The organism is Achromobacter sp. CF-sbj1-Ac2-l (assembly GCF_052698165.1).
This window is the reverse complement of sequence record NZ_CP199855.1, coordinates 783234-839989: the sequence shown is the minus strand read 5'-3', so window position 1 is coordinate 839989 and position 56756 is coordinate 783234. Positions and strand designations below refer to the sequence as shown.

The window sequence follows — 56756 nt, the reverse complement described above, 5'->3', positions numbered from 1 at the left end:
GCGGCGCCGAAGATGGCGGCCGTCATCAGCGCGCCCCCCAGAAACAACGCCAAATGCGCGCCTCCCAGGGTGAAATGCCCGTCCCGCCCGTCGCGGGCGTGCATAATCACGATTTTCAAGGTTTGCTTCCTAATTCTCAGAGCCGGGATGAATAGACCCACTTCATACCGTCAACGTTCCAGTTCCAGCCGGCGAGGGGAAAATACCGCCCTGGGATGGCTGGGTCATGACATGCGGGGCGCCGGCGTACTGGCAACCGCCCGCAAGCACTTGCAAATCCAATATGCGGTGGCGGCGATCCTGCCCGCCCCGTTGGGCTCCGTCTGCCAGGTCGGCAAGCTGGAAAACCAGCGCCTTCAACTGGTGGTGCCCAGCGCCGCGCACGCGGCGAAGATGCGCCAACTTGCCCCGCGCATCGCGCAGGCTTTGGCGGACCAAGGCTGGAACCTTAACGAAATTGCGGTGAAGGTACAAGCCGGCCTGCCCAAGCCCGGGGCCCGCAAGCCGCTGCCGCCGAAAGAGGCGCAGCCGCTGGGGGATGCCGCCCTGGGCGCCTTCGAAACCCTGCATGACAACCTGCGTCCCGGCCCGCTGGCCGACGCGGTGGCCAGGCTATTGAAGCACCACAAGAGTAGCTGAGATAGCCGGGCTTGTCCGGATGCCCGCCTTTCGGGTGACATCGATGGCCACATTGCCGGACGGGATGACCCTGCGGCGGGCGCGGGGATGGCGCCAGCGGGACGAGGCGTGCCCCCTTGGGATGCCATCCAAATGAAATTGGCCGGCTGCCAGCCGGGGACAGCCCCCCGGCGCACCGGCCATCAGCAGTCGACCGGCCTCAGGCCAGTTGCCATTCGTGCCGGAACGCCTGCGGCGCCTCGGCTTGCGATTCGTAGGTGACCATTTCCCAGGCATCGCGCTGCGCCAGCAGCGCGCGCGCCAACTGGTTGTTCAGCGCGTGGCCCGATTTGCATGCCACATAGCGCGCGACCAGCGGCTTGCCCAGCAGATACAGGTCGCCGATGGCGTCCAGGATCTTGTGCTTCACGAATTCGTCATCGTAGCGCAGGCCGTCGCTGTTCAGCACCCGGTATTCGTCCATGACGATGGCGTTATCCAGGCTGCCGCCGCGGGCCAGGCCCATCGAACGCAGCGCCTCGACTTCGTTGACGAAGCCGAAGGTGCGCGCGCGCGCGATCTCGCGCACGTACGAATGGGTGGCGAAATCGATTTCGGCGAAATTCGCGGTCGAGTCGATGGCCGGGTGGCGGAAGTCGATCGAGAAGGCCAGCGCGTACCCTTCATGGGGTTCGAGCCGGGCCCACTTCTCGTTGCGGCCTTCGCCCTCGCGCACTTCCACCGTCTTCAACACGCGGATGAACTGCTTCGGCGCGTTCTGCTCGACGATGCCCGCCGAGCGCAACAGGTACACGAAGGTTGCCGCACTGCCGTCCATGATGGGGACTTCTTCGGCAGTGAGGTCGATATGCAGGTTGTCGATGCCCAGGCCGGCCAGCGCCGACATGAGATGCTCCACCGTGGAAACGCGGACGTTGCCCTGCTGCAGGACGGACGCCATGCGCGTATCGCCCACGCCAGTGGCCTGCGCGGGCAGGTCGACGACTTCGGGCAGATCGACGCGGTGGAACACGATGCCCGTATTGGGCGCCGCCGGACGCAGGGTGAGCTCGACCCGCCGTCCGGAGTGGACGCCGACGCCTGTCGTGCGGACGAGATTCTGAATGCTGCGCTGTCGGAACATGAGACTAAGGTATTTTGAGCCAGGAAGCCGGCAAGATGACAAGAGATTGCCGGCGTAACTGACGTATTGTAACTCTGTCCGGTTCTCAACGCCATCAAAGCGTCAGGACCGACCGATAAAACCGTCCCCGATTCACGTCACACAATCAAAACACGGACCGCTCCGCCTCCGGCCTGCCCGCGGGGACAGGCAAGCCGGAGATGAGGGAGTGCATATAGAGCCTGAAACCAGGCTCCAGGTTCAATCCGCCTGCTTACGCAGGAAAGCGGGGATGTCGAAATGATCCATGCCCGAGCTTTCCAGCGCGCGCACCTGGGCCGACGCCTGGCTGCGCGGGTTGCGCATGACAGACGGCATGTCCAAATTGCGGTAATCACCCTGACCGGCGGCCGGCATCGTGCCCATGGGCATGTTGTCGGTGCCGGTGCGCAGCACTTCAGCGGTGCTCTGCACCAGTTGCGGACGCGCCTGCGCACGGCCCAGGCCGGTCGCAACCACGGTCACGCGCAGGTTTTCACCCATCGATTCGTCGTAGGCGGTGCCGAAGATCACGGTCGCGTCGTCCGAAGCGTAGCTGCGGATCGTTTCCATGATTTCGCGCGTTTCGCGCATCTTCAGCGAGCGGCTGGCGGTGATGTTGACCAGCACGCCGCGCGCGCCGTTCAGGTCCACGCCTTCCAGCAGCGGGCAGGCGATGGCGTGCTCGGCGGCGACGCGGGCGCGGTCAGCGCCCGAAGCCGATGCCGTGCCCATCATGGCCTGGCCCTGCTCGCCCATGATCGTCTTGACGTCTTCGAAGTCGACGTTGACGTTGCCTTCGACGTTGATGATTTCGGCGATACCCGCGCACGCGTTGTGCAGGATGTCGTCGGCCGAACGGAAGCAGTCTTCCTGCGTCGCGTCCTCGTCCATCAGTTCATACAGGTTCTCGTTGAGCACCACGATGAGCGAATGCACGTGCTTGGCCAGTTCGGCAATGCCGTCTTCGGCCATCTTCAGGCGCTTGTTGCCTTCGAACGAGAAGGGCTTGGTGACCACGCCCACCGTCAGAATGCCCAGCTCCTTGGCGACTTCGGCCACGACCGGACCCGCGCCCGTGCCGGTGCCGCCGCCCATGCCCGCGGTGATGAAGACCATGTGCGCGCCGTTCAGGGCGGCACGGATCTCTTCACGCGCGGTTTCGGCCGACGCGCGGCCTTGCTCGGGCTTGGCGCCCGCGCCCAGGCCGGTGCGGCCCAGGCGGATCTGCACCGGGGCGTTGGTCGCCGCCAGTGCCTGCGCATCGGTGTTGGCGCAGATGAAATCCACGCCGTGCACGCCGCTGCGAATCATGTGCGCGACGGCATTGCCGCCCGCACCGCCCACACCAACGACCTTGATTACGGTCCCTTTGGTGTTGTTCTCAAGCATCTCAAAGTTCATCATGATGACTCCCTCACAAGTCCGATTTTGCAAATCACAAAAATTCCCCAACAACCTATATTTTGTGAATCGCCTCAAAGCCGAAGCCGACTGCTTTGGTCCGCAACGGGTTTGAGACGCCTCCCCTTTCTGGCCCGGCCCGCCCTACCGCCGCGGATCGTGCCAAGGAGCAGGCCCCAACCTGCCCCCCTCTTCAATTCATGAACCATTCCTTCATGCGCGCCAGCAGGCTCTTGAAATTGCCGGTCTGCGCGGCGACCTTGCGGCCGCGCACGCGTTGCATGCGCGCCTCCTGCAACAGCCCCATCACGGTCGAGAAGCGCGGATTGCGCATCACGTCGGCCAGGCTGCCTTCGTATTCGGGCACCGCCACGCGGACCGGCTTGAGGAACACGTCCTCGGCCAGTTCGATCATGCCGGGCAATTGCGCCGAGCCGCCGGTCAGCACCACGCCGGAAGCCAGCAGGTCCTCGTAGCCGGAGTCGCGCACCACCTGCTGCACCAGCGTGAACAGTTCTTCGACGCGCGGCTCGATCACGGCGCCCAGCGCCTGGCGCTTGACCTGGCGCGGGCCGCGGTCGCCCAGGCCCGGCACTTCCACGGACTCGTCCGGGCTCGCCAGCACCTGCTTGGCCACGCCATAGCGCAGCTTGATTTCCTCGGCATCGGGCGTCGGCGTGCGCAGCATGGCCGCGATGTCGTTGGTGATCTGGTCGCCGGCGATCGGCAGCACGGCGGTGTGGCGGATCGCGCCGCCGGTGAAGATCGCCACGTCGGTGGTGCCGCCGCCGATGTCCACCAGGACGACGCCCAGCTCCTTTTCGTCGGCGGTCAGCACGGCCAGGCTGGAGGCCAGCGGCTGCAGGATCAGGTCCTGCACTTCCAGGCCGCAGCGGCGCACGCACTTGACGATGTTCTGCGCGGCGCTGACGGCGCCGGTCACGATGTGCACGCGCACTTCCAGCCGCAGACCGCTCATGCCGATGGGTTCGCGGATGTCTTCCTGGCCGTCGACGATGAACTCCTGCGTCAGCACGTGCAGCACCTGCTGGTCGGTCGGGATGTTCACCGCCTTGGCGGTCTCGATGACGCGGGCGACGTCGGTGGCGGTGACTTCCTTGTCCTTGACGGCGACCATGCCGCTGGAATTGAAGCTGCGGATATGGCTGCCGGCAATGCCGGTGTAGACGTCTCGGATCTTGCAATCTGCCATCAGCTCGGCTTCTTCAAGCGCGCGCTGAATCGAATTCACAGTGGTCTCGATATTGACGACCACGCCCTTGCGCATGCCGCGCGATTCGTGCTGGCCGAGGCCAAGCACTTCGAATCGCCCTTCGGGCAGGATTTCAGCCACCACAGCCACCACCTTGCTGGTGCCGATATCGAGGGCGACGATAAGGTCCTTGATGTCACGGGTCATGGCGTTAGCGTTTCTTGGGAGGTTTCGGTGTGGATTTGGGTTTGTTTGCCGACGCGGGCAACGGGGCCAGCGCCAGGGCGAAACCGTTGGGATAGCGCAGGTCGGCCTGCGTGATGGTGCGCCCTTCCAGGCGCCCCGCCACGGCCGGCCAGGCCTGAACAAAACGTTGAATGCGCGCCGCGAACGGCAGCGCGCCGGGCAGGCCGTGCGGATCCGGCGCATCGGCGCCCGGATCTCGGCCCAGGTCCAGCAGCATGCCGTTGGACAGCACCACGCGCCAGGCGTAGCGCGGACTCAGCTCCAGCTGCTTGACATGCATATCGAGCGGCGCGAACCAGCGCGCCAGCTCGGCGTAGCGTTGCACCACCAGCGACTCGGTGCCCTCGGGCCCGGAGAACTGCGGCAGCACCGTCTCGTCGTCCACTTCGCCCGTGTTGGCCGTGAACGCCTCGCCCCAGGTGTTGATCATCTGGTTCTCGTTCCACAGCGCCAGCGGCTGCTGCTCCTCGATGCGCACGCGCAGCACATTCGGCCAGATCCGCCGCACGGTGGCGTGGCGCACCCATGGCACCGACTCGAAGATCTCGCGCGCGTCGTCCAGGTCCACCGTGAAGAAGTTGCCCTTGAAGCGCCCCGCGATCGCCGCGCGCACCGCGCCCGGCGAGACATAGTGCAGCTCGGAGTCCGGCGTGGACTCCAGCTCGATGGCCGACAGGGTGAAATACGGACGCTGCGCCACCCACACCACGCCCGCCAGGAGCATGGCGCAGACCGCCAGCACGGCAAGCGTGTTGGCGATCAGGTTGGTCGTGCGAGCGTCGTTCCACACAGAATGTCCGGGTCAAGTATTGCGAGCGGCGCTGTGCAACTTGCACGAGGCGTCGGCCAGGATCGCCACGCACAGCTCGGCATAGCTCATGCCGGTGGCGCGGGCCGCCATCGGCACCAGCGAATGGCTGGTCATGCCGGGCGAGGTATTCATTTCAAGCAGCCAGGGGCGGTTGTCGGCATCCAGCATGAAGTCGGCGCGGCCCCAGCCTTCGCAGCCCAGCGCGCGATAGGCGCGCACCGCGATGTCGGCGACCTCCTCGGCCACGGCCGGCGGCAACGCGGCCGGGCAGAAGTACTGCGTGTCATCGGAGAAATACTTGTGCTCGTAGTCGTAGTTGCCGCCGGGCGCGGCGATCTCGATCACCGGCAGCGCGCGCGCGGTCTTGCCGCTGCCCAGCACCGCCACGGTCAGCTCGCGGCCCTGGATGAACTGCTCGGCCAGCACCTCGGCGTCGAACTTGGCGGCCAGGGCGTAGGCGTCCTTCATGTCGGAATAGCCCACCACCTTGGTGATGCCCACGGTCGAGCCCTCGTGCGGCGGCTTGATGATGAGCGGCAGGCTCAGGCGGTCCGGCACCAGGCGCAGTTCCGTGTCGGCGTCCAGCAATTCGAATTCCGGCGTGGGCAGGCCATGCTGCAGCCACACGCGCTTGGTCATGGTCTTGTCCATGGCCAGGGCCGAGGCCAGCGGGCCGCTGCCGGTATAGGGGATGCCCAGCAATTCGAGCGCGCCCTGGATCGAGCCGTCTTCGCCGAAGCGGCCATGCAGGGCGATGAACACGCGCTCGAAGCCCTCGGCGGCCAGCTCGGCCAGGCTGCGCTCGCCCGTGTCGAACAGGTGCGCGTCGACGCCGGCGCTGAGCAGCGCCTGGTGCACGCCAGCCCCGGACATCAGGGACACTTCGCGTTCGGCGGAACGGCCGCCGTACAACACACCCACCTTGCCGAATTTCGCGCTCATGCCAATTCTCCAACTTGGGCCGGGACCTTGCTGATCGAGCCCGCCCCCATGACGATCACCACGTCGCCGTCGCGCACGAAATCGACCACCGCCTGCGGCAGGTCGGCCACGTCCTCGACGAACACCGGCTCGACCTTGCCGGCCACGCGCAGGGCGCGCGACAGGGCGCGGCCGTCGGCGGCCACCAGCGGCGGCTCCCCGGCGGCATAGACCTCTGTCAGCAGCACCGCGTCGGCCGTGCCCAGCACGCGCACGAAATCCTCGAAACAGTCGCGGGTGCGCGTGTAGCGATGCGGCTGGAATGCCAGCACGATGCGGCGGTCGGGCCAGGCGCCGCGGGCGGCGGCCAGCGTGGCGGCCATTTCCACCGGGTGGTGGCCGTAGTCGTCGATCACCGTGAAGGTGCCGCCGCCATGCGCGGCCGGCACCGGGAATTCGCCCGTCTGCGTGAAGCGGCGGCCCACGCCCTTGAACGAGGCCAGCGCGTCGCGGATGGCTTCATCGGCCACGCCCAGCTCGGTTGCCACGGCGATCGCCGCCAGCGCGTTGCGCACGTTGTGCAGGCCCGGCAGGTTCAGCTCCACCTGCAGCGGCGGCAGCAGCGTGTCGCGGTGGCTGCGCTGCACGTTGAAGCGCATGCGCGTGCCGTCGGCCTGCACTTCGTAGCCGCGCACCATCGCGTCTTCGTTCAGGCCATACGAGGTGATGGGGCGCGACACGAACGGCATGATCTCGCGCACGTTGGCGTCGTCGGTGCACAGCACCGCGCTGCCGTAGAACGGCAGGCGCTGGGTGAATTCGATGAACGCGCTCTTGAGGCGGGCCACGTCGTGGCCATAGGTGTCCATGTGATCCGCGTCGATGTTGGTCACGATGGCCATCACCGGCAGCAGGTTCAGGAACGAAGCGTCGGATTCGTCGGCCTCGACCACGATGTAGTCCCCCTGCCCCAGGCGCGCATTGGCCCCGGCGGAATTCAGGCGCCCGCCGATCACGAAGGTCGGATCCAGATCGCCGGCGGCCAGGATGCTGGCCACCAGGCTGGTGGTGGTGGTCTTGCCATGCGTGCCGGCCACCGCGATGCCGCGCTTCAGGCGCATCAGCTCGGCCAGCATGATGGCGCGCGGCACCACCGGGATGCGGGCGGCGCGGGCCGCGATGACTTCGGGGTTGTCGCCCGCCACCGCGGTCGACGTGACGATGGCGTCGGCGCCGGTGACATTGCTGGCGACGTGGCCGATGGCGATATTCACGCCAAGGCCAGCCAGGCGGCGCGTCACGGCCGACTCGTTCAGGTCGGAACCGCTGATGGTGTAGCCCAGGTTGAGCAGCACCTCGGCGATGCCGCTCATGCCGGAACCGCCGACGCCTACGAAATGGATATACTGGATTCTGTGTTTCATGATGAACGCCCCGCTGCTTGTTCACAGACGTCGGCGATATGCGCCGCCGCTTCCGGGCGCGCGTGCGCGCGGGCCCGTTCTGCGACGGCTTGCAGTTCTTGGCGGGAACGCTGGCCCAGCCAGTCCGCCAGCCACTCGGGGCTGAAGGCGTTCTGCGGCTGCAGCCACGCGGCCTGCGCGTCGCTCAGGAAGCGCGCGTTGGCGGTTTGGTGATCATCGATGGCATGGGGCAGCGGCACGAACAGCGCCGCGACGCCGACGGCGGCCACTTCGGACACCGTCATGGCGCCCGCGCGGCAGACCAGCAGGTCGGCCTCGCCCATGGCGCCGGCCATGTCGTCGATGAAGGCGCGGCAGTCGGCCGTCACGCCCGCCTGGGCGTAGGCCTGCTGCAGCGCCGGCAAATGTTGCTCGCCGGCCTGGTGCACCACCACCGGACGGTCCGCCTGCGGAAGTCGAGCCAGCGCTTGCGGCACGGTGGTATTGAGCGCCTGGGCGCCCAAGCTGCCACCCACCACCAGCAGCCGCAACGGGCCGCTGCGGGCGGCATAGCGCCGCGCCGGATCGGGCAAGGCGCACAGGTCGGCGCGCACCGGGTTGCCCATGGCCTCGCCCTTGGGCAGCACGCCGGGGAACCCGCTCAGCACGCGGCGCGCCATCCTGGCCAGCCACTTGTTGGCGGTGCCGGCCACCGCGTTCTGCTCGTGCACCACCAGCGGCGTGCCACGCAACGTCGCGATGACGCCGCCCGGAAAGGCGACATAGCCGCCCATGCCCAGCACCACGTCCGGACGCACGGACGACAGTCGCGCCCAGGCCTGGGCGAAGGCGCGCACCAGCAGGAACGGCAGCTTCAGCAGCGCCGTCACGCCCTTGCCGCGCACGCCGGCGAAACGCAGCGGCACCAGTTCGATGCCGCGCGGCGGCACCAGCTTGCCTTCCATCTTGTCCGGGTTGCCCAGCCACAGCACGCGCCAGCCGCGCTGGCGCAGCACGTCGGCCACGGCCAGGCCGGGCATGATGTGGCCGCCGGTGCCGCCGGCCATGATCAGGATGGTGCGCGACGACGCGGTCATACCCGTCCTCCGCGCATCATGATGCGGTTTTCCACGTCCACCCGGATCAGCATGGCCAGGGCGCACAGGTTCATCACCACGCCCGAACCGCCATAGCTCATCAGCGGCAGCGTCAGGCCCTTGGTCGGCAACAGCCCGAGGCACACGCCCATGTTGATGAAGGCCTGCACCCCGAACCACATCGCCACGCCGTGCGCCACCAGGCCCGCGAACGTGCGTTCCATGGCAATGGCCTGGCGGCCGATGTCGAAACCGCGGTAGACGATGATGGCGAACAGCGTGATCACCAGCATCACGCCGGCGAAACCCAGTTCCTCTCCCACCACCGCCATCAGGAAGTCGGTATGGGCCTCGGGCAGGTAGTGCAATTTCTCGACGCTGGCGCCCAGCCCCACGCCCAGCCATTCGCCGCGCCCCAGGGCGATCAGGGAATGCGAAAGCTGGTAGGCGCTGCCGTAGGCGTTGTCTTCGTTCCAGGGATCCAGGTAGGCGAACAGGCGCGCGCGGCGCCACGGCGACAGCCAGATCAGCATGAGGAAGGTGCCGACCAGCACCGCCAGCAGGCTGCTGAAGTATTTGCCGTTGATGCCGCCCAGGAACAGGATGCCGATCGCGATCGCCACGATCACCATGAAGGCGCCCAGGTCGGGCTCGAGCAGCAGCAGCATGCCGACGCCGGCCAGCGCGAACGCCATCGGCAGGAAGCCGCGGGCAAAGGCCTGCATGTGTTCCTGCTTGCGCACGGTGTAGTCGGCGGCGTAGAGCAGCGCGGCCAGCTTCATCAGTTCCGACGGCTGGAAATTCAGCGGACCCAGCGGGATCCAGCGGTGCGCGCCGTTGACCTCGCGGCCGATGCCGGGCACCAGCACCGCCACCAGCAGCACCATTGCCACCACGAACAGCGGCACCGCCAGGCGTTGCCACACGCGGATCGGAATCGCCAGCACGACGGCGCCCGCCACCAGGCCGGCGGTGACGAACAGGCCATGGCGGATGACAAAGTAATAGCGGCCATAGGAGGCATAGCGCGGGCCGTCGGCCAGCGCGATCGACGCCGAATACACCATCAGCAGGCCGAGCAGCAGCAAGGTCGACGCCGCAATCGCGAGCGGCATGTCGAAATTGCGCATGCGGGTACGGCCGGGCCGTACGGCGTTGACGCTGGCGGTGAGATCGGCGATCAGGCTCATGCCACCTCTCCCCGGTCGCGGGCCAGGTCTTCGACCTCTTCCACGAACACTTGCCCGCGGTGCGGGTAATTGCGGAACATGTCCAGGCTGGCGCAGGCCGGCGACAGCAGCACCACGTCGCCGGCCTGCGCCAGGTCAGCGGCGCGGCGCACGGCGTCGCGCAGCGATTCGACGGCGATGCAGTCGACGCCGGTGGCGGCCAGCACCCGACCGATCTCGGGGCCGTCCTGGCCAATCAGCAACACGGCGCGCGCGTGGCGCGACACCACCGGGATCAGCGGCGAGAAGTCCTGGCCCTTGCCCTGGCCGCCGGCGATCAGCACCACCGGCTGGCCCATGCCTTCCAGCGCGGCCACGGTGGCGCCAACGTTGGTGCCCTTGCTGTCGTTGATGTAGTCCACGCCGCCGATACTGCGCACGAAGGCGGCGCGATGCGGCTCGCCGGCGTATTCGCGCAGGGCCCGCAGCATCGGGCCCCAGCCCAGATCCAGGCAACGCGCCAACTGCAACGCGGCCAGTGCGTTCAAGGCATTGTGGATGCCGCGGATACGCAAGGCATCGACCGGCATCAGGCGGCTCATGCGGCCCTTGGCGCGTGTCGGCTCGGGCGCATCCTTCTTGCGCCGCACAGGCGCCACGGGCTCGTCGAAATCGACCGGCTCGGCCGCGGCCAGCCAGGCCACGCCCTGCCCGAGCTCCAGGCCCATGTCGCCGACCAGTTCCGGCACGTCGCGGCCAAAGCTGCGCACCGGCATGGCAGCCAGCGACGGCACCATGTCCACGGTATGGGGGTCATCGCGGTTGACGATGGCGATGCGCGTCATCTTCAACAGGCGCGCCTTGGCGCGCGCATAGGCGTCCATGCCGCCATGCCAGTCCAGATGGTCCTGCGTCACGTTGAGCACGACGGCCGCGTCGGCCATCAGCGTATGCGTGGTCTCGAGTTGGAAGCTCGACAGCTCCAGCACCCACACCTGCGGCAGATCGTCGGCATCCAGCGCCTGCATCAGCGCGGTCAGCGCCGCCGGGCTGATGTTGCCGGCGGCCAGCACCGACAGGCCACTGGCCGCGACCAGATCGCGCGTCAGCGCGGTGACGGTGGTCTTGCCATTGGTGCCGGTCACGGCCAGCACGCGTGGGCGATATTCGCGGGTCTCGGCCAATTCGGCCAGCGCCCGCGCGAACAATTCGATCTCGCCGATGATCTCGATGCCGCGCGCCTTGGCCTCGCGCAGCAGATCGCCGGCCGGCGCGCCTTCGGGCGCCAGTCCCGGGCTGACGACGATCTGGCTCACGCCGTCCAGCAACGCGACGTCGAAAGACGTATCGCAGCCCAGGCGGTACTCGACCTCGGCCTGCGCCAGCGCATCGCGGAGCGCGTCCAGTCCACCCGGCTCCGCGCGCGTGTCGGCCACCCGCAGGCGGGCGCCCTGGCGGGCGCTCCAGCGTGCGGCGGCCACGCCCGACTCGCCCAATCCAAGGATCAGGACAAGCGGCGCATCGGCGCGGGAGGTTTCCATCGTATTCATCGCAACTTCAGGGTAGAGAGGCCAATCAGCACCAGCATCATGCTGATGATCCAGAAACGCACGACCACCTGGGTTTCCTTCCAGCCGCCCACTTCGAAGTGATGATGCAGCGGAGCCATGCGGAATATGCGTCGACCTGTTCCATAACGTCGCTTGGTGTACTTGAACCACGTCACCTGGATCATCACCGACAGGGTCTCGACCACGAACACGCCGCCCATGATGAACAGCACGATCTCCTGGCGCACGATGACCGCGATGGTGCCCAGCGCGCCGCCCAGCGCCAGCGCGCCGACGTCGCCCATGAAGACCTGCGCCGGATACGCGTTGAACCACAAAAATGCCAGCCCCGCGCCCCCGATCGCCGCGCACAGCACCATCAATTCCGAGGCGCCGGGGATGTAGGGGAACAGCAGGTACTTCGAATAGTCGACGCGGCCGACCACGTAGGCGAAGATGCCGAGCGCGCTGCCAACCATCACGGTAGGCATGATCGCCAGGCCATCCAGGCCATCGGTCAGGTTGACGGCATTGCTGGTGCCGACGATCACGGCCCACGTCAACGCCACGAAGCCGAGCACGCCCAGCGGATAGCTGACGGTCTTGAAGAACGGCACGATCAGGTCGGCGCGCGTCGGCAGCGACATCGTGAAGCCGCTTCCCACCCAGGCCTTGAACAGCGGCCACAATTCGGTGTTGGCCGGCGCCGACACGGCGAACGCCAGGTAGACCGCGGCCACCAGCCCGATGGTCGCCTGCCAGAAGAACTTCTGACGCGCCGGCATACCCTCGGGATCGCGATAGACCACCTTGCGGTAATCGTCCATCCAGCCGATCCAGCCAAAGCCGAACGTCACCAGCAGCACCACCCAGACGAAGCGGTTGGTCCAGTCGGCCCAGAGCAACGTGCTGATGGCGATGGAAATCAGGATCAGCACGCCGCCCATGGTCGGGGTGCCGGTCTTGACCAGGTGGCTTTCCGGGCCATACGAACGCACGGCCTGGCCGATTTTCATCTCGGTCAGCTTGCGGATCACGCGCGGGCCGGCCACCAGGCCGATCAGCAGCGCCGTGGCGCACGCCAGCACCGCGCGCAGCGTGATGTACTCGAACACGCCCAGCGCGCGCACATCATCGGAAAGCAGACGGGCGATCTCAAGCAGCATGGTTGTCCCCCTGCCCCTTGGACGCTTGCCCGTCATTCGAAATAAAAGCCGTCACTACCCGCTCCATGCGCATAAAGCGCGATCCCTTTATCAATACGCAGGACGCGCGCAGGCCGCGCAATGCGGCAACGACTTCGTCTACCGATGCGCAGGCGTGCGCGCCCGTGCCGTAGGCGGCCGCGGCCGCCCGGCTGGCATCGCCTAGCGTGATGAGCGCGTCGAGGCCAAGCTCGCGCGCGTAATTGCCCACCTCTTCATGCATGGCGGGGCCGTTGTCCCCGACTTCGCCCATGTCGCCCAGAACCAGGACACGCGTGCCGGCCATGCGGGCCAGCACATCGATGGCCGCGCGAACCGAGTCGGGGTTGGCATTGTAGGTGTCATCGATGAGCAACGTTCCGTCACTCAATTTCTTGTGCTGCATCCGGCCCGCGACCGGGCTGAAGCCGGCCAGCGCGCGCACGGCGGCATCCAACGGCGCGCCGGCGGCGATGGCGCTGGCGATTGCCGCCAGCGCATTGCGCAGGTTGTGCACGCCGGGCACCGGCAGCGTCAAGTCGGCGCTGCCCATCGGGGTCACCACGCGGCAGCGCGTCGAATCGACGTCCGCCAGGATCTGCTCGGCATAGACGTCCAGACCGGGCTGCAGGCCAAAACGCAAGACCCGGCGTGGAGCGGCCAGCTTGTCCCAGATGGCCGAGTAAGCCTCGTCGCCCGGATAGACGGCCACGCCGTCCGCCGGCAGCGCCGAGATGGCGGCGCCGTTTTCCAGCGCGACCGCTTCCACGGAGTGCATGAATTCCTGGTGCTCGCGCTGGGCATTGGTCACCAACGCCACGCTGGGCGCCGCGATGGCAGCCAGTTGGGCGATTTCGCCCGGATGATTCATGCCGAGTTCGAACACGGCCGCGCGATGCTCCGGACGCAGGCGCAGCAGCGTCAGCGGCACGCCGATGTCGTTGTTCAGGTTGCCGGCCGTGGCCAGCCGACCTGTCTCGCCGCGCCAGACCGCCAGCATGGCCGAGATCATTTCTTTGGTGGTGGTTTTGCCGTTGCTGCCCGTCACAGCCACCACCGGCAGCGTGAAGCGGGCGCGCCAGGCCGCGCCGATGCGCGTCAGCGCCACGCGGGTATCGCCCAGCACCAGTTGCGGCAGGTTCGATTCCGGCACGGCGTGCGCCACCACCGCGGCGCAGGCGCCGCGTTCGGCGGCCTGGTCCAGGTAGTTGTGCGCGTCGAAGTTCTCGCCCACCAGCGCCACGAACAGCTCGCCAACGCCGATGCGCCGCGTATCCGTGGAAACGCCCTTGACCAGCGGCAGCAGCAGCGCCAGCCGCGCCCATTCGCGATCGTCGAACGGCAGCTTCTCGCCGGCGATCTCCTGATAGGTTTCGTGACCCTTGCCAGCCAGCAGCACCACGTCCTCGGGCGCGCTGGCCCAGATGGCCTGCATGATGGCGCGGGCGCGGTCGACCTGCACCTCGACCGCCGCCGACGCCGGAATGCCGGCCAGGATCTGCGCCACGATCGCTTCGGGCGACTCGCTGCGCGGGTTGTCGCTGGACACCACCACGTGATCCGCGAGTTCGGCGGCGATGCGGCCCATCTCGGGGCGCTTGCCGGCGTCGCGGTCGCCGCCGCAACCGAACACGCACACCAGGCGGCCGGCGCGCGCCTGCGCCACCGGGCGCAATGCCATCAACGCGCGCGCCAGCGAATCTGGGGTGTGGGAGTAATCCACCACCACCAGCGCGCCACGACCCGAGTGGGCCTGCGTGCTGGCGGCAACCGGTTCCACGGTCTGCAGGCGGCCATCGACCGGATCGGTCGCGGCCAGTTCGCGCGCGATCTGCGCGAACGGCAGGCCCAGCTTGTACAGCACGCCCGCCACCAGCAGCAGGTTGGAAACATTGTGCGCCCCCAGCAGGCGCGTCACGATCTGGGCCTCGCCATGCGGCGACACCAGCGTGAAGATCTGGCCTTGCGCGGTGGCCTGCAGGTCGCGCGCGCGCATCGCGGCGGGAATCGCCGGGTCCGCGCTCAGGCTGTAGCCCATCACCGACAGGTCCGCCGGCAGCGAGGCGATCAGGCGGCGCCCGGCTTCATCGTCGGCGTTCACCACCGCCGCGCTCAGGCCCGGCCAGCGGAACAGGCTGGCCTTGGCCGCCTCGTAACGTTCCATCGTGCCGTGATAGTCGAGGTGATCGCGCGTCAGGTTGGTGTAGGCGGCCAGCGCCACCCGCACGCCATCCATGCGGCCCTGCTCGATGCCGATCGAAGACGCTTCCATCGCCACCGCCTTGGCGCCGGCGTCGCGCATGGCGGCCAGCAGGCGGTGCACGGTCAGCACGTCCGGGGTCGTGAGATGGCCGCCCAGCGTCTGCCCGTCGGGCAGCACGGCGCCCAAGGTGCCAATGGTGCCGCAGGGCTTGTCGTTGCGGCCCAGCGCGTGGGCGATCCATTGCACCGACGAAGTCTTGCCATTGGTGCCGGTCACGGCCACCACGGCCAGGGTCGACGACGGCCGGCCGTACCAGGTGTCGCCCAGCTCGCCCAGCAGGGCGCGCAAGCCGGTCACCGGCAGCATCGGCGTATCGCCGGCGGCGGCCGCGGCCTCAATGGCCTCGGTCGCGGGGGCCTCGAACAGCACCGCGCTGGCGCCCAGCGCCAACGCCTTCTCTATATATAGACGGCCGTCGCTGGACAGGCCCGGGCAGGCGACGAACACGTCGCCCGGCTCGATCTCGCGGGAGTCCAGCTTCAGGTGCGCGGTCAACGACACGCGCGAATGCAACCACGCCACGGCTTGTTCGACCGTGGCGGCGGGGGATGAGAGGAAGCCTTTGGCGCTCATCTGCCTGGCTCCTTGATACCAGCAACAATTGTCGATTCGAAGGGCGCGTCCGGCCGCACCCCCATCAGCCGCAGACTCCCGCCGACAATGTGGGAGAACACGGGCGCGGCGATCGCGCCGCCGTAATAACCACCGACCGTGGGCTCGTCGATCGAGACGGCCACCACGATCTTGGGATCGGACACCGGCGCAAAGCCCACATACGAACTGCGATACCGCTGCGTGCTGTACTTGCCGTCGACAATCTTGCGCGCGGTGCCGCTCTTGCCGGCCACACGGTAACCCTGGACCTGGGCGGCTTTGGTGCCGTCCGGCCCGGTGGCGGCCTCCAGCATCCCGCGCACCAGCGCGGTGGTCTTGGGCGTATAGATCTTGACGCTGGTCGGATCGCTGTCGCGCTTGACCAGGGTCAGCGACACCATGTCGCCATTGCGGGCGAAGACGGTGTAGGCGCGCGCCACTTGCAGCAGCGACACCGACAGGCCATAGCCATAGGCCATGGTGGCCTTCTCGATCAGGCGCCAGCGGTCCCACGGACGCAGGCGGCCGGGGGCCGCGCCGGGGAATCCCACTTGAGGGGCCTGGCCCAGGCCCAGTTCGGTGAAGCGGTCCCACATCTCGCGCGATTCCAGCTTCTCGGAGATCATCGTCATGCCGATGTTGCTGGACTTGCGCAGCACGCCGGCCACGTCCAGCGTGCCGTTGCGGCTGACGTCGCTGATCGTGCTGCCTTGATACGTAAAGCGGCCGTTGCCGGTCTCGAACAGGGTCGAGGTGGTGATGCGGCCCAGGTCCAGCGCCAGCGCGGCGGTGAACGGCTTCATGATCGAGCCGGGCTCGAACGTATCGGTGATGGCCTGGTTGCGCAGGTTGGCGCCGTGGAAGGTCTCGCGCTTGTTCGGGTCGAACGTCGGCACGTTGGCCAGCGCCAGGATCTCGCCGGTATGGACGTCCACCACCACGGCGGTGGCGCCCTTGGCCTGGTGCTTGTCCATGGCGTCCTTCAGTTCCTTGAACACCAGGTACTGCAGGCGGGTGTCGATCGACAGCCGCAGGTCGCGGCCGTCCACCGGCAGCGTCACGGCCTGCACGTCCTCGATGACGCGGCCCAGCCGGTCCTTGATGACGCGGCGGCTGCCCGGGCGTCCCGACAATTGCTGGTTGAAGGTCAGTTCGACGCCTTCCTGGCCCTGGTCCTCGACGCTGTTGAAACCCACCACGTGGGCCATCACGTCGCCGTCCGGGTAGTAGCGGCGGGTCTCGGGCTGCTGGTGCACGCCCGGCAGGCCGAGCTGCTTGATCTTGTCGGCCACGTCCATCGAGACCTGGCGCTTCAGGTAGACGAAGTTCTTGTCTTCCTCGACCCGGCGGCGCAAGTCGGCGATCGGCGTTTCCAGCAATTTGGCCAGCGAGTCCAGCTGGCTCGGGGTCGCCTGCTTCAGATCCTCGGGAATGGCCCAGATGGCGCGCGCCGGCACGCTGGAGGCCAGCACCGCGCCGTTGCGGTCCATGATCTTGCCGCGGGTGGCGGACAGCGTCAGGGTGCGCTCATAGCGACGCTCGCCTTGCTGCTGCAGGAATTCGGTGGACAACCCTTGCAGGAACAACGCGCGGCCGGCCAGCACGGTGAAACCGCCAAACAGCAGGATCAGCACAAGACGCGCGCGCCAGGTCGGCAGTTGCCCGCGCAGCACCGGATTGTCGAAGAACGGAACGCGCTTCATTGGGCACCTCCGCTGGCCGGCACCGGCGCCTGATTCAGATAGAGCGTGCGGTCAGGCACGATGGGAATCATCTTCAGGCTGTCGCGCGCAATCACGTCAACCCGGGCGTTGCGCGCCAGCTCGGCGCGCTCCAACTGCAGACGCCGCCAGTTGGTTTCCAGATCGCGCTCCTGCGCCTGATCGCGGCCCAGCTCGACGAAGAGCTGGCGCGACTGATACCGGCTGGTGACCAGGGAAATGGCCGACAGCATCAGCAAAGCCGCAACGATCAGGTTGACGCGACCCATCAGCGGCGCCCTCCCTTGCCGCCGCGGCGAGGCGGCGGAGCCAGATCGCTGCCCGGCAGCGACCCGATTTTCACGAACGCCATGCCGCCCTCGGCGGGCAAGGGCGTGGCGGTGCGTTCGGCCACGCGCAGCACGGCCGAACGGGCGCGGGCGTTGGCCGAGACCTCATCGTCTTCGGCCAGCACGCGTCCCAGCGAACGCAACACCGGCTGGGGCATTTCGCTTTCGCGCAGGGGCAGGCGCGCATGCGCGGCAGCCGGACGAGCCGCCGCCGCGATGCACTGCTTGACCATACGGTCTTCAAGCGAATGAAAGCTGATCACCGCCAACCTCCCCCCCGGGGCAAGCAGGTCTAGAGCTGACGCGAGGGTGCGCGCGAGCTCTTCGAGTTCCCGATTGATGTAAATCCGTAGAGCTTGAAAGGTGCGTGTGGCCGGATGCTGCCCCTTTTCGCGCGTGCGGACGGCGCTGGCGACGCACTCGGCAAGCTCGAGCGTGGTGCGCAGCGGCCTTGTTGCGCGGCGAGCAGCAATCGCCTTTGCAACCTGAAAAGCAAACCGTTCTTCGCCATAATCCGCTATGACCTCCCGCATCTCATCCACACTGGCTTGCGCCAGCCAATCCGCCACCGTGGGTCCACGAGTGGTGTCCATCCGCATGTCGAGCGGGCCGTCCCGCATGAACGAGAAACCGCGCTCGGCATCGTCGATCTGAGGCGACGACACCCCCAGATCCAGCATCACGCCATCGACCTTGTCGATGCCGAGCTGCCGCAATTCTTCGGCCATGGTGGCAAAGCCGCCATGCACCACCGTCACCCGGGAGTCCGCCGCCGCCAACGCATTGGCGACCGCGATCGCCTCGGGATCCTTGTCGAACACCACCAGGCGGGCCGCCGGCCCGAGACGGCCGAGCAGCTCGCGGCTGTGGCCACCGCGCCCAAAGGTGCCGTCCACGAAGACACCCCGTTCCGCTCGCGTAGCCGCGGCCGGCTCGTCCTGGACGTGCGACCGTGCCGCGCCCTTGCCGCCGAAATCGGCCAGCAACAGCGCGTCCACCGTCGGCTCCAGCAGGACGGGCCGATGTTCGAATTCCATAACTCTTTCAGAACGAAAACTGATTCAACACATCCGGCATACCCTTGGCCAGGTCCTCAGCCTCGCGGCTGGCCAGGGTAGCGGCATCCCACAGCTCGAAGTGGGCGCCCAGACCGAGCAGCATCACATCGCGCGTCATACCGGAAGCGTTGCGCAGTTCAGGCGCGATCAGGACGCGGCCGGAGCCGTCCAGTTCCACGTCCTGAGCGTTGCCCAGCAACAGCCGCTGCAACGCGCGCGCCGTCATGGGAAAGGCGGCAATCTGCTCGCGCTTCTTTTCCCACTCGGGCCGCGGGTACACCAGCAGGCAGCCGTCTGGGTGGCGGGTCAGGGTCAGGCGGCCTTCGGCCTGCGCCATCAGCGCGTCACGATGCCGGGTCGGAATCGAGATCCGTCCCTTGGCATCCAGCGTGAGCGCGCTGCTTCCCTGAAACACCACTTTTACCCCACTTAATTGCACAATTTCCTACTATTTCCCACTCTACGGTATGGCAATGGGGCGGTCAAGCGCGCGGTTGCAATTTTTTCAATCACAACAAGGACTTAGAGCAACTTGTAAATACGCAAAAAGAAAAACCTCCCAATAAATCAGGAGGTTGCGTCACTATCTAAAAGTGCTTCTTAAGAAGTGGCGGCTAACAATGCCTTTGCATTGTTTTACCCGGCCCGCTTGCCGAAGACTGGCGGGCGTTGCGCGCCAGGTGGCGGATATCGCGGCGAGAAAAAAGCGCCGCGGCGCCATGCGTCGATCGGAAATCCAATGCAAGACGGGTCTATAGGCCGGATTCTGTACACCAGGTTTCCCTGGCGGACGATCATTCCTCTGCGCGGATCATTGCTGAGCCGCTGTAGCCATCTACCCGCATGCTCGGACGGAGCCGCCCTTCGCGACCCGAAAGCCGCACGCATGCCTATTTGATGTTGCTCCGGATAGAGGTTGCCGCGTTTCACCCTGCGATGCCGCCGGCCGTTGCCGACCGGCGCGATACGGAGATGGCCGTATCGGTGCGCGACTGGCGCGCCCGCCCCGCAGACTCGTCTCTGTGGCCCTGTTCCTCGACCGCGTCCGAAGACGCGACCGGACGGCCGTTAGCCGCTACCCTGCCCTGTGGAGTCCGGACCTTCCTCGATGGACTCGCATCCACCGCGATCGCCCGACCCGCCTTGCGGTGCGTATTCTAGTACAGGTCGCCGCTCCGTCCCCGAACAGCGGCGCGGGTTCCTGCGACAATACCGGTCTGATCCGCTTATCCGCCGCAAGAACGACCCGACCCACATGGCCCTCGCAACGCTCATCACCCTGACCGACATCCAGCTGGCCTATGGCCACCACCCGCTGCTGGACCACGCCGACTTCGCCATTCAGGCCGGCGAGCGCATCGGCCTCATCGGCCGCAACGGCGCCGGCAAGTCCTCGCTGCTGCGGCTGCTGGACGGCCGCACCATGCCGGACGATGGCGACATCGCCCGCAGCTCGGGCCTGCGCGTGGCCACGGTCGAACAGGAACCGGAACTGGATGAGAACGCCACCGTGTTCGACGTGGTCTGCAATGTCGACGGCGACCATGAAGACTGGCAGCGCCCCTCGCGCGTGCGCGCCGTGCTGGAAAAGCTCGGCCTGCCTGCGGACGTCCAGATCGCCGGCCTGTCGGGCGGCACCCGCAAGCGCGTCGCGCTGGCCCGCGCGCTGGTCGAAGAACCCGATCTGCTGCTGCTGGACGAACCCACCAACCACCTCGACTTCGACGGCATCGCCTGGCTCGAAGAAATGCTGCGCACCTGGAAGGGCGCCGCCGTCATCATCACCCACGACCGCCGCTTCCTGGATTCCGTGGCCACCCGCATCGTCGAGTTGGACCGCGGCCGGCTGCTCAGCTTCCCCGGCAACTTCTCGCAATGGCAGGAGCGCAAGGCCCAGTGGCTGGAGTCCGAACGCCTCGAACAGGCCCGCTTCGACAAGCTGCTGGCCCAGGAGGAAGTCTGGATCCGCAAGGGTGTGGAGGCACGCCGTACCCGCAATGAAGGCCGCGTGCGCCGCCTGGAACGCCTGCGCGTCGAACGCGCCGAGCGTCGCGAACGGGTCGGCGACGTGTCGCTGGCGCTGGCCGAGGGCCAGCGCTCGGGCAAGCTCGTGGCCGAACTCGACCATGTCGGCAAACGCTTCGGCGACAAGATCGTGGTGGACGACTACTCCACCACCATCCTGCGCGGCGACCGCATCGGCATCATCGGCCCCAATGGCGCCGGCAAGACCACGCTGCTAAAGCTGATCCTGGGCGAGATGCAGCCGGACAGCGGCACGACCCGCCTGGGGACCAACGTGTCGGTGGCCTACTTCGACCAGATGCGCGCCCAGCTCGACGAGAACGCGACGCTGGTCGACATCATCAGTCCGGGCAGCGAGTGGGTCGAGATCGGCGGCACCCGCAAGCACGTCATGAGCTATCTCGGCGACTTCCTCTTCTCGCCCGCCCGCGCCGGTTCGCCGGTGCGCAGCCTGTCGGGCGGCGAACGCGCCCGTCTGCTGCTGGCGCGCCTGTTCGCGCGTCCGGCCAACGTGCTGGTGCTGGACGAACCGACCAACGACCTCGATATCGAAACGCTGGAACTGCTTGAAGAACTGCTGCAGGAATACTCGGGCACCGTGCTGCTGGTCAGCCACGACCGGGCCTTCCTGAACAACGTCGTCACGCAGACCATCGCCTACGAAGGCAACGGCCACTGGCGCGACTACGTCGGTGGCTATGACGAATGGGTAGCCCAGCGCCCCGCGCCGGCGCCGGTCGCCGCGGCGCAGGAAGACGCAGCCAAGGCGGCGCGCGCGGCCGACGAAGCCGCGGCCCGCGCCAAGGCCGCCAAGCCCAAGCCGGCCCGCGCCGCCAAGATGAATTCGTGGGAGCTGCGCGAACTCGAAGGCCTGCCCGAAGCCATCGCCGCGCTCGAAGCGCAGCAAGCCGAACTGGCCGGCAAGCTCGCCGACGGCAGCCTTTACCGCGATGCGCCCGCCGAAGTCGAACGCATCAACAGCGAGCTGTCCAAGCTGGAAAGCGAACTCGAGGAAAAGTTCGCGCGCTGGGAATTGCTCGAGGCGCGCCGCGAAAGCGCGCTCTGATCCCGTCCCGTCAGCGCCGCCGCCACGGCGACTCCTGCCCTCTATATATAGAGGGCAGTTGCCGCGCTCAGACCGACGCGCGCCAGGCCAGCGTCTCGCCGGCGGCCAGCGGCACCAGCGCGGTGTTGCCGAACGGCACCTCGTCCGGGATCTGGAAGTTTTCGCGCACCAGGGTCAGCTTGCCAGTATTGCGCGGCAGGCCATAGAAATCAGGGCCGTGGAAGCTGGCGAACCCTTCCAGCTTGTCCAGCTTGCCAACCGCATCGAACGCCGTCGCGTACAGCTCCATCGCATGCAGCGCGGTGTAGCAACCGGCACAGCCGCAAGCGTGCTCTTTCAGGCCGCGCGCGTGCGGCGCACTGTCGGTGCCCAGGAAGAAACGCGGGCTGCCGCTGGTCGCCGCTTCCACCAGTGCCAACCGGTGCGTCTCGCGCTTGAGGATCGGCAGGCAGTACCAATGCGGCCGCACACCACCCTGGAAAATCGCATTGCGGTTGTACAGCATGTGCTGCGGCGTGATCGTGGCCGCGATAGGCCCTTCGGCATCGCGCACGTATTCGGCGCCTTCCTTGGTGGTGATGTGCTCGAACACCACCTTCAAGGCCGGAAACGCGCGGCGCAGCGGCTTCATCACGCGCTCCACGAAGATCGCCTCGCGGTCGAACACGTCGATCGACGGATCCGTCACTTCGCCATGCACCAACAGCGGCATGCCGCACTTTTCCAGCGCTTCCAGCGCCTTGGCGCACTTGCCCAGCAAGTCGGTCACGCCGGCGTCGGAATTGGTGGTCGCGCCCGCGGGATACAGCTTGACCGCGTAGACCTGGCCCGACTCGTGCGCGCGGAAGATCTCCTCGGCCGAGGTATTGTCGGTCAGGTACAGCGTCATCAGCGGCGTGAAGGCGCCCGCATCGCCGCCCGCCTTGGTCAACGCCGCCAGGATGCGGCCGCGATAGGCCAGCGCCTGCTCGGTGGTGGTCACCGGCGGCTTCAGGTTGGGCATGATGATGGCGCGGGCGAACTGCCGCGCCGTATCCGCAACGACCGCTTCCAAGGCCGCGCCGTCGCGCAGATGCAGGTGCCAGTCGTCGGGGCGGGTGATGATCAGTTGATTGGTGTTTTGCGTGGACATGTAGAGGCTTCTTAATCTGCCAGGGGCATGCCCCGTTCGGCCAGCGCGCAGAACATCGCGCTGCCCAGGGGAATGACGGCATCGTTGAAATCGAAATGCGAGTTGTGCAGCACGCAGCCGGATTCGGCGCCGCCCTGCCCCAGGCGGAAGTAGGCGCCGGGCTTGCTCTGCAGCATGAAGGAGAAATCCTCCGACCCCATCGACGGCACCAGATCGCGCACCACGTTTTCCTTGCCGATCATCTCGGTGGCGATGTCGGCGACCAGGTTGGCATGCTGTGGCGTGTTCAGGGTCGCGGGATAGATGCGTTCGTAAGTCAGTTCGGCCGTGCCGCCGAAGGCGCCGGCGATCGCCGTCACCAGCTCGCGCATGCGCGTCTCGACCATCTCCTGCACCGACTTGCGGAATGTGCGCACCGTGCCCACCAGCCGCGCCTCGCGCGGGATCACGCTCATCGCGCCAGGGTGGCCCGCCTGCAGGGACCCGATCGACACCACCGCGGAATCCAGCGGATTGACGTTGCGCGACACGATGGTCTGCAATGCCGTGATGACCTGGCCGGCGATCGTGACCGGGTCAATCGTCTGATAAGGATGCGCGCCGTGGCCGCCACGGCCTGTGATCAGGATCTCGAAGCGGTCTGCCGCGGCCATCATCGGCCCCGGATTGATGCCGATGGTGCCGGGCCTCAAGCCCGGCCAGTTGTGCAAGGCATAGATGGCATCGCACGGAAAGGTATCGAATAACCCGTCCTCCATCATGGCCTTGGCGCCACCGCGTCCTTCCTCGGCCGGCTGGAAGATGAGCACGGCCGTGCCATCGAAATTGCGCGTCTGCGCCAGATACTTCGCCGCCCCGATCAACACAGCAGTATGGCCGTCGTGGCCGCAACCGTGCATCAGGCCCGGCTTGGTCGACTTGTGCCCGAATTCGTTGTCCTCCGTCATCGGCAGCGCATCCATGTCGGCGCGCAGGCCGATCATGCGGCCGCTGTCGCAGCGTTTGCCGCGGATGACGCCCACCACGCCGGTCTTGCCAATTCCGCGATGCACCTCGATTCCAAGCGCCTCAAGCGCACCTGCGACGATCCCGGACGTCCGGACCTCTTCGAAGCCAAGCTCGGGATGGGCATGCAAGTCGCGCCGCAGCGCCGTCAATTCGTCATGGAACAGGCGAATTGATTCCAAAGGAGAACGTGCGTACATAGGAGGTTACAGAATGACGTGAGAGGGGGGACAGTGGGGATATTTTAGTTGCTACAGAGGATAAATGCCTTTGTCTTTACGGGAGAGACACGTTATGCTCCGGCCGCAGGACAATTTTTCCAACAGCCAGAGAAGGAGCGCCGCATTATGGCCACAACCTCCAAACCCGCGACCGCGCGCAAGCCGAACGCTGCATTCATGAAGCCCCTGACTCCCAGCGCCGAACTGGCCGCTGTGATCGGTTCGGAAGCCGTGCCGCGCACCGAGGTCACCAAGAAGATCTGGGAATACATCAAGAAGCACAACCTGCAAGATGCGAGCAACAAGCGCAACATCAACGCCGATGCCAAGCTGCGCCCGATCTTTGGCAAGGATCAGGTCACGATGTTCGAACTGACCAAACTGGTCAACGCACATCTGAAGTAAGCAGGCAAAGGGCGTACCCTGTACGTCCCTGCCTCGATACTGTCGCGACGCCCTGGCTAGAACGCCGGGCGGACCCGACTTCCGAAGATCCCCGCCGCCACAGGCTTTGCGCCTTGTCCAGCCAGTCCCATACCCGCGATGGGCACGGCCTTGCTCCCCACCTCATCCATCTTGCATGCGAACGCTGTCGCGTCGAATCGCGTGGGCAACATCATTGCGGTCTCGATCGAGATGCATGAGCACCCTCACGCTGTCGTGGCAGCCGCGCGTACGGGTCGGCGTTCTGAACGCAATGCTGCTCAGCAAAGGTCCGCGATCTCTCATGGCTCGCCATGCTCGGCACGCGACGATCTGCGCTTCATCGAGCAAGCAGGCGCGAAACGTCAAGGCCGTCGATCGCTGTGCGGCCATACGCGAAGATACCTGCGAGTAGATATATGTCGTGGGGCCGCGCCCGATCGAACAAGCGAAGCAACTCGCCAGCGCTCCGGTCATCGGCCGCAACATCAAGCGCGGCATTGCTGAACTGCGGCCCTTGCGCCAGGTCCAGCAACACCTGCGCCATACGCACCAACGCCGCCAAGTCGCGCCGCGGTTCATCGTGCAGCAACATGACGCTCGCCACTACCTCCAAAAGGCCCCTCGTGGCGTTCGCGCCTTACCCTGTGATGGCCGCGAGACAGTCAATGGCGAGCGATCGCCCATCCAGATAGTTTTGCCGCCCGCGCGTCAACGCCACGGCGTGGTCCCGAACGAAAAAAAGCCGGCGTCAGCCGGCTTTTTAGTGCGAGCGCCCGGAATCAGGCGTAGGAGGTCGGCGCAGCGCCTTCCAGCAGGGCCAGCCAGCCCTTGATCAGGCGATACAAGCCCCACACTACCGTCGCGACTACACCGATCCAGCCAATGTAGATGATCAGCGCCAGGCTGCTGATGGCCAGCCAGAGCAACGCCCACCAGAAGGTGCGCAACAGCCAGTCGAAATGGGTGGCATAAACGGTGCCGGCGACGTCCGAGCGCTTCAGGTACATCAGCACGACAGCCGCCAGGGTGGCGATGCCCAGGAAACCACTGGTCAGAAAGCCCAGGGCGAACAAACCATAGGCGACATGGGTCAGCGTGCGCAGGTCTAATGCCGTACCGGGCGCGGGGGTCTGGGTATCACTCACGATTACGCTCCAACAATTGACTCGGTCAATCTTACCGCACAAAGCCAGCCATCCCACGAGCGTTGTTATTTGGGCACATTCAATGCTGGCGCGGGTTGCAGGCTCGCTGCGGGGGCTTATCGCAAGCGATTTTCAGGAGTCGAAACCACAACGATCAATGACAGGATCGCCCTGGAATTCCGTCGCGGGCGCTATGTGGAAAACAAAAACCCCCGTGCGGCGCAAGCCGCACGGGGGTTTCTTTTCGGGGTTTCTTTTCATGGTATGGCGCGCCCCAAAAGACAAAACCCCACAGGCGTTAGCCTGCGGGGTTTTGAGCAATAAAAGCCTGACGATGACCTACTTTCACAGACGTCCGTCCACTATCATCGGCGCAAAGGCGTTTCACTGTCCTGTTCGGGATGGGAAGGAGTGGTACCACCTTGCTATGGTCGTCAGGCGTAACGGGTTGAGAGATTGTCTTTGAGGACAACCGCTCCAATCTTGGAAGAAGCGCAACGTGTGGCGATCAGAGTGTGACTCGATGATCAACGCACAGTGGGTGTAATTGGTGTTGGCTGGCTGCTGACGGGGCAGCCAGATTTTGTATTGAACGACACTTGGAACGCTATACCACCAGGTCATAACCATCAGTGTTATAGGATCAAGCCTCACGAGCAATTAGTATCGGTTAGCTTAACGCATTACTGCGCTTCCACACCCGACCTATCAACGTCCTGGTCTCGAACGACTCTTTAGGGGGATCAAGTCCCCGGGATACCTAATCTTCAGACGAGTTTCCCGCTTAGATGCCTTCAGCGGTTATCTCTTCCGTACTTAGCTACCCGGCAATGCCATTGGCATGACAACCGGTACACCAGAGGTACGTCCACTCCGGTCCTCTCGTACTAGGAGCAGGCTCCGTCAAGTATCCAACGCCCACGGCAGATAGGGACCAAACTGTCTCACGACGTTTTAAACCCAGCTCACGTACCTCTTTAAATGGCGAACAGCCATACCCTTGGGACCGGCTACAGCCCCAGGATGAGATGAGCCGACATCGAGGTGCCAAACACCGCCGTCGATATGAACTCTTGGGCGGTATCAGCCTGTTATCCCCAGAGTACCTTTTATCCGTTGAGCGATGGCCCTTCCATTCAGAACCACCGGATCACTATGTCCTGCTTTCGCACCTGTTCGACTTGTCAGTCTCACAGTCAAGCACGCTTATGCCATTGCACTATCAGCACGATTTCCGACCGTACCTAGCGTACCTTCGAACTCCTCCGTTACACTTTGGGAGGAGACCGCCCCAGTCAAACTGCCCACCATGCACTGTCCCCGATCCGGATAACGGACCAAGGTTAGAACCGCAAACAAACCAGGGTGGTATTTCAAGGATGGCTCCACGTGATCTAGCGACCACGCTTCAAAGCCTCCCACCTATCCTACACAGGCCGGTTCACAGTCCAATGCAAAGCTACAGTAAAGGTTCATGGGGTCTTTCCGTCTAGCCGCGGGTAGATTGCATCATCACAAACACTTCAACTTCGCTGAGTCTCAGGAGGAGACAGTGTGGCCATCGTTACGCCATTCGTGCAGGTCGGAACTTACCCGACAAGGAATTTCGCTACCTTAGGACCGTTATAGTTACGGCCGCCGTTTACCGGGGCTTCGATCAAGAGCTTGCACCCCATCACTTAACCTTCCGGCACCGGGCAGGCGTCACACCCTATACGTCGACTTTCGTCTTTGCAGAGTGCTGTGTTTTTAATAAACAGTCGCAGCCACCGATTCTCTGCGACCCCATCATGCTAAGCGCGCAGGCGCTTCACACTACCGGGGTATACCTTCTCCCGAAGTTACGGTATTAATTTGCCGAGTTCCTTCTCCTGAGTTCTCTCAAGCGCCTTGGAATATTCATCCCGTCCACCTGTGTCGGTTTGCGGTACGGTCTCGTACAGCTGAAGCTTAGAGGCTTTTCTTGGAACCACTTCCAATCACTTCGCAAGCAATGCTCGCTCGTGCCATACCCTTGATTTACGCGCCCGGATTTGCCTAAGCGCCATCTTCGATATGTCAACAGGGACATCCAACACCCTGATGATCTTCCGCGATCCGTCCCCCCATCGCACTGTACGACGGTGCTGGAATATTAACCAGCTTCCCATCAGCTACGCATCTCTGCCTCGCCTTAGGGGCCGACTCACCCTGCGCCGATGAACGTTGCGCAGGAAACCTTGGACTTACGGCGAGGGGGCTTTTCACCCCCTTTATCGCTACTCATGTCAGCATTCGCACTTCTGATACCTCCAGCAGCCTTTACAAGCCACCTTCGCAGGCTTACAGAACGCTCTCCTACCGCGTGTACAAAGTACACACCCGCAGCTTCGGTTTATCGCTTAGCCCCGTTACATCTTCCGCGCAGGACGACTCGATCAGTGAGCTATTACGCTTTCTTTAAAGGATGGCTGCTTCTAAGCCAACCTCCTGACTGTCTATGCCTTCCCACTTCGTTTCCCACTTAGCGATAATTTGGGACCTTAGCTGGCGGTCTGGGTTGTTTCCCTCTTGAGTCCGGACGTTAGCACCCGGTGCTCTGTCTCCCAAGCTGTACTTGCGGGTATTCGGAGTTTGCCATAGTTTGGTAAGTCGCCATGACCCCCTAGCTATAACAGTGCTCTACCCCCCGCAGTAATACTTGAGGCACTACCTAAATAGTTTTCGGAGAGAACCAGCTATTTCCAGATTTGTTTAGCCTTTCACCCCTATCCACAGCTCATCCCCTAATTTTTCAACATTAGTGGGTTCGGTCCTCCAGCACGTGTTACCGTGCCTTCAACCTGGCCATGGATAGATCATCTGGTTTCGGGTCTACACCCAGCGACTGAATCGCCCTATTCGGACTCGCTTTCGCTACGGCTTCCCTATTCGGTTAACCTTGCCACTGAATGTAAGTCGCTGACCCATTATACAAAAGGTACGCAGTCACCCCACAAGGAGGCTCCTACTGTTTGTATGCATACGGTTTCAGGATCTATTTCACTCCCCTTCCGGGGTTCTTTTCGCCTTTCCCTCACGGTACTGGTTCACTATCGGTCGATCACGAGTATTTAGCCTTGGAGGATGGTCCCCCCATCTTCAAACAGGATTTCACGTGTCCCGCCCTACTTTTCTCACGCTTAGTTCCACACACAAAATTTCGTCTACAGGGCTATCACCTGCTACGGCCGGACTTTCCATTCCGTTCGACTATCTTGCATGCTAAAACGTGAAGGCTCTTCCGATTTCGCTCGCCACTACTTTCGGAATCTCGGTTGATTTCTTTTCCTCGAGCTACTGAGATGTTTCAGTTCACCCGGTTCGCTTCCACTGACCTATGTATTCAGTCAGGGATACTCCTTGCGGAGTGGGTTTCCCCATTCGGATATCTGCGGATCAAAGCTTGTTTGCCAGCTCCCCGCAGCTTTTCGCAGGCTACTACGTCCTTCATCGCCTGTGATCGCCAAGGCATCCACCATATGCACTTAGTCGCTTGATCCTATAACGCTGTAGGCTATAGGACCTGAGTATTAGCGTTTGTGCCGTTCATAAGTTTCAAAGCAGTCTGAGGTTATTCACCCCAGTCTTGAGAACTTGGAACAAAATTAATGCAATCACAACCCGTACCCATCTTCATCAGCAAGCTGATTACTTGATGAGCACATTTCGTTGTGCTTCTTCCAGATTGTTAAAGAACGAATATAGCTGTTGAGTAAAACCCAACTCATAAGACCGTGAAGATATTATTCCTCACGACGCTATGAGTTAGCCTCTACATCCCACCAGGCGCAGGTCTTGGTGGAGGTGAACGGGATCGAACCGATGACATCCTGCTTGCAAAGCAGGCGCTCTCCCAGCTGAGCTACACCCCCATATCCACGGCATCTCTACCTGCGAATACTTGGTGGGTCTGGTTGGATTCGAACCAACGACCCCCGCCTTATCAAGACGGTGCTCTAACCGACTGAGCTACAGACCCAAAACCTTCTCGGATCAGTAGTCAGAAGTCATGGACACAGGGAGGAGTCCCTCTACCCAAGCCCACAACCGATCCCAGCTATATCAAACAACCGATAAGAGTGGACGCTTAACACGAGCACTAAGCTCTGAAAGGAGGTGATCCAGCCGCACCTTCCGATACGGCTACCTTGTTACGACTTCACCCCAGTCATGAATCCTACCGTGGTAATCGCCCCCCTTGCGGTTAGGCTAACTACTTCTGGTAAAACCCACTCCCATGGTGTGACGGGCGGTGTGTACAAGACCCGGGAACGTATTCACCGCGACATGCTGATCCGCGATTACTAGCGATTCCGACTTCACGCAGTCGAGTTGCAGACTGCGATCCGGACTACGATCGGGTTTCTGGGATTGGCTCCCCCTCGCGGGTTGGCGACCCTCTGTCCCGACCATTGTATGACGTGTGAAGCCCTACCCATAAGGGCCATGAGGACTTGACGTCATCCCCACCTTCCTCCGGTTTGTCACCGGCAGTCTCATTAGAGTGCCCTTTCGTAGCAACTAATGACAAGGGTTGCGCTCGTTGCGGGACTTAACCCAACATCTCACGACACGAGCTGACGACAGCCATGCAGCACCTGTGTTCCGGTTCTCTTGCGAGCACTACCAAATCTCTTCGGCATTCCAGACATGTCAAGGGTAGGTAAGGTTTTTCGCGTTGCATCGAATTAATCCACATCATCCACCGCTTGTGCGGGTCCCCGTCAATTCCTTTGAGTTTTAATCTTGCGACCGTACTCCCCAGGCGGTCAACTTCACGCGTTAGCTGCGCTACCAAGGCCCGAAGGCCCCAACAGCTAGTTGACATCGTTTAGGGCGTGGACTACCAGGGTATCTAATCCTGTTTGCTCCCCACGCTTTCGTGCATGAGCGTCAGTGTTATCCCAGGAGGCTGCCTTCGCCATCGGTGTTCCTCCGCATATCTACGCATTTCACTGCTACACGCGGAATTCCACCTCCCTCTGACACACTCTAGCCCGGTAGTTAAAAATGCAGTTCCAAAGTTAAGCTCTGGGATTTCACATCTTTCTTTCCGAACCGCCTGCGCACGCTTTACGCCCAGTAATTCCGATTAACGCTTGCACCCTACGTATTACCGCGGCTGCTGGCACGTAGTTAGCCGGTGCTTATTCTGCAGGTACCGTCAGTTTCGCGGGGTATTAACCCGCGACGTTTCTTTCCTGCCAAAAGTGCTTTACAACCCGAAGGCCTTCATCGCACACGCGGGATGGCTGGATCAGGGTTTCCCCCATTGTCCAAAATTCCCCACTGCTGCCTCCCGTAGGAGTCTGGGCCGTGTCTCAGTCCCAGTGTGGCTGGTCGTCCTCTCAAACCAGCTACGGATCGTCGCCTTGGTGAGCCGTTACCCCACCAACTAGCTAATCCGATATCGGCCGCTCCAATAGTGCAAGGTCTTGCGATCCCCTGCTTTCCCCCGTAGGGCGTATGCGGTATTAGCTACGCTTTCGCGTAGTTATCCCCCGCTACTGGGCACGTTCCGATACATTACTCACCCGTTCGCCACTCGCCACCAGACCGAAGTCCGTGCTGCCGTTCGACTTGCATGTGTAAGGCATCCCGCTAGCGTTCAATCTGAGCCAGGATCAAACTCTTCAGTTTAATCTCTGTATTTGTTTCGTATTTCTTAGTTCCGAAGAACCGAGTCATACGTCGCTACTCAAAGGAAGTGAGGTATGTGCTTAGACTTGACATCTAAGGTACTTCACTTCTAGTGAGCACTTGATTTCATTGTGCTTGTGACGGGTTTTAAAACCAGTCACTGCGCACTCGCATCAAGCGCCCACACTTATCGGTTGTTTAATTGTTAAAGAGCGGTACTGCTAAATTCTGTACTACCAAACTACTTACTGCATCTTCTGCTTTCTTCGGCGATTTTGCTTTCGCGTCGATCGCTGTGTCAGCAGCAGAGAAACGAGATTATGAAGAAGTTTTTATCGTTTGTCAAGTCAGCGTTGCTTGCTTCACTTCGCTGTCTTGCCTACGACCCCTTCAGGTCTCACCAGGCCTGCACCCGGCTTTCTCTTTAGCAGCTATCGAAATATCAGGGTTAACCCTAAGTTTTCGGTAACTGCCAAGCCTGAAACTATAACACAACTTTTGCAGATTATGCAACCGGCTTTTGCCTAATTTGCACCCTATCCTGCAACCCCGCCGTTCTGTGAATCGCTTCACTTCGCAGCAGCTCCGGATCGCTCCAGAGGTTGGTTACCGCCCAGTCGGCTTGCAACGTTGTTCAGACCACCCTATCGGGTAAACCCTGATTCGCCGTCACCAGCCAAGCCCAAGACTATAGCACAATTTTTGCAGATCGTGCAACTGGCTTCTGCCTGATTTGCACCGACTTACGCAAAATTCGCTGACCGCCGGTTCGAGAGAATCATCGCTGACTCACCGCCTTGCTGCCCTGCGGCAGATTCGTCGCCATAGCGCCGAATCCGTTGCACTTGCCTGGCTTCGCGGCTCACAAGACTGCGTGAACTGCGAAGGAGCGAGACTATAGCACAGAAATTTGGCTTGTCACGCCGGCATGACACTCGTTTTGCAGAAAGATGATGATTTCCGGGGACGCACCCCGCATTTGCCATGGGAAAGCCATCCGTTCTGCGCCATCTGCTCTACATGGAATGCGTATCACCAGGCCCGAGCCCTGCGCGAAGCACCCCGCGGCTGACGGCACCCCTGTAGCGCGCCGAGGTGGATATACATCTCCACTCTATATAGAGGCGTCTCGGTTCTCCATAGGGCCATGTCCGATTTCGCCCCTACGCCCAGGCGCAGTGGACCTGGCCGAGGGTTTCGCCTGATCGCGGCCTATATAAGGAGGCGCCGTGGGCGGGGAACATCCGCCCACGGCCACGCGCTCTGGTCTCTCTATATATAGACATCCTATATGGAGGGGCCGATATAGAAGGCCTGATAGACACGAACGGATGCATCCCGCTCCGCTACAGCCGCAACTCTGTCGTTTCCTTGATCTGCTGCAGCGCGAAGAACGAGCGCATGTCGACCACCGCCGGATGGCGCATCAGGGTGTCCATGGCGAACTTGGAGAAGTGCGCGAGGTCCGCGACCTGGATGCGCAGCAGGTAGTCCATGTCGCCAGACATGGCGTAGCACTCGACCACTTCCGGCCAGAGCTGAACGTCGCGGGCGAAATCGCTCATGGGTGCGTGGCTGGAGCCGCTGTGCTTGTTCAGGCGGATGTTGACGTAGGCCAGCAGGCCCAGTCCGACCTTCTCGGCGTCGATCAGCGCCACGTACTTCTTGATGAAGCCCTTCTCTTCCAGCCGCCGCACCCGCCGCAGGCAGGGACTTGGGGACAGCGAGACACGATCGGCCAGCTCCTGGTTGCTCAGGCGACCATCCCGTTGCAATTCGGCCAGGATCCTTATATCTGTCCTATCCAGCTCCATGTCAGACATTTTCAGCCCCATATTTTTTATCCTGGGCAATATTATTGCTCAACCTTGCCCCTTTCGCGACATGTTTGCAATTGTCTGCCTGCCTTTCCTCCCTACAATCTTCATCCTAGACTTGAACGACAAGTCGCCTCTATAACGACTCAAGGGAGCAGACTCATGAGCAGCGCTTTCCAACCCTGGGACAACCCGATGGGCACCGCCGGGTTCGAATTCATCGAATATGCCGCGCCGGACCCCGCCGCGTTGCGCAAGGTGTTCGAACTGCTGGGCTTCAAGGCAATCGCCAAGCACCGCCACAAGGACGTGACGCTGTACCGCCAGGGCGGCGTGAATTTCCTGATCAACGCCGAACCCGATTCCTTCGCGCAGCGCTTCGCCCGCCTGCACGGCCCGTCGATCTGTGCGATCGGCTTTCGCGTGCAGGACGCGGCCGCGGCGTACAAGCGCGCGCTGGAACTGGGCGCGTGGGGTTTCGACTCACACAGCGGTCCGATGGAACTGAACATCCCCGCCATCAAGGGCATCGGCGATTCGCTGATCTACCTGGTGGACCGCTGGAACGGCAAGGAAGGCCATGGCGGCATCGGCGACATCAGCATCTATGACGTCGACTTCGTGCCGGTGGATCCGCAGAACGCGCAGGCCGACCTGAACCACCGCGGCGCCGGGCTGACGCTGGTGGACCACCTGACGCACAACGTGCACAAGGGCCGCATGGCCGAGTGGTCGGAGTTCTACGAGCGCCTGTTCAACTTCCGCGAGGTGCGCTACTTCGACATCGAGGGCAAGGTGACGGGCGTGAAGTCCAAGGCCATGACCTCGCCGTGCGGCAACATCCGCATTCCCATCAACGAGGAAGGCACCGAGGAGAAAGGCCAGATCCAGGAATACCTGGACCTGTACCGCGGCGAAGGCATCCAGCACATCGCCATGGCCACCGAGGACATCTACGGCACGATCGAGGCGCTGCGCGCCAACGGCGTGGTGTTCCTGGATACGCCGGAAACCTACTACGAGCTGCTGGATCGCCGCCTGCCCAACCATGGCGAGGACGTGGCGCGCCTGCAGAAGAACCGCATCCTGCTGGACGGCGCCCCCGACGGCGGCCTGCTGCTGCAGATCTTCACCGAGAACCAGATCGGCCCGATCTTCTTCGAGATCATCCAGCGCAAGGGCAACGACGGTTTCGGCGAAGGCAATTTCAAGGCGCTGTTCGAGTCCATCGAGCTGGACCAGATGCGCCGCGGCGTGGTGAAAGCCGTCGACTGACCGCTTCCCCCGCCAGCGCCGGCACCCACGTACCTGGCGCCGGCCTTGAAACCTCGCCTTGCGCGAGGTTTTTTTTCGCCTGCCTTATTTTTTCAGGCGATCCTGGAACTGCTTGCGGAACTTGGCGACCTTGGGCGCGATCACGAACTGGCAATAGCCCTGCTCGGGATGCAGCGCGAAATAATCGCGGTGATAGTCCTCGGCCTGCCAGAAGCGCGCGGGCGCCAGCAGCTTGGTCACAATGGGCGCGTCGTAGACCTTCTGCGCCTCGACCTCCGCGATGACGGCCTCGGCCTGCTCGCGCTGGGTGTCGTTCTGCCAGAAGATGGCCGATTCGTACTGCGGGCCGATGTCGTTGCCCTGGCGCCCCGGAGTGGTCGGGTCGTGGGTGGCGAAGAAGACGCGCAGCAGGTCGCTGTACGACAGCTCGGCGGGATCGAATTCGACGCGCGCCACTTCGATGTGGCCGGTGTCCTTGCCGCAGACCTGCTCGTAGCTGGGGTTGTCGACGTGTCCGCCGCTGTAGCCGGGCAGCACGCTCTTGACGCCGCGCAGGTCGGTGAAGACCGCCTCGACGCACCAGAAACAGCCGCCGCCCAGAACGGCGACTTCATTGCCCGGGGAGGGTTGTTCAGCCATGACGATTCCTTTCCTGAAACTTTCCAGAGACGATACGACTACTTCTTGGCTGGCGCCAGCGTCAGGATCCATTCGGCCAGCAGGCGGGCGTCTTCCTGGCTGACGTGGGTTTGCGCCGGCATCGGCACGGCGCCCCAGGCGCCGCGGCCGCCTCCGCGGATCTTGCCCGCCAGGTAATCCACCATGGCATCTCCCTGCCCGGCGTAGCGCTCGGCCACGCTGGCCAGCGGCGGTCCGACGCGCTTGACGTCGACCTGGTGACAGGCCATGCAGGCCTTGCTCTTGGCCAGATCCAGGCCGGTGGTTTGCCCCTGGGCCGCGCCGGCGGCCAGCAGGCCGGCGGCGACCGCCAACAGACTACGTATCAAATGCATCGGTTACCGCCCCACGGCTCGCGGTGCTGGCGAGCTTGCCGAACTTGGCAAGCACACCGCGTGTATAACGCGGCTTGGGCTGGACCCAGGCCTGGCGACGAGCCGCCATTTCTTCGTCGCTGATATTGAGCTGCAACAGCAGCTTGTGGGCATCGATGGTAACCGAATCGCCCTCGCGGATCAGCGCGATCGGGCCGCCGACGAAGGCCTCGGGTGCCACGTGGCCCACCACCATGCCCCACGTGCCTCCCGAAAAGCGGCCGTCGGTGATGAGGCCGACGGTTTCTCCCAGGCCCTGCCCCACCAGCGCGGAAGTCGGCGCCAGCATTTCACGCATGCCGGGTCCGCCCTTCGGCCCTTCGTAGCGGATCACCACCACGTCGCCGTCACGGATCTGGCGCGCCATGATGGCGGCCATGGCGTCATCCTCGGAATCGAAGACCCGCGCCGGTCCGGTGATGACCGGGTTCTTCAGGCCGGTGATCTTGGCCACGCAGCCTTCCGGCGACAGGTTGCCCTTGAGGATGGCCAGGTGGCCCTGGGGATAGAGGGCGCGGTCCAGCGGCATGATCACGTCCTGATCGGCGCGCGGCGTATCGGGCACGTCGGCCAGCGATTGCGCCACGGTCTGGCCGGTGATGGTGATGCAGTCGCCGTGCAGCAGGCCGGCGTTGAGCAGCAGCTTCATGACCTGCGGAATGCCGCCGGCGCGATGCAGGTCGGTCGCCACGTATTTGCCGGACGGCTTGAGATCGCACAGCACTGGCACGCGCTGGCGGATGCGTTCGAAGTCGTCGATGGTCCAGGGCACATCGGCGGCGTGGGCGATGGCCAGGAAATGCAGCACGGCATTGGTCGAGCCGCCCGTTGCCATGATGACGGAAACGGCGTTCTCGATGGACTCGCGCGTGATGATGTCGCGCGGACGCAGGCCGCGGCGGACGGCCTCGACCAATACCCGGGCGGACTCGGCCGCCGAGACGACTTTCTCTTCGTCCTCGTTGGCCATGGTGCTGGAATACGGCAGGCTCATGCCCATGGCTTCGAAGGCAGAGCTCATGGTGTTGGCGGTGTACATGCCGCCACAGGAACCCGAGCCGGGGATGGCGCATTTCTCGATCTGCTTGAAGTCGGCCTCGTCCATGCGCCCCATGGTGTATTCGCCGACCGCTTCGAACACCGAGACGATGGTCAGGTCCTTGCCCTGATAGCGGCCCGGCTTGATGGTGCCGCCATAGACGTAGATGCCCGGCACGTTCATGCGCGCCAGGGCGATCATGCCGCCCGGCATGTTCTTGTCGCAGCCGCCGATGACCACCACGCCGTCCATCCACTGGCCCTGCGCGGCGGTCTCGATACAGTCGGCGATGACTTCGCGCGACACCAGGGAGTACTTCATGCCCTCGGTGCCCATGGACATGCCATCGGAAATGGTGGGCGTGCCGAACACCTGCGGATTGGCCTTGGCGCCGCGGATGGCCTCGATGGCGGCATCGGCCAGGCGCTGCAGGCCGCTGTTGCACGGCGTGATGGTCGAATGGCCATTGGCCACGCCGATCATGGGATTGTCGAAGTCGGCTTCCTGGTAGCCCAGCGCGTAATACATGGCGCGGTTGGGCGCGCGGGCGACGCCGTGCGTGATGTGGCGGGAACGTTCGTTGTGCGACATGGTCTGTTGTCTCCTGTCGGCCGTCAGGACGCGGACATGGCGATCGCGCCCGGGTGGGTAGCCAGCTCGCTCGCGGGCGAGTCTCGGGATACACCGACATGCCTGGGCTTGCATGCCGATCTACCGCGGGGCTCGCCGGTTATTATCATTCAACTTCATTGTGTCGGGCGGAACATGCTGCAATATCCAAAATTCGACCCCGTTGCCCTGCAGATCGGGCCCCTGTCCATCCATTGGTACGGGCTGATGTACCTGGTGGGCTTCGCGCTGGTATACGTGCTGGGCCGGCGCCGCATCACGCGCGGCCATACCACCTCCCTGAACGTGCGCGACCTGGAGGACCTGATCTTCTACAGCGTGCTGGGCGTGGTGCTGGGCGGGCGGCTGGGCTATGTGCTGTTCTACAAGCCGAGCTATTACCTGGCGCATCCGCTGGAAGTGGCCTACCTGTGGGAAGGCGGCATGTCTTTCCACGGCGGGTTGATCGGCGTGATCCTGGTGATGCTGCTGTTCGCCCGCAAGAAGGGCCTGCCCTTCTTCGCCGTCAGCGATTTCATCGCGCCGCTGATCCCGCTGGGGCTGGGCTTTGGCCGACTGGGCAATTTCATCAATGGCGAGTTGTGGGGCCGCCCCACCGACGTGCCGTGGGCGATGGTGTTCCCGAGCAGCGGCGACGGCATCGCGCGCCATCCGTCCCAACTGTATGAACTGGGGCTGGAAGGCATCGTGCTGTTCGCGCTGATGTGGTGGTTTTCGAGCAAGCCGCGCCCCCTGGGCCAGGTGAGCGCGGTATTCCTGATGGGCTACGGAACGTTCCGTTTCCTGGTGGAATTCACCCGCGAGCCGGACAACTTCCTGGGCCTGCTCGCGGGTGGGTTGAGCATGGGACAGTGGCTGTCCCTGCCGATGGTCGCCCTGGGCGCCATCATGTTCGTGCTTACTGCAAAACGATCGTCCCGTTGACCGAAATGCTGACCGTGACGTCCCCTGCTTCCAGGGGGACGTCCGCGCTATAGCCGGCGCCGCCGGAGGCGTCCTTGGCCATGGCGCCCATCATGCGCGGCATCGGCGTGACACCGCCGGCGCCGCCGAGTTCGAGCTTGCTCAGGCGGTAGCCCGAGAAGCCGAAGGCGTTGGCCGCGGCCAGCGCGCGATCCTTGAAGGCCTGCGCGGCCTCCTTGAGCAGCTTGCGCTCCTCGGCCTCGCGCACTTCGCGCGACAGCGAGAAGCTGATGTTGGAAATGGCTGTCTTGTCGGACAGCTTCGAGGCCAGCGCGGCGGCCGCCGCAAAATCCTTCGATTCGAGAATGATCTCGCCCTGGCCGCGCCAGGTCGTGCTGGTCTTGCCCTTGCTGCTGCTGGTGGAATTGGGCCAGACGTTGAAGCTGCCGGTGCGCACGTCGACGCCCTTGGTGTCACGCGCGCGCTTGGCCACGTCGTCCAGCATTTCGGTCAGCTTCTTGCCGGCGGTGGGTTGGTCCGCCGCTTCGGTCTCGGCCGACAGCGAGATGCGCACCGTGTCCTGCTTGACCTCGGACGACGCAGTGGCCTGCAGGGTCAGTTCCGGCGACCGGTTGGCGGCGGACTCCGCAGCGGCGGACGTCGGCGCCGGGTTCTGTGCGAAGACGGGTTGCGCCATCGACAGAGCGGCCACGGCCGCACACGCCGCGCCAAGTTTGGTCAGCGAAAAAACGGGGGATTTCAACATGGACTGGTCCTATGAGGGAGGACGATGGGGGAGGTGCCCGGCGCGGACCTGCGCTTATGGCAGGTCCGCTGGGATAGATGCCCCGCCTGTGCCGTCAAGGCCGGCATCTCGAACCCTGAGGTTCAAGGTGGTCGCGTTCCGAAGAGCGTCGGGTTCGTCTACGAGAGACAATCGCTCCAGCTCTGCACTCCCGCAACCAATATGCCATAAGACATAGGTTCAGAGAATGTATGGCCAGGTCACGGACACGGCAGGGACAAACTGAAAAACTTGAAAAAACTGGGTGAAAACCGCTTATGAACGTCAGAGCAGCTTTTCTTGCCCTGACAGCGCGTCGTCCAGGACTGCGTTCATGTCCTCGATTCTACGCTTGAAGTCGCCGACCGCCAAACCACCCAGCGGACCATCCGGCGCTTTCATGGCGAGCAGCTCGCCAGCGACCTGCAGCGCAGCCATGACGGCAATGCGTTCGTTGCTGGAGACCTTGCCGGTGCCCTGGATGCGCAGCATGAGCTGGTCGACGTGGCGCACGGCGGCCAACAGCGTGGGCTTTTCCTCGGCCGAACACGCCAGCGAATAATCACGCCCGAGGATTGTTACGTCTACGCGTTCCATCAGTGTTGCTCTCCGGACGGCGCACCCGGCAGACGGGCCAGGACGGCGTCGATGCGCTCGCGGGCCGCGGCGGCGGCCACACGCAGGCGCTGTAGTTCGGTGTCGCGGCTCTGCAGGGTGCCCTGCATTTCGGTTTCCCGGGCCGCGAAGCGCGCCTCGAGCGACTGGCGCTCGGCGGTTTCGCGAGCGAGCTGTTCGCGCAGGGCCACTTCGGCCTTCTGCGCCTGCTCCAGCATCGCGGTGACGGCGCCGTCGTTGTCTTGCAGCTTGCCCTGCAGCACGGCGATGTCGGCCTCACGCTCGGCGGCGCGCTGCTTGAGCACACGCTGCTCGGCTTCGGTTTCATTCAGGCGCATACGCAATGCGTCACGCTCGGCATGCAGTTGCCGGGTGCGTTGCACCAGTTGCCCAATACGGGCGGCGAGTTGGTCTAGGTCTTGCAGCATGGGCGCTATCGTAAACCATCCAGTGGGGAATCGGGCCGCTTCACGCAAGGTGAGAAACACGGCAATATTCAGTAGGAAATGCAGGCGGCATTGCCGGCGGCGGGCAACATACCCGATCAGGCACAACTAGAAAAGTCCCTCGCGCCCGGCAAGCGGCAGATCAAGCGGCCCCGCTTTCGCATTTCTTTCTATCAACTTTCACTTAGCTTTCAAACAACCCTCAATCTGCCCGCCCCGTTACATCTGGGGATCGGGAGTTCCCCAATTTTAGGGAAAACCCCAGGCTTTCACCTAGCTTACAGGGTTTGCATCGTTGCGGGCGTCCATTACCATTCGCCCTTTCAAGAAGCCGCGCCGAAGCTTTCAGAAGAACACCGGGCACCGAGTCGTGCCTTTTTTGTGCCTGTCACATGGCTTTCTGCCAGTGCGGCGGACCACAAACCTCTTTTTATCTACATGCTGTAAACAGGAGCCAACCAATCATGCAGCTACGCAATCGACAGGACTTCTGGTCGGGGGTGATGTTCATCGCCCTTGGACTGGGATTCGCCTGGCAAGCCAGCAGCTACCAAATGGGTACTGCCGCCCGGATGGGCCCCGGGTATTTTCCTTTCTGGCTGGGCATTGTTCTCGCATTGCTGGGTGCCATCGTGCTGCTTGGCTCGATGTCGAAGAAGGCCCAGGAAACCCACGTCGACAAGTTCGACTGGCGCATCGTGTTCCTCGTGGTCGGATCCGTGGTCGTCTATGGCCTGGTCCTGAAACTGCTGGGCATCTATATCTCGGTGTTCCTGCTGGTGGTACTCAGCAGCCTGGCCAGCCACGAGTTCAGCCTCAAGGTCGCCGTCGCCAACGGCATCTTCCTGGTGGTGTTCTCGTATCTGGCGTTCGTCAAGGGGCTGGGGCTGATTTTCCCGCTGTGGCCGTCGTTTCTGGGCATGAACTGAGGAGCAACCGGTCATGGAATTGTTTGACAACCTGATGTTGGGTTTCTCGGTGGCGTTCACGCCCGAGAACCTGTTGTACGCGCTGCTGGGCTGCGTCCTGGGTACGCTGATCGGCGTGCTGCCGGGCATCGGCCCGGTCCCGACCATTGCGATGCTGCTGCCGATCACGTACGTGCTGCCGCCGGTGGCCGGCCTGATCATGCTGGCGGGTATCTATTACGGCGCCCAGTACGGTGGTTCGACCACGGCCATCCTGGTGGCATTGCCAGGGGAAACGTCCGCGGTGGTGACCGTGCTGGACGGTCACCAGATGGCCCGCAACGGCCGTGCTGGCGCCGCGCTGGCCATCGCCGCCCTGGGTTCGTTCTTCGCCGGTTGCGTGGCCACGCTGCTGCTGGCCGCCTTCGCGCCCCCGCTGGCTGAAGTCGCCTTCAAGTTCGGCCCCGCCGAGTACTTCTCGCTGATGTGCCTGGGCCTGGTCGGCGCCGTGGTGCTGGCCTCGGGCTCGCTGCCCAAGGCGATCGCGATGATCATCCTGGGTCTGCTGCTGGGCATGGTCGGCACCGACGTCAACTCGGGCGTGGCCCGCTTCGACTTCGGCGTGCCGGAACTGCAGGACGGCATCGACTTCGCCATCGTGGCCATGGGCGTGTTCGGCTTCGCCGAAATCATGACCAACCTCGAGCAGAAGGAAAACCGCGTCGACATCACCGACAAGATCGGCACCCTGTACCCGAACAAGCAGGAATTCAAGGAATCCGCGCCCGCCGTGCTGCGTGGCACGGCCCTGGGTTCGGCCCTGGGCATCCTGCCGGGCGGCGGCGCGGTGCTGTCGTCGTTCGCGTCGTACACGCTGGAAAAGAAGATCTCGAAGAATCCGGAACGCTTCGGCAAGGGCCATCCGGCCGGCCTGGCGGGCCCGGAATCGGCCAACAACGCGGCCGCGCAGACCTCGTTCATCCCGCTGCTGACCCTGGGTATCCCGGGCAACGCCGTGATGGCGCTGATGGTCGGCGCGATGACGATCCACAACATCCAGCCCGGCCCGCAAGTGATGACGAGCCACCCCGAGCTGTTCTGGGGCCTGATCGCCTCGATGTGGATCGGCAACCTGATGCTGGTGGTGCTGAACCTGCCGCTGATCGGCCTGTGGGTCAAGCTGCTCAAGGTGCCCTACCGCATCCTGTTCCCCGCGATCTTGGTGTTCTGCACCATCGGTGTGTACTCGCTCAACTACAACTCGTTCGACATCTTCACGACGGCCATGTTCGGTATCGTGGGCTATGTCTGGTCGAAGCTGAAGTGCGAAGGCGCGCCGCTGCTGCTGGGCCTGGTGCTCGGCCCCATGATGGAAGAGAACTTCCGACGCGCCCTGCTGCTGTCGCGCGGCGACTTCAGCACCTTCGTGACGCGTCCGCTGTCGGCCTCGCTGCTGGCCGTGGCGGTGTTCCTGGTGATCCTGGTGGCCCTGCCGGCGATCCGCAAGAAGCGCGAAGAGACCTTCGTCGAAGAAGATTGAGGACGGCGCCGCCGCGTTGCGCGGCGGTTTCGCTCCCCACCCGAACCCCCGGCTTGCCGGGGGTTTTTATTTGGATTCGCGGTTGCACCGGCGCCAACCGTACGCGTTACCAGAAACCAGTTGCTACAACGCAATACAGAGTGTGGATGCAAACGCCGGCATCTACGTTAAGCTACGGGTTTACCCCCACGCGATGATTCGAGATGAATTTCGACTGGAACAACCCCTATCCCACAACGCGCACGCCGGTCTTCGCCCGCAACATCGTGGCCACTTCGCAGCCGCTGGCGGCGCAGGCCGGGCTGCGCGTATTGGCCGGCGGCGGCAACGCGGTGGATGCGGCCATCGCCGCGGCCGCGACGCTGACGCTGACCGAACCCGTCAGCAATGGCCTGGGATCGGATTGCTTCGCCATCGTCTGGGACGGCTCCAAGCTGCATGGCCTGAACGCCTCGGGCCCGGCGCCGGCAGCCTGGAGTCCCGACTATTTCCGCCGCCGGCATCAGGGCATGATCCCGACCCGCGGTTGGGACAGCGTCACGGTGCCGGGCTGCGTGGCCGGCTGGGCCGCGCTGCATGAAAAACTGGGCCGCGTGTCGTTCGCCGACGTGCTGGCGCCCGCTATCGACTATGCCGAGCGCGGCTTCGCCGTCAGCCCCATGGTGCACCAGAAGTGGGCCGCACAAGCCGACGTGCTGCAGCCGCAACCCGGTTTCGCCGAACACTTCCTGCCGCGGGGCCGGGCGCCGCACATCGGCGAGCACTTCACGCTGAAAGGCGCCGCGGCGACGCTCAAGCGCATCGCCGCCAGCGGCGGCCGTGATTTCTACGAAGGCGAAACGGCCCACAAGCTGGTGGCCCATGCGCAGGCCCACGAGGCCGCCATGACGCTGGCCGACCTGCGCGACTACGCGCCGGAATGGGTGACGCCCGTCAGCCAAGCGTATCGCGGCCATACGCTGCACCAGATTCCGCCCAACGGCCAGGGCATCGCCGCCCTCATCGCGCTCGGGATCCTGCAGAACTTCGATCTGGCGGCGCGGCCGATCGATCATCCCGACACCCAGCATCTGTTGCTCGAGGCCATGAAGCTGGCGTTCGCCGATGTCTATGCGCACGTCGCGGACGCGCGCCACATGCGCGTGACGCCCGAACGGATGCTGCGCGCCGACTACCTGGCCGAACGCGCGCGGCTGATCGATCCGAATGTCGCCCAGGCATTCGCCTGCGGTCATGCGCCGCAGGGCGGCACGGTCTACCTGACCGCCGCCGACCGCAGCGGCATGATGGTCAGCTTCATCCAATCGAACTACATGGGGTTCGGTTCGGGCGTGGTGGTGCCGGGCACCGGCGTCAGCCTGCAGAACCGTGGCCATTGCTTCAGCACCGAAGCCGACCACCCCAACGCGGTGGCGGGTGGCAAGCGCCCCTTCCACACCATCATCCCGGGCTTCCTGATGCGCGACGGCGCGCCGGTCATGAGCTTCGGCGTGATGGGCGGCAACATGCAGCCGCAAGGCCAGGTACAGACGCTGGTGCGCATGCTCGACTACGGCCAGCAGCCGCAGGCCGCTTGCGACGCGCCGCGCTGGAAATGGAACCAGGGGCTGGCGGTGGATGTGGAGTCCTCGATGTCCGCCGCCGTGGCGCAAGGCCTGCGCGCCCGCGGCCACGTGCTCGAAGGCATCGATGACCCGTACATGGATTTCGGTTCCGGCCAGTTCATCTGGCGCCTGGGCGACCCGGCAGTGGATGGCTACGTCAGCGCCAGCGACAGCCGTCGCGACGGACTCGCCGCCGGCTTTTGATTGCGTTAAGGTTACTGCCTCAGGTTTTCCTTTCCAACGCGGAGTTCCCTGCATGGCATCGATCGGTACCAAGAGCTACGACGCAGTCGTGGCCCAGAAAGTCGCATTCCTCGGATTGGGCGTGATGGGCCTGCCCATGGCCGGCCATCTGGCCCGCGCCGGGCACGACGTCACCGTCTACAACCGCACGCCGTCCAAGGCGCAGGCCTGGGCCAGCGAATTCGGCGGCCACAGCGCGATGACGCCGCGCGAAGCCGTGGCGGGCGCGCAGATCGTGTTTGCCTGCGTCGGCAATGACGACGACCTGCGCAGCGTCACCCTCGGGCCGGATGGCGCATTCGCCGGCATGGCGCCGGGCGCGGTGTTCGTGGACCACACCACCGCCTCGGCGGACGTGGCGCGCGAGCTGTACGCGCAAGCCAAGGACCTGGGCCTGAATTTCATCGATGCGCCAGTGTCCGGCGGCCAGGCCGGCGCCGTCAACGGCGTGCTGACGGTCATGTGCGGCGGCGAACAGGCGGTGTTCGATGCCATCAAGCCCGTGGCGCAGGCGTTCGGCCGCGCGGTGACGCGCGTGGGCCCCCCGGGAGCCGGACAACTGGCCAAGATGGTCAACCAGATCTGTATCGCCGGCATCGTGCAAGGTCTGTCGGAAGCCGTGGCGTTCGGCCAGGCCGCCGACCTGGACATGAAACTGGTGCTGGATGTCATCAGCAAGGGCGCCGCGCAAAGCTGGCAGATGGAGAACCGTGGCGGCACCATGGTCGACGACAAGTTCGACTTCGGCTTCGCGGTCGACTGGATGCGCAAGGATCTCGGCCTGGTGCTGGCCGAGGCGCGCCACAACGGCGCCCGGCTGCCGCTGACGGCGCTGGTGGACCAGTTCTACGGCGATGTGCAGAAAATGGGCGGCGGCCGCTGGGATACGTCCAGCCTGATCAAGCGCCTGCGCGATTGACCTCCCGCTCGTGACCCGTCCTGCCCTAGGTTGACACCTACGGGACGGTATCCGTAGCGATTACGGACTGAGCACCCGATGAACTTCATCGGGTGTTTTGCATTGTAGGGACAGATGTGGGCGCTCGGTGTTGTAGATCTGGACAGACTGCCTGACCATGAGCCTGGCTTGGGCCAGATCAGCGGGTCTTTGGAGCAACAGCTCTCCCTTCAGGATGCCGTTGACCCGCTCGGCCAAGGCATTCTGGTAGCAGTCGTAGCCGTCGGTCATCGAGCAACGGATGCCATGGCGGGCGTGCAGGCGCTGGTAGTACGTCGAGCAGTACTGGATGCCTCGATCCGAGTGGTGCACCAACGGCTGACTCGAGCGCCGCGAGCGCAACGCCATCTCCAGCGCGCGGCGCACCCCTTCGGTCTGCAGATTCTCGGCCACGTGGTAGCCCACGATCTTGCGCGAGTAGGCATCGGTCACCAGGCTCAAGTAGGTGCACCGCTGGTCGGTCGGCAGGTAGGTGATGTCCGCCACCCAGACCTGCTCGGGGCCGGTCGCCACCACCTGGCCTTGACCCGCCTTGAGCAGGTTCGGGTGGCGCCGGAAGCGGTGATGGCTGTCCGTGGTCTTGTGATACGCCCGGCGCGGTCTGACCAGCATCCGGGCGCTGCGCAGGATGTCGAACAGCGCATCGCGCCCGGCCTTGATCCCCGCCTCGCGCAGCGGCTGGCGCAGCACGTGATGTAGCTTACGCGTACCCAACTTCGGTTGCCGGACCCGCAACGCCGTCACCATCGACACCACCTGGCAAGCCTGCTGCTGGCGCTCTCGCTCCCTGTGCCTGCCCTTGTAATAGGCCTGGCGGCTGTGCCCCATGTAGCGGCAAGCCCTTGCCACGCTCAACCCTTGGACGAGCTTTTGCGTGAGGACTTGCCCGAAGGCTTTTTTACGACGCGCACCCCGTAGTCTTTCTCCAGCACGTTGACCACGGCCTCGAACAACTGCGCCTTCTCGCGCGCCTCCTTGAGCTGAACCTCCAGCTCCTTGATCCGCTGCTCGGGCGTGAGTCCCTTGCCCTGACGATCCATATCCACTCCTCTGACCGTCGGCAAGCTCCAGCCACTCCAGCCCGGGCGACCATGCTTGCGCAGCCACACCAGCACCGTCGACCGGCCTTGGATCCCGTAGCGACGCTGCGCCTCTTTGTACGTCAGCTCGCCTTTTTCCACCTGCTCGACCACCGACAGTTTAAAAGCCAGGCTGTAATCCCGCTGGGTTCGCTTGATCCTTGATTCCAATTGACTCTCCTTTTTTCTCTCAAAAAGGTGTCAACCAAATTCAGGACGGGTCATCGACGTGAAAAAAAGCGGCCCCGCGGGGCCGCTTTTTTTTCATTGCATCAAGCCGCCTGCAGTGCGCCTCGCGCCGGGGCCAGGTCGAGGGCGTCGATGCGCTGGCGCGCCAGCGCCACGCCTTCGAGCGCCGCGACTTCGCCCATCGCCATGCCTTCGGCGGCGATGAACGTGACCTCGTTCATGCCCAGGAAGCCCAGCATCTGCCGCAGGTACGGCGTCATGGTGTCGTTGGGCGTGCCTTCGGCCTTGCCGCCACGCGCCGTCAGCACGAACACCTGCTTACCCTTCACCAAGCCCTCGGGAACGCCTTCCGGCGTATAACGGAACGTGACGCCGGCACGGGCGACATGGTCCAGGTAGGTCTTGAACTGCGCCGGCAGGTTGAAGTTGTAGACCGGCACGGCGAACACGATGCGGTCCGCCTGCATCAGCTCGGCCACCAGCGCGTCGCTGCGTTCGACGATGCGCTGCTGCTCGACGCTGCGGGCGTCGGCCGGCGTGAACAGGGCGCCGGCGGTCGCGCCGTCGAAATAGGGCAGCGGCTCGGCGCCGATATCGCGCACGGTGACGACGGCGGCCGGATCGGCCTGCTTGACGCGGGCAACCATATGGTCGGCCAATTGCTTGCTGTGCGAGCGCTCGCCCAGAATCGAGGACAGGATGACAAGGGTTTTCATAACGTGATCTCCAGTGCGGACCGCGAAAAGCGCGCGTCCTGAATGCATGACGTCACTGTAGATCGCTTAATTATTCACATAAACCCATGTATGATGAACTATTCGTTCCAGGTATAGAACAATCATGCAAGACCTAAACGACCTCTACTACTTTTCTCAAGTCGTCGAGCAGGGCGGTTTCAGCGCCGCCGCGCGGGCGCTGGATATCCCCAAATCGCGCCTGTCGCGCCGCATTTCGCACCTGGAGGAAAGCCTGGGGGTAAGGCTTTTGCAGCGCACCACCCGACGCCTGCGCCTGACCGCAGCCGGCGAGCGCTACCTGCATTACTGCCGGGAGATGGCCGCCTCGGCCCGCGCGGCCGACGATGCCATGCGCCAGTTGCAGTCCCAGCCCGCGGGGCCGGTGGTGGTCAGTTGCCCGGTGTCGATCGCGCAAGACGTGCTGGCGCCGCTGCTGCCGGAATTCCTCGATGCCTGGCCGGCAATCTCGGTACAACTGCTGGTGACCAACCGCCGGGTCGACCTGATCCGCGAAGGCGTGGACCTGGCCTTGCGCGTGAGGACCAAGCTCGATACCGATGCCGAACTGGTGGTACGCCACCTGGGCACCGCGCGCGGCACGCTGGTGGCCAGCCCCGGCTACCTGCAGCGCCACGGTGCGCCCGACACCCCGCAGGACCTGGCCTCGCACACGACGTTGAGCTTCAGCGATCCGCAGAATGAGGTGCGTTGGCCGCTGCGCAACGACAAGGGCGAAGAGGTGCATATCGAACTCAAGCCGCAGTTGTCGTGCAACGACTTCATCGTGCTGGTGGAGGCCGCCGTGCGCGGCCGCGGCATCGCGCTGCTGCCGTCGATCGCGACCCAGGAGGAACTGCGGCGCGGCCAACTGGTGCCGGTCCTGCCGCAGTGGCAGTCGCCGGAAGGCATCGTCCACTGCATCTATCCGTCCCGGCGCGGCATGATGCCGGCGGTGCGCACCCTGCTGGATTTCCTGTCGCAGCGCCTGCCCCCCACCTACCAGCGCCTGGAGAAGCAAGGCGCCACGGCGCCTGCCGCTCAGTAGCCGCGCTCGCGCTCGACCACGCCGGTGATGGGCTCGCCGCGCATCAGCCGGGCGACCTTGCCGGCAATCTGCTCGATGCTTTCGTCGCGCAGCGTGCGGGCGGCGATGTGCGGCGTGACATGCACGCGCGGATCGCGCCAGAACGGATGGTCCTTGGGCAGCGGCTCGGTATGGAACACGTCGAGCGTCGCGCCGGCGATCTCGCCCTCTTCCAGCATCCGCACCAGGTCGTCCTCGACCAGGTGTTCACCACGGCCGACGTTGACCAGGTGCGCCTCGGGCAGCAGTTGGCCAAGCGTGTCGCGGTTGAGGATGCCACGGGTGTCGGGCGTGAGAGGCAGCACGTTCACCAGGAAGCGGGTGCGCGCCAGGAAGGCCGGCAACGCGTCCTGCCCGGAGAAGGACTCCACGCCGGGGATCTCGCGCGGCGTGCGCGACCAGCCCGCCACCGGATAACCGAACTCGGCCAGCGTCTGCGCCACGCGCGCGCCCACCTGGCCCAGGCCCAGCACGCCCACCGGCCAGTCGGCCTGGCGCGTGCCTTCGCGGGTATCCCAGTGCTGGCGCGCCTGCGACTCGTCAAAGGCCTGAAAGTCGCGCGACACGCGCAGCAGCGCGTACAGCGCATATTCGGCCATCTGCACCGACATGCCCGCGTCCTCGAGGCGGACGATGCGCACGTGCGGCGGGATTTCCTTCATCTTGAGCAAGGCATCCACGCCCGCGCCCAGATTGAACAGCGTCTCGATGCGGGTCTCGTGCCGGAACAGTTCCGCCGGCGGCTTCCACACCAGGGCGACCTCGGCGCCGGAGGGCGGGCCATCGGGATTCCAGACGGAAATGCGACAGCCGGGCATGGCGGCTTGCAGGCGCGGGACCCAGACGTCGGGGTCGTGCAGGGGGCAGGCGAAAAGGATATGCATGGCGTAGATCCGGACAGGCTCGGGAAATCGCAAGCATGGGGGAAGATGGCGCACAAATCAAACGGCCCGGCGTGAACGCCGGGCCGTGTCTGACACGCGGAACGCGGAGCCGGTCAGGCGGCCTGGGTGACCTGCGGCTTGTTCTTGTTCTTGCCGCGGCGCAGGAAGGCCCACACCTGCAGCAGGATGAGCAGCGCGCTGGCGCCGATGAACCAGGCGCTGATCGGACGTTCGATGAACACCGCCAGGTCACCGCGCGACAACAGCAAGGCGCGGCGGAAGTTCTCTTCGACCATGGGCCCCAGCACGAAGCCGAGCAGGATCGGCGCGACCGAGAATTCCAGCGTCATCAGGACGGCGCCGATCACGCCAAAAGCCAGCACTTCCCAGATCTGGAAGAGGCTGTTCTGGGTGCTGAACACGCCCACCGCGATGAAGAACAGCGCCGACGGGAACAGGTAGCGGTAAGGCACCTGCAGCAGCTTGACCCAGACGCCGATCAGCGGCACGTTGAGCACCATGAGCAGCACGTTGCCAACCCAGAAGCTGGCGATCAGGCCCCAGAAGATGTCCGGATGCTCGGTGATCAGTTGCGGGCCGGGCTGGATGCCCTGGATCAGCAGCGCGCCCAGGATCAGCGCCATCACCGCGTCGCCGGGGATGCCCAGGCTCATCGTGGGGATGAAGTCGACCTGCGTCTTCGAGTGCGACGAGGCTTCGGGCGAGGCCACGCCGGCGATCATGCCGGTGCCGAACTTCTCGGGCGTCTTGGAGATCTTGCGTTCCAGCGCGTAGGCCACGAAGGTGGTGATGGTCGGGCCGGTGCCGGGCATGGCGCCGAACAGCGTGCCGACGGCGGTGCCGCGCACCATCGGCCAGAAGGCCGTCTTCAGTTCCTGCTTGCTGGGACGCATGTCGCGCAGGCGCAGCTTGGCGCCGCTGCCGATGATGGTCATGCGGTTGACGCTCATCAGGAAGTCGGCCACGCCGAACAGGCCCATCGAGATCGCCACCAGTTCCAGGCCGTCGGACAGGTCGAGCAGGCCGAACGAGAAGCGGATGGTGCCGGTGTTCACGTCGGTGCCGACCACGCCGCACATCAGGCCGAACAGCGTCATGGCCACGCCCTTGAGCGGCGAACCGCGCGACATGGTGGCGCCGGCCAGCAGGCCCAGCAGCATGATCGAGAAAATCTCGGTCGGGCCGAACTTGAAGGCGACTTCGACCAGCAGCGGCGAGGCGAAGATCATGACGATGATGCCGACCGAGGCCGCGAAGAACGAGCAGATCATCGTGATGCCGAGCGCCGTTCCTCCCTTGCCCTGTTTGGTCAATGGATACCCGTCAAGACACGTCACCGCGTGCGGCGGGTGCGAAGGCAGGTTGAGCAGGATCGCGCCGATGGCGCCGCCGTACTGCGAACCGTAGAAGATGCCGGCCAGCATCAGGATGGCAGGCACCGGCTGCATCACGTAAGTCAGCGGCAGCAGGATCGAGATGGCCGACAGCGCGCCCATGCCGGGCAGCACGCCGATGAGGTTGCCCACCAGCACGCCGAAGAACGACCACATCAGGTTGTGGAGCTGGAAGGCGACGCCGAAGCCGTACCAGAGGTCGGTCAAAGCTTGAGAAATCATGACGCATCAACCCCAGCGAAACAGCGGCAGCTGCAGTTGCAGCGCCCACCAGAAAACCACCACCGCGATCACGGACATGCCGAGCGACAGTACGAACGCCTGCTTGACCGTGTTCTTGCGGTCGCCCAGGGCGGAGATGAAGACGATAGCGAAGGTCGCTGGCAGCAGGCCGCCATAGTGGCCCAGCAGCAGGAACGCCAGCGTGCCCAGCAGGATGCAGGCGCTGCCGCGGAAATCCGGCAGGCCATGCGCGTGGCCGTCGCCCGGCGCCGGCGGCGTGGCCTCGCCGGAGCGTGCCGAGATGGCGATCAGGATCCCCGTCAATGCGAGCAGGCCGCCCAATGCCGCGGGAAAGAACCCGGGGCCCATGTGGCTGAGCGTTCCAATGTGATAGTCCGTACCACCGTAGATCGCCCCCAATCCGACTAGGACCATCAGGGCGCCGCCGTAATAGTCCTTTCTATTAATTGTTTTTTGCACTTCCATCCTCCTGAAGCAGGGCCGTGCGGGCCCCTGGGATGCCGCCCGGAACGAGCGCCACCCGGCCTTTTCAACAACAGGCCGGTTCGCAGGTTAAGGATGGAACCTGCTAATTCGCTTTCTATGCGCTGTCGAGTCCCTGAATTCGGGGGTTATCCCTGATGGGAATCCACGAGCGGCGCTATGAAGGCCAGGGAGAAAGATTGAAAGCTTTGGCGATTACTGGTCGCCGGTGAAGGGCACTTCGGCAGGCCGGGGATATTGCGACACGGTGGTGGCCAGGGGCAGCCACACGACGGAGGCCAGGCCGACGCCGCCCTGCGCGTTGGGTTCGCCGTCGCGCAGATCGATGTCGCCATCGTTGCGGCGGGCGTAGGCGCGCGCGATCGCCAATCCGAGGCCGGAACCGGAGGATGTGACCGGTTTGTCCGTGCCGACCCGCTCGAAGCGGGCGAAAGCCCGCGCGCGCAGGTCCGGATCGAGCCCCGGGCCGTTGTCGGACACGGCCACTTCGGCGCGATCGCCGTGGCGGCCGACCGAGACCGTGATGCGCGCCCCCACGGGCGCGTAGTGGATGGCGTTGTGCACCAGGTTGGAAAGGGCCTCGTGCAGCTCGGCCTCGTTGCCGGAGACCGGGACCTCGACCTCGTGGCCCTGCTCGTTGGTGGCCTGCACCCACCCCAGGTCCTGCTGTTTCTCGTGCGCCAGCGGCAGGTACTGCAGCACCACCTCGCGCGAGACAGCGTTCAGGTCGAGCAGTTGGCGGGGCACCTGGTCGGCCTGGTTGGCATGCGCCAGCGACAGCAACTGCTCGGTCAGGCGGCGGGTGCGCCCCAACTGGTCGACGATGGCGCGCAACCCTTCCTGGGCCCGGGCCGGGTCGCGCTCTCGCAGGGCGTACTGGGCCTGGGTCAGCATGATGGCCAGCGGCGTGCGCAGTTGGTGCGAGGCGTCGGCCAAGAAGTGCGACTGCTCGTCCAGCACGCGGCGGTAGCGGGCGATGTGGTGGTTGACGGCGTCGACCAGCGGCGCCACTTCGCTCGGCACGCGCGAGGCGTCGAGCGGGGTCAGGTCTTCGGGCCGGCGGTTGCGGATGTCGGCGCGCAGCCGCCGCAACGGCTTCAGGGCCCAGGACACGCCCCACCAGACCAACAACACGACCAGCGCCAGCATGCGGGCGTCGCGCAGGATTTCCTGGCGGCGGGCGCTGTCTTCGGCCTCGATGCGCTTGCCCGTGCTTTCGGCCACCAGCACCAGCACCTGGCGGTGGACGCCCTGGTAGTACAGATCGCGCACCAGCGACACCACCCGTACCGGATCGTTGCGGTAGACCCCGTCGTAGAACACCGGCAGGCCATTGGAGCGCGGCCAGGTGGGCGGCCGCGGCAGTTCCGGCATGCCCAACAGGGTCTTGCCCTGTTCGGCCGGCACCGGCGACTCATCCGGCAGGGGCGGGTCGATCTGCTCGATGCGGAAATACTTGCGCAGGCCGGCCCGCGATTCCAGCATGACCTGGGCGTACAGCGGCGTGGCCACTTGCAGCGAACCGTCGGGCGCGAACTCCAGGCTGCTCTCGAGCACGCGGGCGGGTTCGAGCAGGGCGCTATCGTAGGCCTCGTTGGTGATCTCGGACAGGGTACGGTAGTCGTTCAGGCTGTCGATGACCAGCAGCGCCACCACGCCGGGCAGCAGCAGGATGATCAGCAGCGCGCGGATGCCGACTCGCGGCAGCCCTGGAATCCGGAGGCTCACGAGCGAGTCAGGAGTCGGCGGCTTCGCTGGCCACGCTTTCCAGCATGTAGCCCAGTCCGCGGACGGTCACGATGCGCACGTCGCTGCCGGCCAGCTTCTTGCGCAGGCGGTGCAGCACCACCTCGATGGCGTCGGGGTTGGCTTCGCTGTCGTGGGTGAAGACCTTGCCGAACAACTGCGATTTGTCCACGGGATAGCCGCTGCGCGTCAGCAGCGCCGCCAGGGCGGCGTGCTCGCGCGGGGTCAGGAACAGCAGGGAGCCGTCGAGCGTGAAGGCGCGGCTTTCGCTGTCGTAGGACAGCGAGCCACATTGCAGGCGCGGATGCTGGCGGCCGCGGCTGCGGCGCACCAGCGCGGTCAGGCGGGCTTCAAGTTCTTCGAGGGCGAACGGCTTGGTCAGGAAGTCGTCGGCGCCCAGGTTGAGGCCGCGCACGCGGTCCTGCAGCGCGCCCTGGGCGGTCAGCAGCAGCACCGGGGTGCGATCGTCGCGGTTGCGCATCTCGCGCAGCACCACCAGGCCGTGCTTGTCGGGCAGGCGCAGGTCCATGACGATGGCGTCGTACTCGGTGCCCGCCATGAACGCTTCGGCCGTGCGGGCGTCGGCCGCGTGGTCCGGCACGAATCCGCTCTGCGCGAGCGCGCGCATCAGCCAGGACGCCATGTCCCGTTCATCTTCAACCAATAATATGCGCATGACCGTCCGTTCCTTCGGGCAAGTTCTCTGCCGCCCGCTGCCCATGCACGCGCTGACGCAGGTAGCGGGTTTCGTGGTGACGCCGAAAGAGGATTGCCGACAACTCGTTCAACGCCTGGGTATAGACGTCCCGCTTGAACTCGATCACGGCATCCAGCGGCACCCAGTACTGGCTCCAGCGCCAGGCGTCGAATTCCGGATGCTGCGTCGCGCGCAGGCATACGTCGCTGTCACGTCCCACCAGGCGCAACAAGAACCAAATCTGCTTTTGTCCTTTATAGTGGCCGCGCCACTCACGCCGGACGAAGTGATCGGGCACGTTATAACGTAACCAATCGCGTGTACGCCCCAAAATACGGACATGCTCGGGCTTCAGGCCCACCTCTTCATGGAGCTCGCGATACATGGCCTGCACCGGGCTTTCGCCGTACTTGATGCCGCCCTGCGGGAACTGCCAGGCATGTTCCCTGATACGCTTGCCCCAAAAGACCTCGTTTCTGCTATTGACGAGAATGATGCCGACATTGGGGCGGTAGCCTTCGCGGTCAAGCATGGGCCACCCCCACCGAATTCAATACAATTACAGTCGATTATACGTATCTGCTGCCACCTTTAAACATGCGCGCATCCAACTACCATATCAACACCCTCAAAGAAGCCCCTTCCGAAGCGGAAGTCGCCAGCCACCAGCTCATGACCCGGGCCGGGATGATCCGCAAGCTGGCGGGCGGCATCTACACCTACATGCCCCTCGGCCTGAAGGTCATCCGCAAGGTCGAGGCCATCATCCGCGAGGAAATGAACGCCGCCGGCGCGATCGAGCTGCTGATGCCGGTGGTCCAGCCCGCCGAACTCTGGATGGAATCCGGCCGCTGGGAACAGTACGGCGCGGAACTGCTGCGCATCAAGGACCGGCACCAGCGCGATTTCGTGCTGCAGCCCACCTCGGAAGAGGTGATCACCGACATCGCCCGCAACGAGATCCACAGCTACCGCCAACTGCCGGTGAACTTCTATCACATCCAGACCAAGTTCCGGGACGAGCGCCGTCCCCGCTTCGGCCTGATGCGCGGCCGTGAATTCACCATGAAGGACGCCTACTCCTTCGACCGCGACGAAGCCGGCGCCCAGAAGAGCTACGACACCATGTACGCCGCGTACATGCGCATTTTCGGCCGCCTGGGCCTGGAATTCCGCGCAGTGGCGGCCGACACCGGCTCCATCGGCGGCACCCGCAGCCATGAATTCCAGGTGATCGCCGACACCGGCGAGGACCTGCTGGTCTACAACGCCGACTCCGACTACGCCGCCAACATCGAGCTGGCCGAAGCGCCCAGCCTGTACCCCACGCGCGGCGCGGCCACCCAGGCGATGGCCGACGTGGCCACCCCGGGCGCCGCCAAGTGCGAGGACGTGGCCCGCCTGCTGGGCCTGCCGCTGGAGCAGACGGTCAAGTCGATCGTCCTGGCCACCGACGGCGACAAGGGCAAGGTCGACATCTGGCTGCTGCTGCTGCGCGGCGACCACGAGCTGAACGAAATCAAGGCCGGCAAGCTGCCGGGCCTGGCCGGCTTCCGTTTCGCGACCGAGACCGAGATCGTCGAACACTTCGGCTGCAAGCCGGGCTACCTGGGCCCGGTGCGCACTGCGCGCCCGGTGCACGTCATCGCCGACCGCACCGTGGCCAACATGGCCGACTTCGTCTGCGGCGCCAACCGCGAAGACTTCCACATCCAGGGCGTGAACTGGGGCCGCGACCTGCCCGAGCCCGAACTGGTGGCCGACCTGCGCAACGTGGTCGCCGGCGACCCCTCGCCGGACGGCAAGGGCACGCTGTCGATCCAGCGCGGCATCGAGGTGGGACACGTTTTTTATCTGGGTAAAAAATACTCCGAAGCCCTCAAGGCGACCTTCCTGGACGAGACCGGCAAGCCAGCCGTCCTGGAGATGGGCTGCTACGGTATCGGCGTGACCCGCATCGTCGGCGCCGCCATCGAACAGAACCACGACGCGCGCGGCATCATCTGGCCGCGCGCCCTGGCACCGTTCGAAGTGGTGATCTGCCCGGTCGGCTGGGGCAAAAGCGAAACCGTGCGTAACACCTCCCTGAAACTGTACGAATCGCTGCTGGCGCGCGGCGTGGACGTCATCCTGGACGACCGCGATGCCCGCCCCGGCGTGATGTTTGCCGAGTGGGAATTGATCGGCGCGCCGCTCCGTGTAACAGTTGGAGAACGCGGCCTGAACGACGGTGTGGTGGAATTGCAGGCCCGTCGGGAAACCGAAGCGGCCAAGATTCCGGTAGAGTCCGCGCTTGAAGCCGTGCTGACGAAACTCGACACGCTGTAAACCTTATAGCAACTACGGACTTTTCGCGTCCCGACCCGCATCATCGAAGCCCGCATCGTGACCGTTCCGAAGTCCGCCGAATCCCGCCTGCAGGTCCGCGTCTACTATGAAGACACGGACGCGGGCGGGGTGGTTTTCTACGCCAACTACCTAAAATTCCTGGAGCGCGCCCGCACCGAGTGGCTGCGCGACCTGGGGGTCAACCAGTCCGGCCTGGCCGCCAGCGAGCAACGGCTGTTCGTCGTCCGCTCGCTGGACATGTCGTACCGCAAGCCGGCCAGACTGGACGATTTGCTTACCATACGCAGCCGGGTCACACGACTGGGCCGCGCTTCGATACACTTCGCGCAGCGCGCAGAACGGGACGGGGAACTGCTTGCCGAAGGCAATATCCAAGTCTGCTGCGTCGATGCCGTCAACATGCGGCCGGTGGAACTGCCGGCCGACGTCCGCGCCAAACTGGAATCAATTCAGGAATAACCATGCAAGCCACCAACGACATGTCGTTGCTTTCGTTGATTTCGCACGCCAGCGTGCCGGTGCAACTGATCATGCTGATGCTCCTGGGCATCTCGATCATGTCCTGGACCTATATTTTCGCCAAGCGGCTGGCCATCAAGCGTGCCCATGCCC

General features: G+C 64.3%; 49 protein-coding genes, 2 tRNA genes, 3 rRNA genes and 2 other RNA genes (2 of these 56 cut by a window edge). 14 read left to right on the top strand and 42 right to left on the bottom strand.

The features are described from left to right. Window positions 1–104: the start of a M23 family metallopeptidase gene (locus ACUDCK_RS03945; RefSeq protein WP_175168183.1), read on the bottom strand. 880 nt of this gene lie to the left of the window's left edge; 104 of the gene's 984 nt are visible here — the first part of the coding sequence; it begins with the start codon at window positions 102–104; the stop codon falls past the left edge of the window. A 127-nt stretch (window positions 105–231) separates the two neighbouring features. On the opposite strand from ACUDCK_RS03945, the gene ACUDCK_RS03940 reads away from it, so the two are divergent. After that, window positions 232–639 (top strand): flagellar hook-length control protein FliK, encoded by a 408-nt coding sequence (locus tag ACUDCK_RS03940; RefSeq protein WP_006388788.1) that lies wholly within the window; start codon window positions 232–234, stop codon window positions 637–639. Between the two features lie 199 nt (window positions 640–838). On the opposite strand, the gene lpxC is transcribed toward ACUDCK_RS03940, so the two are convergent. The 16 genes from lpxC to rnpB all read right to left on the bottom strand — a co-directional run bounded on the left by lpxC (window position 839) and on the right by rnpB (window position 19888). Then, the gene (lpxC, locus tag ACUDCK_RS03935; RefSeq protein ID WP_006392959.1) at window positions 839–1762 is read right to left on the bottom strand and encodes a UDP-3-O-acyl-N-acetylglucosamine deacetylase; all 924 of its coding nucleotides are present in this window, start codon (window positions 1760–1762) and stop codon (window positions 839–841) included. Window positions 1763–2002: 240 nt separating this feature from the next. Further along, window positions 2003–3187, bottom strand: coding sequence for a cell division protein FtsZ (gene ftsZ, locus ACUDCK_RS03930; protein WP_054501910.1), 1185 nt, complete (start codon window positions 3185–3187; stop codon window positions 2003–2005). Between the two features lie 190 nt (window positions 3188–3377). Continuing rightward, window positions 3378–4604, bottom strand: coding sequence for a cell division protein FtsA (ftsA, locus tag ACUDCK_RS03925; RefSeq protein ID WP_006217473.1), 1227 nt, complete (start codon window positions 4602–4604; stop codon window positions 3378–3380). A 4-nt stretch (window positions 4605–4608) separates the two neighbouring features. Beyond that, window positions 4609–5433, bottom strand: a complete 825-nt coding sequence (locus ACUDCK_RS03920) for a cell division protein FtsQ/DivIB (RefSeq protein ID WP_020925135.1) — start codon at window positions 5431–5433, stop codon at window positions 4609–4611. Between the two features lie 12 nt (window positions 5434–5445). Continuing rightward, complete coding sequence (locus ACUDCK_RS03915) at window positions 5446–6396, bottom strand: D-alanine--D-alanine ligase (protein WP_144657115.1); 951 nt, start codon at window positions 6394–6396, stop codon at window positions 5446–5448. Continuing rightward, window positions 6393–7799: a UDP-N-acetylmuramate--L-alanine ligase gene (murC, locus tag ACUDCK_RS03910; RefSeq protein ID WP_175168151.1), complete on the bottom strand. Its 1407-nt coding sequence runs from the start codon at window positions 7797–7799 to the stop codon at window positions 6393–6395. The genes ACUDCK_RS03915 and murC overlap by 4 nt, the downstream gene beginning before the upstream one ends. Continuing rightward, a complete protein-coding gene (murG, locus tag ACUDCK_RS03905; RefSeq protein ID WP_064527135.1) occupies window positions 7796–8875 on the bottom strand; it encodes an undecaprenyldiphospho-muramoylpentapeptide beta-N-acetylglucosaminyltransferase in 1080 nt (359 codons plus the stop codon). The genes murC and murG overlap by 4 nt, the downstream gene beginning before the upstream one ends. Further along, complete coding sequence (gene ftsW, locus ACUDCK_RS03900) at window positions 8872–10065, bottom strand: putative lipid II flippase FtsW (RefSeq protein ID WP_054501915.1); 1194 nt, start codon at window positions 10063–10065, stop codon at window positions 8872–8874. The genes murG and ftsW overlap by 4 nt, the downstream gene beginning before the upstream one ends. Then, window positions 10062–11594, bottom strand: coding sequence for a UDP-N-acetylmuramoyl-L-alanine--D-glutamate ligase (gene murD, locus ACUDCK_RS03895; RefSeq protein WP_116792946.1), 1533 nt, complete (start codon window positions 11592–11594; stop codon window positions 10062–10064). The genes ftsW and murD overlap by 4 nt, the downstream gene beginning before the upstream one ends. Beyond that, window positions 11591–12760, bottom strand: a complete 1170-nt coding sequence (mraY, locus tag ACUDCK_RS03890; protein WP_049071384.1) for a phospho-N-acetylmuramoyl-pentapeptide-transferase — start codon at window positions 12758–12760, stop codon at window positions 11591–11593. Before mraY ends, murD begins: the two co-directional genes overlap by 4 nt. Then, entirely contained in the window at window positions 12750–15614 is a 2865-nt protein-coding gene (gene murF / locus ACUDCK_RS03885; RefSeq protein WP_175168150.1) for a bifunctional UDP-N-acetylmuramoyl-L-alanyl-D-glutamate--2,6-diaminopimelate ligase MurE/UDP-N-acetylmuramoyl-tripeptide--D-alanyl-D-alanine ligase MurF, read from the bottom strand. Before murF ends, mraY begins: the two co-directional genes overlap by 11 nt. Further along, window positions 15611–17338 carry a peptidoglycan D,D-transpeptidase FtsI family protein gene (locus ACUDCK_RS03880; RefSeq protein ID WP_054419225.1) on the bottom strand — a complete coding sequence of 576 codons (1728 nt, stop codon included), beginning with the start codon at window positions 17336–17338 and terminating at the stop codon, window positions 15611–15613. Before ACUDCK_RS03880 ends, murF begins: the two co-directional genes overlap by 4 nt. Beyond that, complete coding sequence (gene ftsL / locus ACUDCK_RS03875) at window positions 17335–17625, bottom strand: cell division protein FtsL (RefSeq protein WP_049071379.1); 291 nt, start codon at window positions 17623–17625, stop codon at window positions 17335–17337. The genes ACUDCK_RS03880 and ftsL overlap by 4 nt, the downstream gene beginning before the upstream one ends. Further along, entirely contained in the window at window positions 17625–18722 is a 1098-nt protein-coding gene (gene rsmH / locus ACUDCK_RS03870) for a 16S rRNA (cytosine(1402)-N(4))-methyltransferase RsmH (protein ID WP_054501918.1), read from the bottom strand. Before rsmH ends, ftsL begins: the two co-directional genes overlap by 1 nt. A 7-nt stretch (window positions 18723–18729) precedes the next feature. Beyond that, window positions 18730–19158 carry a division/cell wall cluster transcriptional repressor MraZ gene (gene mraZ / locus ACUDCK_RS03865; protein WP_006392946.1) on the bottom strand — a complete coding sequence of 143 codons (429 nt, stop codon included), beginning with the start codon at window positions 19156–19158 and terminating at the stop codon, window positions 18730–18732. A gap of 324 nt (window positions 19159–19482) precedes the next feature. Continuing rightward, an RNA gene (gene rnpB, locus ACUDCK_RS03860) (RNase P RNA component class A) lies at window positions 19483–19888 on the bottom strand. Between the two features lie 110 nt (window positions 19889–19998). Here rnpB and ACUDCK_RS03855 point away from each other — a divergent pair. Then, window positions 19999–21834: an ATP-binding cassette domain-containing protein gene (locus ACUDCK_RS03855; protein ID WP_116792948.1), complete on the top strand. Its 1836-nt coding sequence runs from the start codon at window positions 19999–20001 to the stop codon at window positions 21832–21834. 67 nt (window positions 21835–21901) lie between these two features. On the opposite strand, the gene pyrC is transcribed toward ACUDCK_RS03855, so the two are convergent. Both pyrC and ACUDCK_RS03845 read right to left on the bottom strand, forming a co-directional pair. Continuing rightward, window positions 21902–22966 (bottom strand): dihydroorotase, encoded by a 1065-nt coding sequence (gene pyrC, locus ACUDCK_RS03850; RefSeq protein WP_175168149.1) that lies wholly within the window; start codon window positions 22964–22966, stop codon window positions 21902–21904. Between the two features lie 11 nt (window positions 22967–22977). Next, window positions 22978–24171, bottom strand: a complete 1194-nt coding sequence (locus ACUDCK_RS03845; protein ID WP_049071372.1) for a M20 aminoacylase family protein — start codon at window positions 24169–24171, stop codon at window positions 22978–22980. A 147-nt stretch (window positions 24172–24318) separates the two neighbouring features. On the opposite strand from ACUDCK_RS03845, the gene ACUDCK_RS03840 reads away from it, so the two are divergent. Next, a complete protein-coding gene (locus tag ACUDCK_RS03840; protein ID WP_006217453.1) occupies window positions 24319–24597 on the top strand; it encodes an SWIB/MDM2 domain-containing protein in 279 nt (92 codons plus the stop codon). Between the two features lie 358 nt (window positions 24598–24955). Here ACUDCK_RS03840 and ACUDCK_RS03835 read toward each other — a convergent pair whose 3' ends face one another. The 8 genes from ACUDCK_RS03835 to ACUDCK_RS03800 all read right to left on the bottom strand — a co-directional run bounded on the left by ACUDCK_RS03835 (window position 24956) and on the right by ACUDCK_RS03800 (window position 33247). Continuing rightward, on the bottom strand, window positions 24956–25210 hold the full coding sequence (locus ACUDCK_RS03835) for a hypothetical protein (RefSeq protein ID WP_175168148.1): 255 nt from the start codon (window positions 25208–25210) through the stop codon (window positions 24956–24958). 187 nt (window positions 25211–25397) lie between these two features. Further along, the gene (locus ACUDCK_RS03830; RefSeq protein ID WP_054501922.1) at window positions 25398–25763 is read right to left on the bottom strand and encodes a DUF4870 family protein; all 366 of its coding nucleotides are present in this window, start codon (window positions 25761–25763) and stop codon (window positions 25398–25400) included. Window positions 25764–26089: 326 nt separating this feature from the next. Beyond that, a 5S ribosomal RNA gene (gene rrf / locus ACUDCK_RS03825) occupies window positions 26090–26202 on the bottom strand. Between the two features lie 200 nt (window positions 26203–26402). Continuing rightward, window positions 26403–29283 (bottom strand): 23S ribosomal RNA (locus ACUDCK_RS03820). A 297-nt stretch (window positions 29284–29580) separates the two neighbouring features. Then, a tRNA-Ala gene (locus ACUDCK_RS03815) sits at window positions 29581–29656 on the bottom strand. Between the two features lie 30 nt (window positions 29657–29686). Next, window positions 29687–29763: transfer RNA gene (locus ACUDCK_RS03810), tRNA-Ile, on the bottom strand. Between the two features lie 130 nt (window positions 29764–29893). Continuing rightward, a 16S ribosomal RNA gene (locus tag ACUDCK_RS03805) occupies window positions 29894–31424 on the bottom strand. Together the 16S, 23S and 5S rRNA genes with 2 tRNA genes alongside form the textbook arrangement of a ribosomal RNA operon. Before the next feature lie 1346 nt (window positions 31425–32770). Beyond that, entirely contained in the window at window positions 32771–33247 is a 477-nt protein-coding gene (locus ACUDCK_RS03800; RefSeq protein WP_054503555.1) for an Lrp/AsnC family transcriptional regulator, read from the bottom strand. A 156-nt stretch (window positions 33248–33403) separates the two neighbouring features. Here ACUDCK_RS03800 and hppD point away from each other — a divergent pair, with 156 nt between their 5' ends. Further along, the gene (gene hppD / locus ACUDCK_RS03795) at window positions 33404–34516 is read left to right on the top strand and encodes a 4-hydroxyphenylpyruvate dioxygenase (RefSeq protein WP_049071368.1); all 1113 of its coding nucleotides are present in this window, start codon (window positions 33404–33406) and stop codon (window positions 34514–34516) included. A gap of 84 nt (window positions 34517–34600) precedes the next feature. Here the strand turns inward: hppD and msrA are convergent, their stop codons facing one another. From msrA to ilvD, 3 genes are read right to left on the bottom strand one after another with little or no spacing between them, the layout of a single operon-like run. Then, window positions 34601–35155: a peptide-methionine (S)-S-oxide reductase MsrA gene (gene msrA, locus ACUDCK_RS03790; protein ID WP_054432677.1), complete on the bottom strand. Its 555-nt coding sequence runs from the start codon at window positions 35153–35155 to the stop codon at window positions 34601–34603. 38 nt (window positions 35156–35193) lie between these two features. Further along, window positions 35194–35529 (bottom strand): c-type cytochrome, encoded by a 336-nt coding sequence (locus tag ACUDCK_RS03785; protein WP_054503554.1) that lies wholly within the window; start codon window positions 35527–35529, stop codon window positions 35194–35196. Then, window positions 35513–37198, bottom strand: a complete 1686-nt coding sequence (ilvD, locus tag ACUDCK_RS03780) for a dihydroxy-acid dehydratase (RefSeq protein WP_175168407.1) — start codon at window positions 37196–37198, stop codon at window positions 35513–35515. The genes ACUDCK_RS03785 and ilvD overlap by 17 nt, the downstream gene beginning before the upstream one ends. Before the next feature lie 174 nt (window positions 37199–37372). Here ilvD and lgt point away from each other — a divergent pair, with 174 nt between their 5' ends. Continuing rightward, window positions 37373–38161 carry a prolipoprotein diacylglyceryl transferase gene (gene lgt / locus ACUDCK_RS03775; RefSeq protein ID WP_049071361.1) on the top strand — a complete coding sequence of 263 codons (789 nt, stop codon included), beginning with the start codon at window positions 37373–37375 and terminating at the stop codon, window positions 38159–38161. Here the strand turns inward: lgt and ACUDCK_RS03770 are convergent. The 4 genes from ACUDCK_RS03770 to ACUDCK_RS03755 all read right to left on the bottom strand — a co-directional run bounded on the left by ACUDCK_RS03770 (window position 38136) and on the right by ACUDCK_RS03755 (window position 39967). After that, complete coding sequence (locus ACUDCK_RS03770; RefSeq protein WP_054503536.1) at window positions 38136–38906, bottom strand: SIMPL domain-containing protein; 771 nt, start codon at window positions 38904–38906, stop codon at window positions 38136–38138. The two genes, lgt and ACUDCK_RS03770, sit on opposite strands and share 26 nt — an antisense overlap. Before the next feature lie 75 nt (window positions 38907–38981). After that, window positions 38982–39166, bottom strand: a non-coding RNA gene (gene ssrS, locus ACUDCK_RS03765) — 6S RNA. Between the two features lie 43 nt (window positions 39167–39209). Further along, entirely contained in the window at window positions 39210–39521 is a 312-nt protein-coding gene (locus ACUDCK_RS03760; RefSeq protein ID WP_006388757.1) for a cell division protein ZapA, read from the bottom strand. Next, window positions 39521–39967, bottom strand: coding sequence for a hypothetical protein (locus tag ACUDCK_RS03755; RefSeq protein ID WP_081273659.1), 447 nt, complete (start codon window positions 39965–39967; stop codon window positions 39521–39523). The genes ACUDCK_RS03760 and ACUDCK_RS03755 overlap by 1 nt, the downstream gene beginning before the upstream one ends. A gap of 78 nt (window positions 39968–40045) precedes the next feature. On the opposite strand from ACUDCK_RS03755, the gene ACUDCK_RS03750 reads away from it, so the two are divergent. The 5 genes from ACUDCK_RS03750 to ACUDCK_RS03730 all read left to right on the top strand — a co-directional run bounded on the left by ACUDCK_RS03750 (window position 40046) and on the right by ACUDCK_RS03730 (window position 45199). Next, complete coding sequence (locus ACUDCK_RS03750) at window positions 40046–40432, top strand: hypothetical protein (RefSeq protein ID WP_156330784.1); 387 nt, start codon at window positions 40046–40048, stop codon at window positions 40430–40432. 17 nt (window positions 40433–40449) lie between these two features. After that, window positions 40450–40914: a tripartite tricarboxylate transporter TctB family protein gene (locus tag ACUDCK_RS03745; protein ID WP_049071356.1), complete on the top strand. Its 465-nt coding sequence runs from the start codon at window positions 40450–40452 to the stop codon at window positions 40912–40914. A 13-nt stretch (window positions 40915–40927) separates the two neighbouring features. Further along, on the top strand, window positions 40928–42433 hold the full coding sequence (locus ACUDCK_RS03740) for a tripartite tricarboxylate transporter permease (RefSeq protein WP_054503535.1): 1506 nt from the start codon (window positions 40928–40930) through the stop codon (window positions 42431–42433). Between the two features lie 203 nt (window positions 42434–42636). Beyond that, complete coding sequence (locus ACUDCK_RS03735; protein ID WP_175168409.1) at window positions 42637–44241, top strand: gamma-glutamyltransferase family protein; 1605 nt, start codon at window positions 42637–42639, stop codon at window positions 44239–44241. Between the two features lie 52 nt (window positions 44242–44293). After that, window positions 44294–45199: an NAD(P)-dependent oxidoreductase gene (locus ACUDCK_RS03730; RefSeq protein ID WP_054503533.1), complete on the top strand. Its 906-nt coding sequence runs from the start codon at window positions 44294–44296 to the stop codon at window positions 45197–45199. A 60-nt stretch (window positions 45200–45259) separates the two neighbouring features. Here the strand turns inward: ACUDCK_RS03730 and ACUDCK_RS03725 are convergent. Beyond that, window positions 45260–46488 (bottom strand): IS3 family transposase gene (locus ACUDCK_RS03725; protein WP_197487112.1). Its coding sequence is split into 2 segments (ribosomal slippage): window positions 45260–46138 and window positions 46141–46488, totalling 1227 coding nucleotides; the frame shifts between segments, so codons are not numbered across the junction. A 101-nt stretch (window positions 46489–46589) separates the two neighbouring features. Further along, window positions 46590–47222, bottom strand: a complete 633-nt coding sequence (locus ACUDCK_RS03720) for an FMN-dependent NADH-azoreductase (protein ID WP_054503532.1) — start codon at window positions 47220–47222, stop codon at window positions 46590–46592. 124 nt (window positions 47223–47346) lie between these two features. Here ACUDCK_RS03720 and ACUDCK_RS03715 point away from each other — a divergent pair, with 124 nt between their 5' ends. After that, window positions 47347–48288, top strand: coding sequence for a LysR family transcriptional regulator (locus ACUDCK_RS03715; RefSeq protein ID WP_054503531.1), 942 nt, complete (start codon window positions 47347–47349; stop codon window positions 48286–48288). On the opposite strand, the gene ACUDCK_RS03710 is transcribed toward ACUDCK_RS03715, so the two are convergent. From ACUDCK_RS03710 to ACUDCK_RS03685, 6 genes are all read right to left on the bottom strand, one after another. Then, a complete protein-coding gene (locus tag ACUDCK_RS03710; protein WP_054503530.1) occupies window positions 48282–49211 on the bottom strand; it encodes a 2-hydroxyacid dehydrogenase in 930 nt (309 codons plus the stop codon). The two genes, ACUDCK_RS03715 and ACUDCK_RS03710, sit on opposite strands and share 7 nt — an antisense overlap. A gap of 113 nt (window positions 49212–49324) precedes the next feature. After that, complete coding sequence (locus tag ACUDCK_RS03705) at window positions 49325–50848, bottom strand: tripartite tricarboxylate transporter permease (RefSeq protein ID WP_054503529.1); 1524 nt, start codon at window positions 50846–50848, stop codon at window positions 49325–49327. Between the two features lie 6 nt (window positions 50849–50854). Continuing rightward, a complete protein-coding gene (locus ACUDCK_RS03700) occupies window positions 50855–51334 on the bottom strand; it encodes a tripartite tricarboxylate transporter TctB family protein (protein WP_054503528.1) in 480 nt (159 codons plus the stop codon). A 213-nt stretch (window positions 51335–51547) separates the two neighbouring features. Continuing rightward, the gene (locus tag ACUDCK_RS03695; protein ID WP_231133066.1) at window positions 51548–53080 is read right to left on the bottom strand and encodes a sensor histidine kinase; all 1533 of its coding nucleotides are present in this window, start codon (window positions 53078–53080) and stop codon (window positions 51548–51550) included. 7 nt (window positions 53081–53087) lie between these two features. Then, window positions 53088–53774 carry a response regulator gene (locus ACUDCK_RS03690; RefSeq protein WP_020925157.1) on the bottom strand — a complete coding sequence of 229 codons (687 nt, stop codon included), beginning with the start codon at window positions 53772–53774 and terminating at the stop codon, window positions 53088–53090. Beyond that, window positions 53755–54327 (bottom strand): RNA pyrophosphohydrolase, encoded by a 573-nt coding sequence (locus ACUDCK_RS03685; RefSeq protein WP_006392918.1) that lies wholly within the window; start codon window positions 54325–54327, stop codon window positions 53755–53757. Before ACUDCK_RS03685 ends, ACUDCK_RS03690 begins: the two co-directional genes overlap by 20 nt. A gap of 65 nt (window positions 54328–54392) precedes the next feature. Here ACUDCK_RS03685 and ACUDCK_RS03680 point away from each other — a divergent pair, with 65 nt between their 5' ends. The 3 genes in view from ACUDCK_RS03680 to tolQ are tightly spaced (at most 57 nt apart) and all read left to right on the top strand, a layout consistent with a single transcriptional unit that may run on beyond the window. Further along, window positions 54393–56123, top strand: coding sequence for a proline--tRNA ligase (locus ACUDCK_RS03680; protein ID WP_054503527.1), 1731 nt, complete (start codon window positions 54393–54395; stop codon window positions 56121–56123). 57 nt (window positions 56124–56180) lie between these two features. Continuing rightward, complete coding sequence (ybgC, locus tag ACUDCK_RS03675; RefSeq protein ID WP_054503526.1) at window positions 56181–56603, top strand: tol-pal system-associated acyl-CoA thioesterase; 423 nt, start codon at window positions 56181–56183, stop codon at window positions 56601–56603. Window positions 56604–56605: 2 nt separating this feature from the next. Next, a protein-coding gene (gene tolQ / locus ACUDCK_RS03670; protein WP_054503525.1) for a protein TolQ crosses the window boundary here: on the top strand, window positions 56606–56756 show its 5' portion. It continues 530 nt past the right edge of the window; only the first 151 of its 681 coding nucleotides appear in the window; its start codon is at window positions 56606–56608; its stop codon lies beyond the right edge, outside the window.

Bases quoted from the DNA above. Each gene is read 5' to 3' on its own strand.
- ACUDCK_RS03940 (WP_006388788.1), top strand. From the start codon at position 232: ATGCGGGGCGCCGGCGTACTGGCAACCGCCCGCAAGCACTTGCAAATC.
- lpxC (WP_006392959.1), bottom strand. From the start codon at position 1,762: ATGTTCCGACAGCGCAGCATTCAGAATCTCGTCCGCACGACAGGCGTC.
- ftsZ (WP_054501910.1), bottom strand. From the start codon at position 3,187: ATGATGAACTTTGAGATGCTTGAGAACAACACCAAAGGGACCGTAATC.
- ftsA (WP_006217473.1), bottom strand. From the start codon at position 4,604: ATGACCCGTGACATCAAGGACCTTATCGTCGCCCTCGATATCGGCACC.
- ACUDCK_RS03915 (WP_144657115.1), bottom strand. From the start codon at position 6,396: ATGAGCGCGAAATTCGGCAAGGTGGGTGTGTTGTACGGCGGCCGTTCC.
- murC (WP_175168151.1), bottom strand. From the start codon at position 7,799: ATGAAACACAGAATCCAGTATATCCATTTCGTAGGCGTCGGCGGTTCC.
- murG (WP_064527135.1), bottom strand. From the start codon at position 8,875: ATGACCGCGTCGTCGCGCACCATCCTGATCATGGCCGGCGGCACCGGC.
- ftsW (WP_054501915.1), bottom strand. From the start codon at position 10,065: ATGAGCCTGATCGCCGATCTCACCGCCAGCGTCAACGCCGTACGGCCC.
- murD (WP_116792946.1), bottom strand. From the start codon at position 11,594: ATGAATACGATGGAAACCTCCCGCGCCGATGCGCCGCTTGTCCTGATC.
- mraY (WP_049071384.1), bottom strand. From the start codon at position 12,760: ATGCTGCTTGAGATCGCCCGTCTGCTTTCCGATGATGTGCGCGCGCTG.
- murF (WP_175168150.1), bottom strand. From the start codon at position 15,614: ATGAGCGCCAAAGGCTTCCTCTCATCCCCCGCCGCCACGGTCGAACAA.
- ACUDCK_RS03880 (WP_054419225.1), bottom strand. From the start codon at position 17,338: ATGAAGCGCGTTCCGTTCTTCGACAATCCGGTGCTGCGCGGGCAACTG.
- ftsL (WP_049071379.1), bottom strand. From the start codon at position 17,625: ATGGGTCGCGTCAACCTGATCGTTGCGGCTTTGCTGATGCTGTCGGCC.
- rsmH (WP_054501918.1), bottom strand. From the start codon at position 18,722: ATGGAATTCGAACATCGGCCCGTCCTGCTGGAGCCGACGGTGGACGCG.
- ACUDCK_RS03855 (WP_116792948.1), top strand. From the start codon at position 19,999: ATGGCCCTCGCAACGCTCATCACCCTGACCGACATCCAGCTGGCCTAT.
- pyrC (WP_175168149.1), bottom strand. From the start codon at position 22,966: ATGTCCACGCAAAACACCAATCAACTGATCATCACCCGCCCCGACGAC.
- ACUDCK_RS03845 (WP_049071372.1), bottom strand. From the start codon at position 24,171: ATGTACGCACGTTCTCCTTTGGAATCAATTCGCCTGTTCCATGACGAA.
- ACUDCK_RS03840 (WP_006217453.1), top strand. From the start codon at position 24,319: ATGGCCACAACCTCCAAACCCGCGACCGCGCGCAAGCCGAACGCTGCA.
- ACUDCK_RS03835 (WP_175168148.1), bottom strand. From the start codon at position 25,210: ATGTTGCTGCACGATGAACCGCGGCGCGACTTGGCGGCGTTGGTGCGT.
- ACUDCK_RS03800 (WP_054503555.1), bottom strand. From the start codon at position 33,247: ATGTCTGACATGGAGCTGGATAGGACAGATATAAGGATCCTGGCCGAA.
- hppD (WP_049071368.1), top strand. From the start codon at position 33,404: ATGAGCAGCGCTTTCCAACCCTGGGACAACCCGATGGGCACCGCCGGG.
- msrA (WP_054432677.1), bottom strand. From the start codon at position 35,155: ATGGCTGAACAACCCTCCCCGGGCAATGAAGTCGCCGTTCTGGGCGGC.
- ACUDCK_RS03785 (WP_054503554.1), bottom strand. From the start codon at position 35,529: ATGCATTTGATACGTAGTCTGTTGGCGGTCGCCGCCGGCCTGCTGGCC.
- ilvD (WP_175168407.1), bottom strand. From the start codon at position 37,198: ATGTCGCACAACGAACGTTCCCGCCACATCACGCACGGCGTCGCCCGC.
- lgt (WP_049071361.1), top strand. From the start codon at position 37,373: ATGCTGCAATATCCAAAATTCGACCCCGTTGCCCTGCAGATCGGGCCC.
- ACUDCK_RS03770 (WP_054503536.1), bottom strand. From the start codon at position 38,906: ATGTTGAAATCCCCCGTTTTTTCGCTGACCAAACTTGGCGCGGCGTGT.
- ACUDCK_RS03760 (WP_006388757.1), bottom strand. From the start codon at position 39,521: ATGGAACGCGTAGACGTAACAATCCTCGGGCGTGATTATTCGCTGGCG.
- ACUDCK_RS03755 (WP_081273659.1), bottom strand. From the start codon at position 39,967: ATGCTGCAAGACCTAGACCAACTCGCCGCCCGTATTGGGCAACTGGTG.
- ACUDCK_RS03750 (WP_156330784.1), top strand. From the start codon at position 40,046: ATGCAGGCGGCATTGCCGGCGGCGGGCAACATACCCGATCAGGCACAA.
- ACUDCK_RS03745 (WP_049071356.1), top strand. From the start codon at position 40,450: ATGCAGCTACGCAATCGACAGGACTTCTGGTCGGGGGTGATGTTCATC.
- ACUDCK_RS03740 (WP_054503535.1), top strand. From the start codon at position 40,928: ATGGAATTGTTTGACAACCTGATGTTGGGTTTCTCGGTGGCGTTCACG.
- ACUDCK_RS03735 (WP_175168409.1), top strand. From the start codon at position 42,637: ATGAATTTCGACTGGAACAACCCCTATCCCACAACGCGCACGCCGGTC.
- ACUDCK_RS03730 (WP_054503533.1), top strand. From the start codon at position 44,294: ATGGCATCGATCGGTACCAAGAGCTACGACGCAGTCGTGGCCCAGAAA.
- ACUDCK_RS03720 (WP_054503532.1), bottom strand. From the start codon at position 47,222: ATGAAAACCCTTGTCATCCTGTCCTCGATTCTGGGCGAGCGCTCGCAC.
- ACUDCK_RS03715 (WP_054503531.1), top strand. From the start codon at position 47,347: ATGCAAGACCTAAACGACCTCTACTACTTTTCTCAAGTCGTCGAGCAG.
- ACUDCK_RS03710 (WP_054503530.1), bottom strand. From the start codon at position 49,211: ATGCATATCCTTTTCGCCTGCCCCCTGCACGACCCCGACGTCTGGGTC.
- ACUDCK_RS03705 (WP_054503529.1), bottom strand. From the start codon at position 50,848: ATGATTTCTCAAGCTTTGACCGACCTCTGGTACGGCTTCGGCGTCGCC.
- ACUDCK_RS03700 (WP_054503528.1), bottom strand. From the start codon at position 51,334: ATGGAAGTGCAAAAAACAATTAATAGAAAGGACTATTACGGCGGCGCC.
- ACUDCK_RS03690 (WP_020925157.1), bottom strand. From the start codon at position 53,774: ATGCGCATATTATTGGTTGAAGATGAACGGGACATGGCGTCCTGGCTG.
- ACUDCK_RS03685 (WP_006392918.1), bottom strand. From the start codon at position 54,327: ATGCTTGACCGCGAAGGCTACCGCCCCAATGTCGGCATCATTCTCGTC.
- ACUDCK_RS03680 (WP_054503527.1), top strand. From the start codon at position 54,393: ATGCGCGCATCCAACTACCATATCAACACCCTCAAAGAAGCCCCTTCC.